Origin of the sequence: Legionella impletisoli (assembly GCF_900639875.1) — a bacterium.
Lineage (GTDB): Bacteria > Pseudomonadota > Gammaproteobacteria > Legionellales > Legionellaceae > Legionella_A > Legionella_A impletisoli.
Map to the genome: position 1 here is coordinate 1 of NZ_CAAAIA010000004.1, position 57,106 is coordinate 57,106.

Genomic DNA, 57,106 nt, shown 5'->3' on the forward strand with positions numbered 1-57,106 from the left:
CCTGATCCCATCCCGAACTCAGAAGTGAAACAGACGTACGCCGATGATAGTGTGGGGCTTCCCCATGCGAAAGTAGGTCATCGCCAGGGTTTTATTCCAAAGCCAGATTAATCGCTGGCTTTTTTTTGCCTGAAATCACTGGTTCATGCGCGTTAGCAAGCGTATTCGGCTTTAAATGTGTTTATTTCCCTCCCTCCCTCAAGATTGGGGCACGGTTTGATGTGTAATACTAACCATAGCTTGACCACCTAATCCGTACCATGGAGTAAGGTAGCTTTGAAGCCATCATTTGAATTGGCATAATAAATTGTACTGTATGACTAAAATTCTCTAAATTTCTATCGCAAGATTATGCGTATTGCATTAAAATTACGCGTTACATAGAGTTGAAGTATTGTGTTGTCTTGTATGCTGTTAAGTCGTCTTCAGAAATTTTCACATGAACTAACTTTAATACCTGATAAGACTGCAAGGGATGTAGATTTACTTCAGGATATTCATACGTTTCTTGAAAACTTGCCGGTTGAACTTAGATCAAAAGAAGAAGATTTATCTCCAGAACAAACGCTAGCTATTGAAGAGTTTGTTCTGAAGCTATTTGCTGAGCGCTGGGAGCGCATAAAAGACACGGCAGAAGATTATACGTTATCTAATTCTACAGTGAATCAATTATGGATTACGTATGCACAAGAATTAGAAGACCTACCTAATCGCACGTATCTACAAATTTTATTTCCAAATGTTACCAATAGAAAAGATCCAAATACTCTGGCTTTATTACATGAGTGCAGAAATCCTCAAAGTTTGTATCTTGCACAGGATGGTGTGACTCTATGCCAAGTTAGCGGTCTTTTTTCACGGATAATAATGGGAAAGTCGTTATCAACATATCGGCAAAATAAATTATCGAAAGTATATCCTTTATCTATAAATGAGCTTAGAAGGCTGCGTGCAAAACCAGACCATAGCTTTAGCGCCCAACATGCAGGATACGAATACACAAAGTTCTGGAGCTATCTTGAAAATTTAGTATTTAGAACCTGGGAAAACAAAGGTAGACCCCCACGTATGGCTGTAGTAGAACTCTATGAACTTCTGCAGTATTTTTTTCAATCGAGTCCACGCAATCAAATTGAATTTCATAAGAGAATATTCGCGCTTAATGAAATGCTTGAAGGAGAGCCAGTAGATGATGTCAATTCGTTCTTTGGGCAGGTGATTGAAGTTGAGGGAAGGTCTTGTTTCCTAATCGATGTACTTCTTGGTTGTCTTGAACAAGACCTATCATCTTTGCATTCTAAACTGCATGGGATTGTGAAATGGATTAGCCAATACGATGCTTCGTTTATTTTGAATTCCAGATCATTACGCCCCCTTTATGAATCATTGCACCTGGGTGCAGGATTTACAGTCAATGATTTAATTGAAGCCCTACAGAACCTATCTGAAGCAGAAAGTGAGTATAAGGACGATTTAGTTCAAATCATCTTAAAATTAGAAGCCACAAAATCTTTTGAAAAATACATCATTGAGGAGATTGAAGCATTATATAAAAAACGTTGGTTAACCATTATGGGGAAAGAGCTAGATTATACCCGCACTCAAGTGGGTTTAAATGCTCTTTGGATTAGACTGGCCCAGCTTTTAAGCGGAGCGGATCTTGTTTCTAAAAATTACTATACCCTACTCATGCCAACGTTAAAATCAGAGATTGATCCAATCGAACTTCAAAGTACAGTGAATTTCAGCCTGGACGATACATTACTTTCTGAGGATGGCCAGATGTTAATTTATCTTCCCTATTGTCTAAGGCAACTGGAGTCTCAAGGTACTTTTTACGTCCCGAGTATGGGATTAAACTCCCCTCCACACCCTTTAACGGAAATCGAGAAAGAGCGATTGAAGAGTAATGGAAAATACAGACGATATTTAAAAACATATGAACAAGATGAGATAGAACCTCTTTCTATTCCTACCCTGTTAGCGATTTGGAATCTTGTCAATCACAGCTTATACCCGGTAGGGTTGATTTATGCCAAAAATTATAGTGTTGCTCAACTGACCGCCGCAGAAGAGGCATTTGATGAGTTCCGGGAGTATTTTGAGGCTTTAACACATGAAGAAAAGGAACAGATAACAAAACATACGATTATCTACTATGGTCAAAAGCGTACGTTCGGCGATGTGCTCGATCAGGTTTATAAAGGCGAGTGTGTGGCTTTATGTTGCCGATGGTTTATGCAATTGGTGGTCGATTATTTCCCTTGGCTTAAATTCCGAAGAGACATTGAAGAAAATCGTATTGTCCAGCTCGATGAAATCCGTCATGCAGCCCAAAGAAAAATAATAAATAAAAATAAAAGCAATGAGCTAATTCGCCATCTACAAAAGATTTACTGTTCTCTACTCAGTCGTAGATTTTCTGAAAAAACACATAGAATATCTGGATTTAATTATGAAAACGATGTTCCAGAAATAGGGGAAAAATTATTTAATCTATTAGCTCCTTTTTTCGTGGCAGAAAAGTTTGACTCTGTCCATGAAGTTTATATCGAGGTAATAAAACAGGTTAATGCCTCGTTATTCGATGGTACAAATCATCCTAGTGATGATACAAAAAGATGGTTAAAAAGTATTATGACGGGCGAGTTGTTTAGAGTAACGTCATGGTTAAATCCACAGGCGATGCTCAATGTTTTTCCCGTATTGATGCCTAACAACTCACCTGCACACGATGCAGTGATCAAGGCGATGATTTCAAAAAGCCATCCTTTCATCCGGGAAATATGCTTTAATCTTTTTTGTTTAAGTACATTAACCGACAAGGCGATGAGACAGTTAAAACATGCATTAGACACCAGCTCAATTAGCCTCGACGAAGACTACTTATTGCTCTGCCTGAGTGATTTGATTGCAAGGCGATTGTCTCAAGAAGGCTCGAAAAGTTCTACACTCGGTTTTGAATTTCATCGGCGGCGACCGATGGTCAAAAAAGATTGGGAGCGGACTATTTTACAAGGCTTTAAATCTCTGCCAGAAACAGTCTTATCCATTGCTGATTTACTACAGCATGCAGAGAATACTTTGATAAGACTCCGAATACCATTAACTCTAAACTTGCAGAAATATTGGTTTAGCCTGACTTCAAGACGTTTGCCCCCTCCAGGTTTTTCTCATACCAGCGATGTAACTGGCCCAACGTTATCCTCATAACGCTTTATAGGCTTGTTTTTATGGCTGATTTATGAGAGAGCTTAAGTTTTAAGCCATCCCAATTAAACATGAACAAGGCCAGGATGCCGGCTGCTAGACCCCAAAACGCAGAGCCAATTCCTAAAAAACTTATTCCTGAACCAGACACAAGGATGGTTATCAGCGAAGACTCGCGATGAGCTTCATCGTCTAGTGCCGTTTTAAGATTATTGCCAATAGTGCTCAGTAAGGCGAGCCCTGCAAGAGCAATAATAACTTGCTGCGGAAAGGAGGCCACTAAAGCCACTATTGTTGCGCCAAATAGTCCAAATACAATCCAACATAACCCAGCAAATACGGTGGCTTTATAGCGTTTGGCAGGATCTGGGTCGGCCTGATTGCTGGCACAAATGGCAGCTGTGATGGCGGCTAAATTAATTGAAAAACATCCAAAGGGAGCAAAGATCAAGGTGGTTAACCCAACCCAGCTAATGATAGGTGAAATAGGCGGTTCATACCCATTTGCTTTCAGTATTGCTGTACCTGGCAAGTTTTGTGAGGTCATGGTTACTATAAATAAAGGTAGTCCAATACTAATTAACGCAGAAAAAGTAAATACTGGGACTGTGAAAATAGGTTTAGAAACCATTAAATGAACATTGGAAAGATGCAAAATCCCCGTTAACTTAGCAATTAATACACCTATTAATAACACGGCTAAGATGGCAAATCGTGGTATAAAACGCTTTCCGATTAAATAGGTTAGAAACATGCTGAACACGACTAGAAATTGTTCTTGCATAGCACTGAAAATATTCATTCCAAAGCTTATTAGAATCCCAGCTAACATGGCGGACGCTAAGGAGCGAGGAATATGTGCCATGATGCGCTCAAAAATACCGGTGACGCCGGCCAATATCGTCAGACCAGCACAGAAAATAAATGCACCAATTGCTTCAGATAACGTGGTTCCACTTAGGCTCCCAATTAATAAAGCGGCTCCTGGAGTAGACCAACCTATAAGAATAGGGGCACGGTAGCGTAAGGATAGCCCAATACAGGTAATCGCAATGCTAAGCCCCAGTGCTAAAAGCCAAGAGCTAATTTCTGCTTCATTTGCTCCTGCTGTACGGGCGGCCTGGAATATCAGTGCGATTGAGCTGGTAAACCCAACCATCATTCCTACAAAGCCCGCCGTCATTTGATTTAAAGAAAAGTAATTACGCATGATGTATGAAACCTTAAAATCAATATCGCTTTAAACGAAATTTTCAACTTCTAATACGACTTTTTCGAGTACTACCGATGGTTTAAGTTCGGCGCATAGACTATTCACGACGATATAGACTGATGTTATAGGTAAGTCTAGCGATGGTGAGTAGAAGACAGTAATATTATTTTGAAAATTGTGTACTTATTTTAACATAATTATTGAGACGATCTTGCGATATTTTTCCTTCTTTCACGGCTTCTTTTATTGCACATCCAGGTGTTTTATCATGATCGCAATCGCGAAATTTGCATTGCGATAAGTGGGGCCTAAACTCTCGATACCCTGAAGCGATCTCGGCACGAGACATATGCCAGAGCCCAAATTCTCGAACCCCAGGAGAATCAATAATCGCTCCGCCGTTTGGCAGATGATATAACGTTGAATTACTGGTAGTATGTCTTCCTAAGTTTGATAGCTCGGAAATATGTCCGGTTTGGATATGGGATTCAAAGGGCAAAACGCTAGTAATTAACGAAGATTTGCCAACGCCAGATTGACCGACAAACACACTCACATGATGATTTAATTGATGTGCAAGATCGGGCTGATGATTTGCTAGATATTCACTGGTGAATAAAAGAGGGTAGCCTAAGGTGTGGTATTGATTTTGTAAACGAGTTTTCAATTCAGGGCAGGGCAAGTCGATTTTATTTAGCACAATACACGCTTGAAGTCCAAGGTATTCCGTCATCACCAGATAGCTGTCGAGCAAAGGCCAAGACAGCTCAGGCTTCGGTGCAACAACAATCATTACTTGGGTGATATTGGCTGCCACAGGTTTGATGAGTCCGCGTTTATCATGACGTCCTAGAACAGAAGTTCTAGGATATCGGCTCACTACCACACCTTGCTCGCTCCCTTCAGGCAACCAAACCACACGATCTCCTGCCACAAGCGAATCTAATGAGGGTCGAATGGAGCAATGATGGCGCTGAAGTGCTTCGTCTTCGATTAAAGCATGTGAGCCGAAACGCGTGATGACAACCCCATTCAAGGTTTCTTTTTCTTCAGCAATTGATTTTTGAAAGGACAATTGTTTTTCTTTAATTCGTGAGGATTGTTGTTTGCTAACTCGGCGTTTGCTCATGGTTTAATATGGACTATGATTGATCGTAATGTTTTAAAGTATGAGGGGTAATTGCTTCAAATGAAAGTCTATTTAGTTGGTGGGGCTGTACGAGATCAACTTCTTGACAGGCCTGTCCATGAAAAAGATTGGGTCGTGGTTGGTGCAACGCCGGATGAGCTTTTAAAGAAAGGATTTCAGCCGGTTGGAAAAGATTTCCCTGTTTTTATTCACCCGACAACCGGTGAAGAATACGCTTTGGCCAGAACAGAACGTAAAAAAGGGCGAGGATATTATGGCTTTTCCTGTGATTATAATCCTAAAGTCACCTTGGAAGAGGATTTAGCTCGCCGTGACCTAACAATTAATGCCATGGCTCTAGATGAAGAAGGTAATCTTTATGATCCCTACCATGGGAAGCAGGATTTACAGGCCGGAATATTGCGCCATGTATCCCCTGCGTTTGTGGAAGACCCGGTGCGTGTATTACGAGTCGCGCGATTTACGGCACGATTTAGTGCGTTAGGATTTAAAGTAGCGGATGAAACCCGGCAGTTGATGTATCAAATGGTTAAAGAAGGTGAGTTAAATCATCTCGTACCCGAGCGAGTTTGGCAAGAATGGCAACGAAGCTTATCTGAACCAAATCCAGAGGAGTTTATACAAACACTTCGTGCTTCTGGTGCCTTAGGCGTTATTATACCGGAACTGAATGCACTGTTTGGTGTGCCAAATCCTCCTCAATATCATCCTGAAATTGATAGCGGCATTCATACCCTTCAGGTTTTGCAAGGTGCATGCACCCTATCGAATGATGAGCGTGTTCGATTTGCAGCATTGGTGCATGATCTAGGGAAAGCCAAAACACCGATGAGCGACTGGCCTGCCCATCATCAACATGAACACCTAGGGCTTGATGTCATTAAATCGTTATGTCACCGACTGAGGATCCCTAACGATTACCGTAAATTGGCCTTGATGGTTTGTCGTTATCATTTAACCATTCATCGATATCATTCCTTAAAAGCCAGTACAGTGGTTTCGACACTAGAAAAAACCGATGCCTTCAGACGCCCAGAATTATTTCAGAACATGCTTTTGGCTTGTCAGGCCGATTCTTGGGGCAAACAAGGTGAGATAGGAAATTATACTGAAATAGCTTTATGGCAAGAAGCACTCAAATCCTGCCAGTCTGTTTCAGTTAAAGAACTCATCGAGGAAGGCTTACAAGGTGAAGCGATTAAAAACGAGTTGCACAAACGACGTATAGATCGGTTACAATCTGTGAAAAATAAAAAAGGTTCATGATCCTTTTTTTCTGAAGTATAAATAGGAAAGAAAATGAAAAATAATCAAAATCTTATTTGGATTGATCTCGAAATGACGGGTCTAAATCCTGAAACGGATCGCATTATAGAAATAGCGACTTTGGTTACGGATGCTCACCTTAATATTTTAGCTGAAGGGCCGGTCTTTGCGATTCATCAGTCCGAAGATTTGTTAAATGCTATGGATGAGTGGAATACTAGGCAACATAATCAATCGGGTTTAGTCAAACGAGTTCAAGAAAGTCAGATTTTTGAAGCTGAGGCCGAAGAAAAAACAATTCAATTCTTGAATGAGTATATTGAAAAAGGTCAATCTCCCATGTGTGGAAACAGTATTTGTCAGGATCGTCGCTTTCTTGTGCGATATATGCCTATGTTGGCTGATTTTTTTCATTACCGGAATTTGGATGTAAGCACCTTAAAAGAGCTTGTCGCTCGCTGGAATCCGAAACTCTTAAGTGGTGTAAAAAAACAATCCAAGCATCTCGCCCTGGAAGACATTAAAGACTCTATTGAAGAATTAATTTATTATCGTAAACATTTTATCTCATTGCCCAATGAGAAGGTTAAAGAGGGTTAAGGCATGGTTACACGTGAACGGTTAGAATTACCGAATGGCGCTGAGCGATTGCTTCTGCATTCCTGCTGTGCGCCGTGTTCAGGGGAAGTTATGGAAGCGCTGCTTTACTCTGGCATCAATTTTTCAATATTTTTTTATAATCCAAATATTCACCCCGTTCAAGAATATGAAATTCGAAAACAGGAAAACATCGCCTTTGCTCAAAAACACAATATTCCCTTTATAGATGCCGATTATGACAAAGATAACTGGTTTCAGCGAATAAAAGGATTAGAATGGGAGCCAGAGCGAGGTAAACGATGTACGGTCTGTTTTGATATGCGATTTGAGCGCACCGCTTTGTATGCGCATGAACATGGCTTCCCGGTTATTTCAAGTTCTCTTGGTATTTCACGTTGGAAGGATATGAATCAAATCAATACTTCAGGTGTTCGGGCGGCGGAGCGTTATCCCAATTTAGTGTACTGGACGTATAATTGGCGTAAAAATGGTGGTGCTGCGCGTATGTATGAAATCGCTAAGCGCGAAGAGTTTTATAAACAAGAATATTGCGGATGCGTTTATTCATTGCGCGATACCAACACATGGCGTAAACAAAATGATCGGTGCCGTATTAAAATTGGCGTAAATTATTATCGCAATGAAGACGCACAGGAACAGGAATGACGGTTTTTCATCAACATGAAGAGATCCCTACTCGTCAAATGCCCGAATTTAATCGGGCATTTATCATTTCAATTTTAGCCAACGGCTTTTTTGTTATTTTTCAAGTAATATTTGCAATCTTGAGCAATTCAACCAGTCTATTGGCTGATGCTATCCATAACCTAGGGGATGTGTTAAGTCTAGTGGTTGCTTGGCTTGCAAACTCGATGTTAAAGAAAAAGCCTACCGAACGGTCGACCTATGGGATGAAGAAAACTACGATATTGGCTGCTTTTGCCAATGGAGGCGTGCTAATTTTTACCTGCGGTATTATTGCTTATGAAGCTATTCATAAGTTTTTTTCACCTTCCGAAGTTCAGGCCTTAAGCGTTATGGTGGTCGCTGGTGTAGGGGTTATTGTTAATGCAGCCACGGCCGCTTTATTTCTTAAAGGTGGAAGTGATTTGAATATTCGCGGGGCTTTTTTGCATCTTATCTATGATGCTTTAATCTCTGTAGGCGTGGTTATTTCGGCTGGACTTCTTTACATTACTGGATGGTTGTGGCTTGATCCATTGGTAGGGTTACTCATTTCTGTTGTCATCTTGAAAGGAACTTGGTCATTATTTCGTGATAGTTTCCGTTTAATAATCGATGGCGTTCCTCGCGGGATCTCTATCTCCAGAGTTAGGCAATATTTAGAAAGCCTTGACGGGGTCGAAAGCGTTCATGATTTACATGTATGGGCAATAAGCACACGTGAAAATGCTTTATCCGTGCATTTATGGATGCCAGAAGCATCTTTAAGCGATTCAAGAAGAGAACGTCTGGCAAAAACGCTATTACATGATTTTAATATTCACCACATAACGATACAGGTGGAGCAAACTCAGGCACATTGTGAGGATGCCTGTAAACTTTATTTATAATCTTTCGAAGGGTGATATCTTTAATTTTTATTTTTCAGTGATGAGTCACCAATTCCCGCCCCGAAAGTTCAGTGCAAGCAAGATCTATCTGCTAGTTAGAGCGAAGAGTTGGGCGGGAATTTTTGGTGATGAGCAAAAGCCCTTGATGAAATGCTTCAGACGCTTGTTCACGATCGTTTAAATGTTCCAATAACGTTCCAAGCTCTAAATAAGCTTCAGGAGAAGGACTAAGCTGGATGCTTTTTTCAAAATAACTTCGAGCCTTTCCCCAGAGATTTTTGGTTTTACTTAAGCGACCCAAACATAAGAGTAAAGCAGAGGAATGGGGATGATCGTTTAATTGCTCTTCTGCAAATTTCAATTTGGCATCTTTGGTTTGGCCATAAAGACTAATAAGCTCTTCATTAAATTGTTTCACTAAGGTCCGTCGTAAAAGTGTCTCAGCTTCAGAATTACGTTCTTGTTTCAAAAGATAATGACTATAAACCGCTATAATTTCAGGATTATACGCGAGAGCTTTGGGCCGTGTGGTAAAAAACTCATCAACAGCATCTGGGTGATTATGCTTTATGGAATCAAGCAATGCTTCAAGATACGCGTGTTGTTGCAATCGTAAGTAATCAGCCCCAGTTATTACTTGATGGCGCCTTAGTTCCGGTAGCAAAGCAATGAGTTGAGGCCAATCTCGGACCTGTTCATATAATTTACTTAACAATTTTAATACATAAGGATGATTCGGAGCTAAATCTTGCAAGTGTTTTAGAGTGGCTAGAGCTTGTTCCCATTGCTGATTGGCGAGCTGCAATTGCGCTTGGGTTAGTTCTACGGCGATTTTTGCTTCTGGCATGGATTGTTGCGCGTCGCGTAGATAGTCATCACGTAACTTATAATCTCCAAGCTCCTGAGCTGCTCGTGCGGCGGTCAGGTAATTTAATAAGGGCGTGTCGGTGCCAGGTAAGGCCTTGATTAAATGATTTTTAGCATTTTGCCAATGTCCTTCACTGAATTCGATTAATCCTTGGCGAGTCTTCGCGCGAGCTTTCCTGACGCGCCGTTTAGCAAGCCAGCGTTTCCAGGCGCCTGGAAGACCCAATACCCAACTAAGAAGAGAGGTAAAAAAATACATCGCAAAGAAGGCCACGATAAACCCAATAATGGCGACCCATAATGTGGTTTCAATGGTCCATTTGTTTAATGTAATGAGGACGTATCCCGGGTCTTTTTGTAAAAAAATGCCTAGTAAAACCGATGCTAAGAGGACAATGAAAATAAATATAATACGAATCATTAGGAGTTCTCTCCAGTTTTAGTGGCCTCAATAGATTTGGAATTTCTAGCGTCAATGATCTGATTGAGTAAGGTTAAGGAACGATTCAAATCTGGTTTTGGCTCTGTAAGATTTGTGGCTTTCAGAGTTTGAAGTTGATTTAAAACGCCTTCAACACGTCCTTTTTCTGTTGTGAAGTAACGTTGAATGGTTTGAATGGCTTGATTCAAGGCCATTTTGTAAACGGTTTCATTGTTTTGCAAAACCGCCCATTGTGCTTCCTGTAAATTTAATTGAAGGCTTGCTCGAAGCAATGCTTCTTGTTGTTGAGATAATAAAGGCTGAATTGCTTCATCATGGCGACGAATGACGACTAACCGCTCAAGAAGGTTGATACTGTTTTTTAATCGATCACGCCAGGCTTCGGGGGTCTTAGTGGTCGCTTCGTTGTTGTTTTGCCTATTCTCTGGGGTAACCGATGTTTTAATAGGAAGGTTAGATACAGTCTCTTGTAGCGCGTCTAGCTTGCTGAGAAGACCGGTTTTATCGAGGGATTGCAGGGATTTCAGTTGGGTTATTTCTTTGGCTATGGCTTGTCGAACTTCAAATAAGCGTTGATCGTGAATATTGGCCAATAACTCATCGGCCTGCTGCAAAAGCGCAATGGTTGTTTCTACGTTATTGCTCCAATGCGCATTGATCTGAGCAAGTTGTAAATAGTATCGAGCTTTTAACAAAAGCCAATCATCGGAGTTATAGTGTTGTTGCTTAAGCGCTGATTGCATATTTTTATCTAATGTTTTTAATTTAATACCTAATTGGTTGCTTGATTCAGCAAATGATTCAAGCGTGGTATTGATTCTTTCTTGAACTGAAGTATGGCTTTCACTAAGGGAGTTGATTTCTGTGTTAATTTGATCGGCTGTGAAGGCAATTTGGCGTTGTAACTGAAGGTTATTGTAGGTAGCAAAGAGAGCGAACGCCATAGCAATCAGCGCAATTACCAAAATAAAGGCAATAAAAGTAGGTTTTGTGCCAAGCGTGTGGTTAGGAGAGGTTGTTGATTTCTCTTCTGAGCTTGTGGTACTGATGGAGCGCTTTGTTGTGTTGGGTTTTTCGCTTGTAGCCATGAGTCATTCCTTGGTTAAAAATTCTGTCACGAATGTTTAGGATTATCGGCAGAAAGACCATTCATTTGAGTATTTTTTAAGGCCTTTAAAGTATTTGCTAATGTTGCATTAGAGCAAGTTATAATTGTTTTTATGCCCAGTGCTTTGGCAGTGGCCGCTATCCGCTCACTAATGACTATGCAGGGCTTTTCTTTAAGCCAGACTTGGCCTTCTTGGCCAAAGAATGTAAATAAATTCTGAATCGCTTCCTGGCTGGTAAATAGTATAATATCCACCGCATCTTCATGCCAGAGTGAGTTAATCTGCGATGATGAATAATTTGGCAAAACCCGCTGGTAAACGTTTATCTGAATCAACCGAGCACCACGAGCGGTTAGGGTATCATGAATGGATGCCAACCCCCCTTCGCCTTTAATCTGTAGAATAGTTTTATCTTTGACCTCTACTAATGGAGGTAATTTTAATAAGGCTTCACTGTTTTCTGGGTTAGGCACGGCGGTGACCAGGTTGCCCTTTTCCTTTAGCGCGTTTGCTGTAGCCTTTCCAATCGCAAAAATCTGAATAGTTGCAGGCCAGCGTATGTGTTTTTTCTCTAAATACTCAAAAAAGAAATTCGAAGCGTTCGCACTGACGAAAATACAATAATCAATGGATGAGAGAGGTGGGAGTTTGTTGAGCCAATTATTTATAGGTTTGATTGCAATAGCAGGTAATTCAATGCTTAAGAAGCCTAATGATTGGATCAGTTGGGTTAGCTCAGCATTTTGGCCTTCAGGTCTCGTGTTTAAAATTCGAAGTGGATTTAATTCATTCATGTTCGTAAAGCATTGTGAATTAATTTGGCGGCGCCTTGATTATTTAATTCTTCTGCTAAGCGAACAGCAAGTGCTTGCGATTCGTTGAGTGTGCCTGTTAAAGACGCAGCAATGCCTGATTGTCCATCCAAGTCTAATAGTCTGGCCATAAGATGGATTGTATCGCCAGGGTTTGGTTCACAATAAACAGCTAGAGGTGAGCGGCAATTGCCACCTAATAACGCATTCACGGTTCTTTCTGCTTTGACGCAACGCTCAGTTAAATCATCGTTTAAGGGAGCAATTAATTCACGGATGGACTCATCTTGCTCCCGACACTCAATTCCTAAAGCTCCCTGGCCACAAGCAGGCAACATGGTTTTTGCAGAAAAAGTTTCTTTAATATATTGCTCTTCATGAAGTCGCTCTAAACCAGAGACGGCCAGAACAATAGCATCATATTCGCCGGCTTCAAGCTTTTTAATGCGAGTTAGGATGTTTCCTCTTAGCATTTTCATCTGCAAATCTTGGCGCAAAGCAAGAAGCTGAGTTTGTCGTCTCAAGCTAACGGTTCCAACAACGGCTCCTAAAGGTAATTCCTGTAAGCCGTTATAGTGCGTACTTAATAAAGCATCAAAAGGATTGTGGCGTTTGCATATTGCTCCTAATATTAATCCTTTGGGAAACTCGGCTGGAACATCTTTCATGGAGTGAACAGCTAGATCAGCACGGTGCTTAAGCAGTGCGTCTTCCAGCTCTTTTACAAACAGGCCTTTTCCACCTATGGTTATAAGATTATCTTTCAGAAACTTATCGCCCGTGGTTTTCATAGGCACCAGTTCGATGGTTAGTTTAGGCCAATGAGTCAGAAGGGCTTTGCGTACATGCTCTGCTTGCCACATGGCCAAAGGACTTTCTCGAGTAGCTATTTTGAGTACATTGGGGAGCATGAAAATAAAATAATTCAGTAAGCGCTAAACGTAGCCTATGGTATCATTAATTGCAGGACAAGATCATACCGTAGGAATTAAAAAATAAGTTATAAAGTTTGAAAAATGCTAAAAAATATAACATAACGGTACCACAGAAATGGACTTTATAAAACAAACGCTACGCTCTATTAATCATTTCATGCAGCAGAACCTGGCAAGTTCTTCTCATCAGCCAGTGGTGGTGGGCGCTATTGCCTTTTTTGGATTTCCTTTTTTTTATCTTTTATGGCACACATGGTATCCACAACCTCAGCATTATGCAGCATTAACCCTGCATATACTTGGTGCACTGTTAGGGCTTGGTTTGATGTTAACTCCCCTCTGGCCGAAATATTTTCAAATATTCACTCCTTGGTATTGGTTTTTATCTCTACTTTATATATTACCTTTTTTCTTCACCTATTTATTTTTGATAAACCGAGCTAATGATTTGGCGTCTATGTTGTTATTAAGTAGTGTATTTTTGTTGGTTTTATTGGTTGATTTTATTAGCCTTATTGTGTTGTTGTTGCTCGGAATCGGCATTGCATTTGTGGCTTATTACTTCACAGCAGCAGAACTTTTTTTTAATGAAGAACATGCAGAAGTCGTATTATTGGCTATTTTTTTCATTGTGGCAGGCTCCACCGTCAATTATAAAACGGCTGTTGTTCAACGACAGCGCCTTAAAGGAATGGCAGCTGCTGCAGGGATGATCGCTCATGAGCTTCGCACCCCATTGTTGGGTATTAAAAGTGGCGCACAAGCGTTAAAAACATCCTTGCCGACTTTATTCGATGGTTATCGTCTTGCGAAAGAACAAGGCTTACTAGCTAAGCCAATTCGTGTAAAGCGATTGCAGCGATTAGAAGAAGTGAATGACCGAATTATTAACGAAATCAATTACGCTAATGCAATTATTGATATGCTTTTAATTAAAGCAGGTCGTGATAATCACTTGGAGCATTGTGTGCTTGAGCCTTGTTCAATGGCAGAATGTTTGCAAGAAGCGATAGAGCGTTATCCTTTTCGAAGTGATGAGGCAAGAGGGATCGTGCGGTTTGAAGGCGACTTTGAATTTTTAGGTTCAAAATTGTTAATGCAACATGTTATTTTCAATTTGATGAAAAACGCCTTATATGCCATTGCCATAGCAGAGCGAGGAGAAATTAATATTTCAACCCACTCGGATGACCAATACCATTATTTATATTTTAAAGATACCGGATTAGGAATGACTCAAAAACAATTGAGTCAATTATTCGAGCATTTCTATACCACCTCGTTTATGGGAACGGGAATTGGACTTTCTTTTTGTAAGTTAGTCATGAGGCGCTTCGGGGGCGATATCCATTGTGAGTCTGTAGAAGGGGTTTATACGACCTTTATACTTTGTTTCCCAAATGCCCGCTTAAACTGACATGGAGACTAATTGCACCAAATCGAAAAAATAAAGAACAATGATTCGCATTTTTAGCGAGGTTGGGTATATACTAATCGTTTGAAGGTTAGGGTTTGCTCAGGAGGAGCTATGCAACACTATAAGATCCCCACGTGCTTTTTTCCAAGCACCACGGTATTTTTAGATGATAATCGCGATTTTTTATTAAATTTTGTATTGCAATTGGATGAAGAAGTGGCTTATCGAATATTTGATAATCCCTCCAAAGCATTAGACTATATTCATCATAAACACTGTGAGTTCGAATTTTTAAATCAACGTTATCTTAATGAATATTATGAATCCAAGCCAGATATGGGAATGCAAACGAATTTCAGAAGCGATCTCGCCGTGGTTCATGCTGAAGTGTATAACCCCAACCGATTTGCTGAGCTTTCTGTTGTTGTGGTTGACTATGCAATGCCTGGCATGGATGGATTAGAATTTTGTCGTCGTATCGAAAATCCTAACATTAAAAAAATACTCTTATCTGGCCAGGCCGATGAAAAACTGGCAGTAGAAGCATTTAATGAAGGCCTAATCGATCGCTACATCAAAAAAAATGAAACCAATGCTGCAGAACTTATCATTAAAAGCATATATGAATTGCAGCAGCAATATTTTCAAAGTATGTCTGATGCAATTGAACGAATGCTCTCAATCAAAACCCCCGCTTGTTTGAGTGATAAACATTTCATGCAATTTTTCCAAGGCATTTTAGAGGCCAATGGAATCATTGAATATTATCTCGCGGATCATTCAGGTAGTTTTTTTATGCTGGATGAAGATGCCAATACGAGTTTCTTAATTGTCAAAAACGAATACGACATGAATGCTTGTCAAGAGCTTGCATCAGCACATGGCGCCAGTCAAAAAGTGATTGAGGAATTGACCAGTCGTAGAAAAATCCCAGGGCTATGGGCTTCAAAAGTATTAAATACAAGTGCTGGTGATTGGATAAGTTGTCTATTACCAGCACAAAAATTGGATGCCCCCTATCCCTATTATTACGCCTATCTACGTGGTAATGATTTGTTTAGTGTGCGTCAGCCAAAAATTCTTTCTTATAATCGCTATATGGAAGAATTAGATGCTGAGGAATTGCTAATGGGGTAGAAATAACCGAGCGTTATCGGTATGATTTTTTTATTACTGATTATTAGGGCAATTTCATGCGTTTAGGATGGTTAGTTGGATTATTCATCGTGGCGGTGCCTGTTTTAGCTGCTGAAGATTTTTATCAAGAAGAAATTAGAAAACGCATTAGCCCAATTGGTAACGTGAGAGTACAGGAAGCACCAGCAGAGGCACGAAAAGCAGTTGAAGAACTTCAACCTGAAGCACAGCCGGTTGCTGAAAAAGCCCCTGGAGCTGAAATTTATAATACCTATTGCAGTGTTTGCCACCAGGCTGGTGTTGCCGGCGCGCCTAAATTTCGAGCAGCAGAAGATTGGAAAGCTCGTTTGAGTGAAAAAGGAATCAGTGGCTTAGTTACAACTGCCATTAAAGGCATCAATGCCATGCCTCCGAAAGGAACGTGTACGAAATGTACAGAAGAAGAAATTAAACAAGCTGTTGAATACATGGTGCCACAAGCATGACCAAACGTATCTATCGAGTATCGCAATCTTTTTTGTTTTTTTTAACCTTTTTTATTGTATTCATGTCTTTTTACTTTCAATACGTTTTGGGTATGATTCCTTGTCCACTCTGTATTATGCAACGTATTTGTGCAATGATTTTAGGCCTGTTTTGTTTGATGGGGATGTCTCTTTCTACTCTAAAACGCGCGCGTCTTGTTGCGGTATTTCAGATGATTTTTTCCTTGGCCGGCACCTATTTTGCTGGCCGTCAAGTTTGGCTACAGTCATTACCACCTGATAAGGCGCCGGCTTGTATGCCAGGATTAGATGTGATGTTAGAGTATTTCCCTTGGCAAGATATAGCTCATGCGTTTATTTGGGGTGCGGGCGACTGCGCCGAACAACATTGGCACTGGTTTGGTTTTTCCATGGCTATGTGGTCTTTGTTTTATTTTATCTTCATGTTTCTTGCAAGTGCGATTATTTTTTTCATTCTAAAGCAAACCTTATCTCGTGTGATTCGTACCTAGTACCGTTTCCATTTAAATTTGAACAACATGCGCACTGCTACCTGTCAAAATTAAATGGAAAACGGTACTAGTAAAGCTTGACGGACTTCGTTATGATTGTTTATTTATCCTTATGTAATTCTTATGAACACTTTTCGCTGTGAAGTTCTCCATCGTCACAACCATACGGCCGCAAGAGTGACTCGCGTTACCACACCGCATGGCGAGTTCATAACTCCCGTGTTCATGCCGGTAGGTACTCGTGCTGGGGTAAACAACATGACCCCGCAAGAATTAAAAGAGGCTAAAACCCAAATTATTTTGGGCGGAAATACCTATCACATGCTGTGTGCGCCTGGTATGAAGGTGATAGAAAAAGCGGGGGGTATGCATCCATTTATGGGGTGGGATGGCCCAATGCTCACCGATAGTGGCGGCTTCCAGGTATTTAGTTTGTCAAAAAATAAAGAAATCTGCACCATTGATGAAGAAGGTGCGCATTTTGCACTACCCACGAGTAAACGCATGATTCATATGACGCCTGAAATGTCGCTTGAAACGCAGAAGATTATTGGCGCTGATATTATTATGGCGTTTGATCAATGCACGCCCGATACCTGTACGAAAGATCAAGTTCACCACATTATGACCCGCACACACCGGTGGTTGAGGCAATCCGTTGATTATCACCAGAAATTTCCCACATCGAAATATGGTGCCCATCAGGCCTTATTTGGGATTATACAAGGTGGAGTTTATGAAGAACTACGCAAAGAAAGTGCGGCATTTGTAGCTTCTATGGAAACGGATGGCATTGCGATTGGTGGTGAAACAATTGGTTTTGATATGAAAAAAACCGTTCAGGTCTTAAACTGGGTGATGGAGTATCTTCCGCCAGAAAAACCACGCTATACCATGGGTGTTGGAATGTCGCCACAAGATCTAATTGAAGTGGTTGCAGAAGGTGTTGATATGTTCGATTGTGTCGCCCCAACGCGAAATGCACGCCATGGCGCGCTTTATTGTGGCAAAGTAGTGAAAGTTGGTGATTGGTTAAAATTTGAAAGCAATCATGACCAAGGTCGAATTCAAATTAAAAAAACCAAGTACGCTGAAGATTTTGATCCCATTATGCCTGATTGCACCTGCTATACTTGCCAGCATTATTCACGTGCTTATCTTCACCAACTTTGTAAACAAAAATCTATTTTATTTACCGCATTAGCTAGCATTCACAATGTTCATGTGCTTCATGATGTATGTGATAAGATGCGCGAGTTCATTATCTCAAATTCATAATGATGTGCGAGTAAACGCACTACTAGGAGACTTTATGATCCAGATTAAAACCTCAAAAGGAACGATTAAAATTCAATTGGATGAAGAAAATACGCCGCAAACCAGTGCAAATTTTTTGCAATATGTTCGCGATGGATTTTACGATAACACCATTTTCCATCGGGTAATTGATAATTTTATGATCCAAGGCGGCGGTTTAACAGCCGAAATGAACCCCAAACCCACTAAAAGCCCAATTAAAAATGAAGCTAAGCAGGCAAAGCCTAATAAGCGTGGGACCATTGCAATGGCCCGCACGATGGATCCACACTCAGCTACTTCACAGTTTTTTATTAATTTAGTGGATAACACGTTTTTAAACTATAGTGGTGAACAAGCTCAAACCTATGGATATTGTGTTTTTGGTGAGGTGGTTGAGGGCATGGATGTGGTGGATGAAATCGCTACAGTGAGAACCGGACCGCGTCAAGGGCACAATGATGTTCCCAAAGAAGATATTATTATCGAAGAAATTCGCGAAATATAAGTTCATTTAGCGTCACAAAAGTCATAAATCGCTTTTGTGGCAGGGCCGCCTCATTAAAATAGTTTGAAATGCGCACTATAAGGTCAAGAGTAGAACGAATACACTTGGTTAAAGTGCTTTTTCAAACACGCTAGCCACATCCATGTCGCTCGACGAACGCCATCCATGGCGTTCGACGGTTTGAAAAAGCACTTTAACCAAGTGTATTCGTTCAGGATAGATCCAAATGGCGCCCATTTTAAACTATTTTAATGAGGCGGCCCTGACTTTTGTGGCGAACTCAGGTTAATTAAGACCTACACTTCTACTATACTTAGGCGTATACGACATCAAAAATGATTGACCGTTGGGAGGGAACCCTCATGCGGATCTGGTTAGCCCTGCTTTTTACAGGATTTATTTCAGCAGCGTTTGCTCATCGAATCGTGATAACTGGGAAGCCGAGTGAGCTCATTGTCCATGATGGTTACTACTCGCTTCCTCGCTCCCACATCGCTCAACCCCGCTATCACTTTATAACCTTTGCTCACCTTAGGCGGGTTTGTTTTATTCATGAGTTGCCGCAACTTCACCCACTTCCGAAGTTAGTGCTTGTTATTGAGGAAAATGGTCATAAAGTTCCCTGGAACTGCTACTTATATGATCCTCATTATTTTGAGATTGATTATTAGAGCTCTCTTTTTACGTTATAATTTTTTGAAAGCAGCATTGCGGGGAGAGAAACGACGAACCAAATCAGTGGTTGGGGCGTACTCAAGACAAACGCATACTCTGTGCAAATAAAATCAATACGCCGTCTTTGCGAACGAAGTGAAGCAATCCAGATCGATGCTTCGTTCTGATTTCGTAATGGATTGCTTCACTTCGTTCGCAAAGACAACGTATTGTGCTTGCTTTTCACATAACGCGTTTGCCCTGGGGCCGTACTGTGTTTAATAAAAACCGAAGTATTTTTCGCACGTTATCCGATATACTTAATTTTTTGTGCGTTAGCCAAACAATAGGCGCAGTTATATGAAATAATCCAACAACAAGGAAGCAATATGCCAACCAAGCAGCCTGCCGTTTATATCATGGCGAATAAGCGTAATGGAACGATCTACACAGGCGTCACCAGTGATCTGATCAAACGGGTATATGAACATAAATATGCAGATGAACCTGGGTTTACACAAAAATATAGATGCAAATATCTTGTCTATTATGAGCTAATAGAAGACATGGTAAGCGCCATAGAACGAGAAAAGCAACTGAAGGGCGGTTCAAGAAAAAAGAAATTGGCTTTGATTGAAAAGATAAATCCTTATTGGAAAGATCTTTATGAAACGCTGTACTAGAGCACCGAATGATTTAATGATGGGCAACCAATATTTGATTTAAATTAAATCAAAATTAGCTATCGTCATTGCGAACGGAGTGAAGCAATCCAGAGACCTACGCTCTGAACAGTTGGATTGCTTCGTTTTACTCGCAAAGACGGAGAAATTTGTAATTTTTTGATCAAATAAAAATCAAAAATCTTGTTGCTTAAATTTAAATCATTCGGCGCTCTAGACTTGATCCCTATTAAAGCCACTGGGTTGCTTCGTCGTTTTGCTCCTCGCAATGACGCTTTTAAAAATCGTACCGTACAGAGAGCTGCTACTTAACCAAGTTTGATATCAGCAAAATCCAAATTTTGCTGATATCAACTGGCTTATTTTGAATGGATCCCATATAAAAAGCGTCGCTTTTTACGGGATAATGTTCGTTTAGCACGACAAAAGTCATCAATGACTTTTCTGTCGAACTCACGTTACTTAGAATTATTTAAGCCGCTTTTTAAATTCAACAATGTGATCATAGGCTTCATTGATTCTTGCTTCGGGAATCTCTCCAGTTTGGACTTTATTGCGAATGATCTGAATAATTTCACCAGGATCTTGGTTTGTTGGGGTTAATTGATTCCCAAAAATTAACATATCAGCACCAGCATTTATTGCTAAGCTTAGTGCTTGTGCGAGACCATAATGATCACGAATGGCTCCCATTTGCATATCATCGGTAATAATTACGCCATCAAAATGTAATTTATTACGCAGTAAGTTCGTTAATATCGCTCTAGATAATGTGGCTGGTAGGCCGGAGGGGTCTAGTTGACGATTGACAATATGAGCACTCATGATCATATGGCAGTGATTTGGCTCTTCGAAGCTTAATTGATAAGGGATGAGTTCTTTTTCTTCCCAAGTTTCTGTGACATCAACAAAACCTAAATGTGAATCAGCGTTTGAGCTGCCATGGCCAGGAAAATGTTTATAGGCGCATTCAATATGATTTTCTGTAAATTCTTTTGCAAACAAGTTTGCATATTGAGACACAAGATAAGGATTTTCAGAAAAACTTCGGTCCTTCCCACCAATCACTGGGTTATCGGGATTTAAGTCTACGTCAAGAACAGGGGCAAAATCTAAGTTAAATCCATTAGAATGTAACGTGTTTGCCATTTCTTTTGCGATGGTTTGAGCGCTGTCGATAGGCAAAGTAGCAATATACTTTGCGGTAAACGTTTCAGGAAAGCCTTTTTCTTTACGAAGACGAGAAACATTTCCACCTTCATAGTCCACTGAGATAAGCAGGGGTAAATCTTTACGATGATGGGTTTGATTTGAATGTCTAGTCTGTTCTATTAGCGATTGAGTTAATTTTTTTAGCTGCTCAGGGCTTGTAATGTTCTTATCAAACGTGGTGGATTTTTTGTTGTAATCAAAAAGAATCACACCGCCGATATTATATTGGTTTATAATTTTAGTAATCGGTGAGTTTTCTGAAACGGTTTGTCCATCAAAACCAATGATAATCATCTGACCAATTTTTTCATCTAAGGAAGGGCTTGCAAAAGAAGAAAAGGAAAAAAACAGAAAAATAAAGGCGGTAAACAATATATTAAGCTTAGCCATTTGGAATAATTCCTCTGAACAATTGAGGAGAAGATAATACACTAGGATCAAAAATTGCTCAATGGGGTATTTGTTAGGTCATTTTCGAGTGTGTCATTTAATTGCGTTACTCAGAAGCTGAACGCTTGAGTTCTGGGTTGCTAGTCAGAGAATTGTTATAATCTCTATTCTGTTTAAAAATACAATTGAACACGATGCGTATTATTCATGAAATCAAGGATGCTAGAGCATTCATTAATCAAGGCGAAGTGATTGCTTATCCTACCGAAGCGGTTTATGGATTGGGGTGTAATCCATTTAATAAAGAGGCGGTTGAACATCTACTGCAACTAAAACATCGTGAATCCTCAAAAGGGTTTATTCTTCTCATCGCTTCTTGGGAACAATTATCGACGTTAACCGCACCCATTCCCGACTGGGCTATGCAACACGTTAAAGAAACTTGGCCTGGGCCTGTGACTTGGATTTTTCCAAGAGGCGCATCCATTCCTGGCTGGATTACTGGTGAGCGAGATACATTAGCAATAAGGATGAGCGCGCATCCTATCGCAAGAGAACTTAGTCTTGATGGTCCTTTAATTTCTACTAGTGCGAATCTAAGTGGTCAAGAGCCAGCAAGAAGTTTAAAGGAGCTTCTTTTCCAATTTCCTGAAGGGATTGCGGGATTTGTTCAAGGTGAACTCGGTCATGAAACATCCCCTACGAAGATCTATGATGTTCTAACGGGTGAGCGATTAAGATAATATGTTTGTTCAATTCGTATTTTTTCGTTATTTAGAGCCGAGGTAACACCCTAGATTCTTTTTCTTCCTGTAGATGGATAATACCCCGCGCGATGGTACCTTTTACAGTTAAAGGATCATTTAAATTCTTCAAGGGATTATGACTTAAGATGGTCATATCCGCTAATTTTCCTGGCTCGATGGAGCCTTTTTCATGATCCAGTTGATACAGTTTAGCTGCATCAAGGGTAAATGACTCCAACGCTTCTTGCATGCTTACCCGTTCATCGATATTAAAATACTGGGGGCAGCGGCGGTTAACTGGATAATTCCAGCGCTGGACGATTCTCGTTGTCATCCAGTTCATTGCATCAATTGGGGAGGGGGGAACAGCAGGTGAATTGGCATGCGCTGTAGTTAGACCTAGAATTTTTTTGGCGCTGTGTAATGGATTCATTTGCAATGCGCGCTCAGGCCCTAATCGCGCGTGGCACATATTTTCTCCCCAGTAAAAAAGATAAGGAGAAAACCAGCTGGCTTGAATGCCAAGAAGCTTTAGTCGCTGTAATTGATCTTCGCGAATGTATTCAATATTGATAAGAATAGGCGACGGCCCTTCTTTTTCGACTTTTTGTAAAAGATTTAGAGAAAAATCAATAGCCGCATCGCCATGTGCTTCAATTGCCAAGGGTATTTTTTGTTTAAGCAAGGAGGTAATTTCATGTTCTAACTCGTTCGGTGAGCTTTTTAGCGCGCCTCGCCAATCTGAACCAAAAGGAGAAGTTGTTTGAATATAAGGAGTTGTCAAATAAGCGGCATAATTTTGCGCTAAACCATCCACTTTAATCACCACAGGCCCTGGATACATTCTGGGATTTTGTTGGGATACTTGATCTAATTGTTGACGTCGTTTGGCATTGGATGTTGAATAAATTACATCAAGTGGAAAATCATGGCTTTGTGTGAGCGCGTTATATTGAGTCACCCATGAAGCCAAATCATTAACTTCTGTAATGGTGGTATAGCCTTGTTTTGCATAATGCTTTGCGGCCGTTTCAATAGCTTCAATGACTTCTTCGGGTTTAATAAACGCTTTTAAGAATTGATTTAAGTTATCCCCGCTGATAATGCCTTCGTAATCTATATAAATAGACCTTAACATTTTATCTTGCTGAATTTTCCTTATCGCGGAAGAGTTTAATAACACTTTTTGGCCTGATGCGTGAAAGACGATAATGGGTTGTATGGTGTCGATTTCATCCAGTTTGGCTTGATCTAATACCGCGCCTTGAACGCGGCCTTCATCATATCCGCTAATAATTAACCAGGTTTTTTTAGGGTCAAGATTGGCTTTTATAGCAATCAAAAAATCATCTATCGTTTTTGCAGGCTTCCAATGGGTTCGTTGAAACGCATTGGTAGTGGATAAGTCTAAAGAATGGTTTGCTAGCCATCCATATAAAATAAAATGAGAATAGGTGTCGATGAATCCCGGGGTGACTGTAGCACCTTTTAAATCAATGAGTGTTGTATCGTGGCCCTTACACGCTTCCAATAAGGTTTCTTCGTTACCAACAGCGACAATTCGTTCTTGCTTAATTGCAACCGCACTGGCTTCAGGCTGCGCTTCGTTCAAGGTAATAAACGTCGCATGCATGAGAATTTTATCCGCATTATGACAATTGGACTCGATGAGAGTTTTTTGGGCAAAAAGAGCCGATGAGGTGATTAACCCAGCAAGTAGAAATAGGTAGGACTTATGAATCCTCATTGGTCTTTCTTCTCGTGATGTTTATCTTAATCCTAGCTTAAAAAAGTCTTTTTTTTCAAATCGCATTTTTATTGGTTATGGGTATATGCCTGGCATGCTGTCTCTTGATCACATCTTAAGCCTACACCACACGGTTTGACCGGGTGGCCCAGTGTTTTAGCGCAGTACTTATAAATTCTTTGGTCAAGTCACAGAACCTAGAAGACTAGAGCTGAATTAGATTTTCAAATATGTGTAGAAGATTCAGGCCTGGTATGGGGGCTCGTGTTAGACAGAGTTGATTACTTAATGGGAAAATTGTGGTAAGGTTGGCCTATTTTAAAATAGAGTGAAGTATAGCTTAATTTGGTGCTATATTTTTGTACTATTATTAAGGTTTTCTTAAGCTAATCAGATTATAATGATGCCTAATGCGCACAATGGCGTTCTCTAATCGAGCCTAAAAAAGAGATTAAATTTGCTGCTAAGCTAATTTAGCAGAGAAGGAATACAATGAGTAATAAAAAACATGCTTTGACTGTGTTCAGTTTGACCATGATTACGGTTGGATCGGTGGATAGTATTCGTAATCTTCCAGCGACCGCGTTATTTGGCAGCCAATTAATTTTTTTCTTTGCGCTCGGCGCGTTATTTTTTCTAATCCCCACCGCTTTAGTTTCAGCAGAATTGGCCTCTGGTTGGCCTAAGCAAGGTGGAATTTATATTTGGGTTAAAGAAGCATTTGGTAAACGGGCTGGTTTTTTTGCAATCTGGCTGCAGTGGATTGAGAATGTGATTTGGTACCCGACCATTTTATCCTTTGTTGCAGGTACAGTGGGTTATCTTATTAATCCTGCGCTGGCAAGTAACCCGTATTTTCTCTGGTTCATTATTGTCACATCCTTCTGGGGCGCAACTCTTGTGAATTTGCGTGGAATGAAATCTTCTGCCTCGTTTAGTAACATTTGTGCCATTTCTGGTCTTTTAATTCCAATGGCAATGATTATTGGATTAGGAGCCGTATGGATTTTTGGTGGCAATCCGATGCAAATTCATTTTTCCTCCCATGACGTGGTTCCTCATTGGCAAGATCATTCTATGTGGGTTTCTTTAACCGCCATAATGATGTCATTTTGTGGTATCGAAATCGCAACCGTTCACGCCAACGACGTTGAAAATCCACAACGGGCTTTTCCTTACGCCTTAGTGTATTCCGTATTGATTATATTAAGTACGCTTATTTTAGGTTCTTTAGCCATCGCTGTGGTTTTACCGCAAAGTGATATTAACTTAGTTGCGGGTATTATGCAGGCGTTTGATGCGTTCTTTGCTCGCTATCATTTAAGTTGGTTTATGCCTCTCATTGCAATCATGCTTGTGTTAGGCGGCTTAGGTGGGGTAAGCAATTGGATTATCGCACCGACGAAAGGGTTATTAGTGGCTGCTGAAGATGGGAATCTGCCGCCCGTGTTTCAACGAACCAACAAACATAATGCCCCTTTAACCATGTTGCTTGGCCAGGCTATTATTGTGACGGTCTTATCCAGTTTGTTTTTATTCATGCCCAGTGTGAATGGCTCCTATTGGTTACTTACGGCATTAGCTGCACAGTTGTATATGATCATGTATCTTATTATGTTTGCTGCGGCGATTAAACTCCGATTGAGTGCTTTTGAACATCCCCGCGGATTTAAAATTCCAGGCGGTATGCCAGGACTTTTATTGGTGGCAGGCATTGGCATTGTTGGAGCGTCAACAACGCTTGTCGTGAGTTTTATGCCGCCTGAAGGGATTAATGTAGGCAGCATCGCGCGCTATGAGATTACGTTGCTGGTTGGCTTAATTGTTATGTGTCTTCCCCCGTTTATTGCAACTAAACTACAGGCACGTCGCAATAATGCCTCGACCATTTTAGCAGACGGATAGTGATTTTCTTTGTATTTCAGAAGTAAACTTCATCTGACTTTACCTGGGGCTATTTATCTTGGAGCATGATAGGGCATCGGGTATCCCCCTTTGGAGAGCACAATTTGCCATAATTGCATGCCTCGTGCTCTAAATCCTCCTGCGCAAGATAGAAGATAGTAGAGCCACATACGATAAAATCGCTCGTCATAATGCTTGCTAAGCTTATCCCAGTTTTGGACAAAATTATCTCGCCATGCTAAAAGGGTTTTATCATAATAAGGCCCAAAATTATGCAAATCTTCTAGGGTAAAATAGGGCTCTGATGTTTGTGAGATTTGCGCCATAGAGGGTAACATCCCGTTTGGAAAAATATATTTTCGTATCCATGGATCAGCGATATAAGATGTTTTATCCACACCTATCGTATGTAATAAAAATAAACCTTGCTCTTTCAAGCATTTATGGATGGTTCGCATGTAAGCATTGTAATTAATATGTCCAACATGCTCGAACATCCCAATTGAAACCACTCGGTCAAAGGGCTCATGAAGATCGCGATAATCTTGTAATCGTATTTCGACATCTAATCCTTTGCAGTTTTTTTTGGCTAATTCATATTGTTCTTTAGAAAGAGTAATGCCGACTACTGAGACCCCATAATTCTCGGCGGCATATTTGGCTAGCCCTCCCCAACCGCAGCCTACATCTAATAAACGCATGCCTGGTTCAAGATGTAGTTTTTCACAGCTTAATTTTAATTTAGCGGTTTGGGCTTCGTCGAGATTGTTTGTATTTTTAAAATAGGCGCAGCTATAAATCATGCGCTCATCCAACATCGCTTTAAAAAGATTATTGCCGATGTTGTAATGTTGAACTCCTTGAATGGCTCGGCGTTTGTTTTGCAAATTAACCATACGAGCCATTAAGTTGGTCATCATAATGTGAAGGGGAGGCTTGATTTGAGTATCTAATTGGCTTTTTAAAAAACGATCAAATAACACATCCAGTTGATCGCAATCCCACCAACCTTCCATATACGCCTCACCTAGACCTAATGTTCCTTCTTTTATAACACGAGAAAATACTGCATCGTTATGAACTCGAATGTCCCAAGGCCTGGTTCCATTAAGACGAATATCACAACGTTCAAGCAACAACTCAAAGTATTGTTTTGTCCTGCTCATGGTGCGCTCTCCGAAGCATGGGATCCTTGCAGTACGACATGATTTCCTACCTTTTCAATTTAATTTAGACTAAAATTTTATTTATTCCTAATCCATTATGATAATGAGTTCCCTTTGCGTACTTTGTGGCTAACCGATTTACATGTGAATCGGTTAGATGAAGAACATTACACCGATTTATTCAACCGAATCCAAGCCAGTGAAGCAGATGGGATCTGGATTACGGGCGATATTGGGGACCCCCCTTTGAATTGGATTTTTTTAGAAGATTTATTCTGTAAATTTACGAAACCCATTTATTTTGTCCTAGGCAATCACGATTACTATGGATTAAAAGTAGATGAAGCGCGTCAAAAAGCCCGAAATCTAAGTTATGCCTATCCTAATGCGCATTATTTAACATCTGAAGCAGGATTTGTATTCAAGGAATATTTTATTACAGGAATTGGTTGTTGGGGTAATACAGGAAACATTCCCCTAAGAGAGAATACCTGGGATAGTGACGCCATCTATGATTTGTTACGATTAAATTTAGAACAGTTGAAAACGAAAGTGAATCAACTAGGTGAGCAGGATGCGAGCATTTTATTGCAAAAATGTGCAGCAGGAATCACTAAAACCATTAAAACCCTGGTTATTTTCACTCACGTACCTCCAATTGAAGCCATGCAAGGGCGCAATCCAGTCAGGGCTTTAGAGGAAAATCGGACCGTGTATTATTCCTTTGCCTTATCCAATGCATTAAAACAACTTTTGGAAACTTATCCTGAAATAGATATTCGGGTTTATAGTGGCCATTTACACCAAGCACAAGCGTATCAAATTACAGATCGCTTACATGGGCATGTGGCAGAAGCTTACAATCCAAGCTTACCCTTTAATTGGATTATGTTATGAATGCTTATGACAACCTTACCGAGCAACTAAAGACAAGATTACCCGAGCTTTTATGGCGCATGACAAAGCTAGGGTTAAGAATTAAGGAGCAGGTATTGCCCGAAGGTTTATTTAAGTGCGCTTATGATGATAATCCTGAGTCGTATATCCAAGAAATCAGATCGGATTTATTGGTATTAAATGAAAATACTAACGCGAATAGCGTTCAATTTTTGGCTAGTCGAATCGCTCGTAAAATTAACGTGTTGGTTTGCTTATGCCAGCTTCATGAAAAAAAAATACCTCAATCCTACACAGCGTCCTTAACGATTCAAACGTTAGCAACGAGACAGCAATGGTTGCAACAATTAGAACATAAAATCCATTCACTTGAAGAACAAAAGCAATCTCTTGCACGTCGTTTAACAGAATGTTTAAAGAGATCACCACGAGATGATCAGGCTATTCTTATTCTGCAAAAAGATTTAGGAGAGCTAGAAAAACAAATCACACTAGCAAAAGAGACAGAGAAAAAGATGACTTCGTAAGGAGCAAGGATGTTCAAGAAAATATTAATTTGTAATCGTGGAGAAATTGCTCTAAGAATTATTCGAGCCTGCCAAGAGCTAAACATCGCAACGGTTGCAATTTATAGCGAAGTGGATCGTTATGCATTGCATGTAAAACGAGCGACTCATGCACATTGTTTGAGTCAGAAACCATTGGATGCTTATTTGGATGGAGAGAAAATCATTGCCTTTGCGAAAACCGCGGGGTGCGATGCGATTCATCCTGGCTATGGTTTTTTATCTGAGCAGGCCGAATTTGCTAGAGCATGTGAGCAGGCAGGACTTGTTTTTATTGGTCCTAAATCGAGAGTTATTGCGGAAATGGGGTCTAAGGTAGCAGCTCGCCAAGCGATGGAAAAAGCTGGTCTTCCTCTTATTCCTGGCAGTTTAGGAAACCTTACTGAAGCAAAGCAGGCAGTTAAGCAAGCAAAGGAATTGGGTTATCCCGTCATGTTAAAAGCGACCTTAGGAGGGGGTGGTCGAGGCATTCGTATCTGTCGAGATGATAAAGAAGTTCTTCAACAATTTGAGCGCGTACAGTCCGAGGCCAAGAAAGCATTTGGTAATACCCAGGTGTATATGGAAAAATGGATTGAAAATCCGCGTCATATCGAGGTTCAAGTGCTTGCAGACCATCATGGCCATGTGGTCCATTTATTTGAACGTGATTGCTCGATTCAAAGGCGACATCAAAAACTCATTGAAATTGCTCCCGCTCCAGATTTGGATGAGGCTACGCGGGAAAAATTGTATGGCTATGCGGTTAAAGGTGCGCAGTCGGTAGGATATACAAATGCTGGAACAATGGAATTTATTCTAGATAAAGACCACAACATTTATTTCTTAGAAATGAACACTCGTTTGCAGGTTGAGCATCCCATCACGGAGCAGATTACAGGGATAGATATTGTGCAAGAACAAATTCGGATAGCTGCAGGACAAACCTTGTCTTTTACTCAAGATGAGATTACAAGATGTGGATTCGCGATTGAGTTTCGTATCAATGCTGAGGATCCACAAAATGATTTTCTGCCAAGTTTTGGAAGAATCACTCGCTATTATCCTCCTGGAGGCCCAGGAGTCAGAACCGATAGCGCAATATACACAGGTTACACCATTCCACCGGATTTTGATTCGTTAATAGCGAAATTAACAGTATGGGGCTTAGACTGGGAAATGACCTTACGACGCGCTAAAAGAGCACTTTTAGAAATGCGCTTATTTGGCGTTAAAACAACGATTCCTTATTATCTAGAGCTCTTGCAGTCCAAATCTTTGCGAAATAAAGAGCTCAATACAGCAATGATTGACGAGCATCCTGAGTGGAGAGAATACTCCAATAAATCTTTGCCTCATCATAAGGCGGCTGTAATTGCCGCAGCGATTGCAGCATTAAGCCAACAAGACCCGCAAGCTTAGATAGCACCTTATGAGTTCTGAATCTAGACAGGGTAAGATCATACCTTTTTGTCTATAAAATATTTGAAATGGTTATTTATATATACATTATTCAGTCAAAGTATGATTTTGCATTATGGGTCTAGAAGGCATCCTAGAAAATTAAACGTTCTAATGGTAGAGTTTTGTTTAGGAATAGGAGGCCACCACATGGATGCAGCAGAACAAAATACTATTTTTGAGAGCCACGTTATAAAGGATATACTTAAGCACGTTCATTATAATTCGTATGTTTTATTTGATCTCGATAATACGGTCATGCAGTCGCAAATTGAACTAGGTAGCGATCAATGGTTTGAGTATCTTTTGCGGCATACGTTAAGTCAAATTTCCGATCCAAATTTAGCCGCCACGATGGTCTTTGCCATTTATAATGAAATCCAAAAAATTGTAAAAACAACCGTGGTGGAGCAAAGCACGATCAAATTGATCCAGGCATTCCAAGATATTGGTCTTCCAGTTATTGCTATAACTGCTCGGGGAAAATGTTTACACGAGCCCACAGTGCGGCAATTAAAAGACTGCCAAATTGATTTTTCATACAGCAAATCGATTCCACATGCATCTTTTTCTTTTCAAATTGATACCAGCTCAAGTGCAGCGGAAGCGTTTTATGCCGATGGTATAATCTTTTGTAGCGGAAAAAACAAAGGCCAATGTTTAAATGCTTTTTGGGATCGAGTGAATGCCTCTCCTAAGAACATAATCATGACGGATGATAAGAAAAAATCGCTGGTTCAGGTCAATGAGATGGCTCAGTCAAGGGGAATACGATTTGTGGGAAGTCGTTATGGTTTTTTGGATGAAAAAGTGAGCCGCTTTGATGCAAACAAAGCCCTTGAGCAAATGGGGGCGATCTGCCGATATCTACCTGAAGAAATTCAATTGCTGGTTACCCAGTTGATGAATCCACCTAAAATTTCCTCGCGGGATTATTTGCGTTTTTTTTACACGGATAATTTTCAACATTCTGAGAAAGAGTCCCAATCTAACTTAGTGATGGAGCCTTAAGATCCCATCACATGCCAGAAAAAAACTTCCTAAGAATCATTTTTTTATAGAGAATAGTTATCAATGAGTCGCACGCTTCCAATTTTGACGGCCACAAACCGTCGATTGTCATTTTCTTCTAAATACTCTACCTCAATACCAAGCTTATTTAATCGATCAATGAGCGCTTGTTTGGGAAGTGGTTGATGAAAAATATGGGCGAATTGATCCGCTAGCTCGCGGTGACTTGGTTGTAAACGATTATTTCGAGAACTACAGGCTAAGCCACTCGTCTCACGGACAGTCGGGCAAGATAGGATTTCAATCTCCATGAAAAAAGCCGCGACCATATCCTTGATAAGCTGATATTGTTGATAATCCTTTTCACCAAAATAAGCGCGATGAGGTTTTACCAGGTTTAATAATTTCATGACAACGGTTAATACGCCGGTGAAATGTCCTGGGCGGTGAGCGCCTTCCATGGCTAAACTTTCTTTATTTTCATGAATCTGATATCGATAGCCATCTGAGTACATCGTCTCTTCGTTAGGCAAAATACAATAATCAACATTCAAGTCTTTAAGTAAAGCGAGATCAGCCTCTAAGGTTCTTGGATAAAGCTTGAAATCATCGGGTTGATTAAATTGCGTGGGATTGATAAAGAGGCTTGCCACCGTGATATCATTTTCTGAGGTCGATTTCTGATATAACGAAGCATGACCTGCATGCAAATTTCCCATCGTTGGCACAAAACCGATTTGATGCTCTGGCAATATAGCTCGGCGAAAAGACTGCCATTCAGCCAAATTGTAAAATAGTTTCATAATTGTAATCCTTAGAATGCATGCTCATCAGTTGGAAAGACCTGCCTTGAAACTTCTTCTGCGTAGGCATTAATGGCGTTTAAGAGCATTTCTTTGCCTGAAAGATAATGTTTAATAAATCGTGGCTTAAACTCGGTTTGTAATCCGAGTAAATCATGCCAGACTAAGACTTGACCATCCGTAATTACACCCGCACCAATGCCAATGGTCGGAATGGTTAATTCAGCAGTAATGTGTGCAGCGAGTGTTTGAGGGACACATTCCAATACGATTGCAAAGCACCCTGCGTCTTCGAGTGCCTTTGCCTCTTTAATTAAGCAAAGCGCTTTCTCTTCCTGCTTTCCTTGTACTCGATAGCCGCCTAATTGATGGATGGATTGGGGAGTTAATCCAATATGCCCCATCACAGGAACTCCTGCTGTGGCTAAATAGCGAATGGTTTCACAAACTTCTGGATCAGCCGCTTCTATTTTAACGGCATGTGCGCCGGCTTGGAGTAATTGTTTGACGTTTTCTATTGTTTGCTCGCGGGAGGCTCTATGAGCTAGAAAAGGGATATCAGCAATTAGAAATTGTGTTTTAAGACCACGAGCGACGGCAGCCGTGTGTAATACCATCATCTCCATAGTGGCGTTAATGGTAGTTTCATGGCCATGAACAACCATAGCCACAGAGTCGCCTACAAGCACACAGTCAATCTTTGATTCGGCAATAATGCAGGCGGAAGGATAATCGTAACAGGTCAGAACACTGATTTTTTCTTGCTGTTCTTTTTTACGTTTAAAATCTTGGATTTTCATGCGTCCTTCCCTCCAAAAACTGGAGTGGGACGAAAATTGGGTACCTGTCGCATGGATCAAGTCCTCCTAGTAGATTATAGAATATTAAGTCGCTGCTCTATTCGGAGTCAGCGCGAGTGTAATCATAAATCACAGAGATAAAAAAGCAAGAAAAGCGATATTTCTTTATACCAGCATGCGGGGTGGCTTAGAAATTTTAATAAAACTTTCCCATGTTTTTTGTTACAGTATCGGCTGATAACATTATAAGTGATGAAATTGTGCCTACTTTACCTAATTGTCCAAAGTGTAATTCTTTATTTACCTATCAAGATGAAAGCTTATTAGTCTGTCCTGAATGTGCATATGAATGGGATCCTGAAGCCATACAAGAAAAATTTGAACAAAAAATAGTAAAAGATGCAAATGGCAATATATTGAGTGATGGTGATACGGTTATCGTGATTAGGGACTTGAAAGTAAAGGGCAGTTCCTCTGTCGTTAAAGTTGGCACAAAGGTAAAGAATATTAGGCTAGTTGAAGGGGATCATGATATCGAATGTAAAATTGATGGTATTGGGGCTATGAAGCTAAAATCAGAATTTGTTAAAAAATCATAAAAGGCATTTTTCTCTGAGGTTTTTTTTACATACTAGTTTTTTTTACATACTAGTTTCTGTAAGGAACATCCTATCAGCTACCTTGCGGTGAAACTTTTGCAGAGTTTGGTAGCTACTTCAGGGACGATATCTATCTATTCTTCATTTTTTTCTAATTTAAGACCATCTAGATGATTTTCATTACGTTCACTTTCTTGTTGTGCTATCTGTCGTTCTTTTTTTGTTCTTCCAAATTTAATGCGATTTTCAGAAGCCTTCTTTTCTCTCTCCGAACGATTTTTAGCTTTTCTTTTTTTATTTAGATTAATAATATCTGCCATCTTACTATTCTCATGCGAAATAGGTTGTGAAAAGCTCGTGTCCTATAGTCACTCTATCAAATGATAATATTGATACGCGAACTATATAACAAGCAATGCCACAAAATCTATGCGGTAATTATTAAGGATCAAGATAGGTTTCATTTAATAATTCATGAGAGGGACGTTTATTTCCAGCACAGGTTGAATAAGCACCTAGTTTGGGCTTTGGGTGTGTCGATTTCTTCAACTAACCTTCTCAGATTTGTAAAAGAAGGTCTTTCAATATCCATGATCTGCAGTCTATTCGTGGTCCCTGTTGACTGCGTGTAAAATAATGTAAATTTATTGGATCCATGATTATGATTATTATTTTCTTGGTTAGTCATCAATCTCTCCAAAGTAGACGCTTAAAAATACTCAATGGCAAGTCAATCTATTGATAAAAGAGTATAATTAATTTTCCAATATTAACAATTCATGCAAGAAAATAATTCCGCTCATTTTATTTCAATCTGAATTAAATTAAATTTGCCACATTTCTTTATGGTTTTCCTCCGTACATGACCGTGTTTTTGTCATGTACGGAGATGGCTTCCTCTTTCTTTTTCTATGGATTGAAAAATTAGTATAAGGAAGTAAAGAAAATCCTCGTGTTTTCTAGAGGCTCTATTTTTTTGTCTTCTCTTGTTACCATTGTGTTATTATTGTACCCATTTCCGCATAAGAAGTTGAACCATTAAAATGAATATTAAAGCCTTGTTAAACGAAGCTGGCGAACATTCTTTTTTAAGAGCAGGCACTGCAGGCGAAATTGAAGGTATTCTATCGGTTCCTAATGACGTTCGCTTCGATTTTGTTGCTATTTTAGGACATCCGCACTCTTTGCAGGGTGGGTCGATGAATAATAAAGTGGTAACGACCATGTCGCGTGCGTTTAAGGAGTTATGCATTCCAAGCATTCGCTTTAATTTTCGTGGGGTTGGGCAAACCGATGGTGAGTATGATGCAGGCATTGGTGAAAGCGAAGATATGCTGGCTATCACGGATTATTGGCAAAAGGCCATGCCTGAAGCAAAATTTATTTTTGCCGGGTTTTCATTTGGTTCTTATGTGGTCTATCGAGTCGCAGCACAGCACGAACATGAATTATTAATAACCGTAGCTCCCCCAGTACATCATTATGACTACGAAGCATTTCAACATTCACCTTCTCCTTGGATAATCCTTCAAGGTGATGAAGATGAGGTCGTGCCCAAGGATTTTGTATTAAAATTCGCCGAAGAGTTGTCCCTGCCTGTATTAGAATTTCCTAAAACAGGACATTTTTTCCATGGTCGACTCGTTGAACTAAAAGCTCGTTTAATCGATGAAATTCGCCGACAGGTTCCAACTCTATGAACTTACTGGCCGACTATGAAGCAGCCATTGCTGAGGGTCTTATTGAACATGATCCAATACAAAGGCTAATTCTTGCTAAGTTGCAGCAAATAGCCAATGAAGTTCTGCGATCAAGCCGGTGGTTTAAACGCTCAAAACCAATTAAAGGATTATATCTCTATGGGCCTGTGGGCGCTGGCAAAACATTTGTCATGGATTTGTTCTATAATGCCCTCCCATTGAAGCAAAAGACTCGTTTCCATTTTCACCACTTTATGCAACAAGTCGATGCGCAACTGCGCTCTTTGCAGGGCTTGAAAGATCCACTCAAAAAGATTGCCTCCGATTTAGCTAAAAAAAGTCGCGTGCTTTGTTTAGATGAGTTTTTAGTCTATGACATTGCCGATGCCATGATCTTGGCGCAATTACTGAAAGCCTTATTTTCTCATCAGGTTATTCTCGTTGCAACGTCCAATACCCCACCTGATCAATTGTATCTAAAGGGATTACAGCGAGCCCGTTTTCTGCCGGCCATCGATTTAATTAAACAACATTGTGATGTTATGGCGTTGGGGGATAAACGCGATTATCGTCTGGGTAGGGTTTCGAGTATAGACGCGTACTTATGCCCGTTGAATGAGGTAACAGAAAAAAAAATGAATGACCAGTTTCATGAGATTGCACCTAAAGCGGAAGAACATTCTACAATTACTGTCCAAACTCGTGAAATACGTTGTAAAAAGATAAGCGATGAAGCCGTTTGGTTTGAATTTAATGTCATTTGCAATCTTCCTCGTTCACAATTAGATTATCTTGAAATAGCCGATCGTTTTAACACGATTTTTGTGAGTGGTATTCCCACGTTATCCAGTCAAGATATGGTCAAAGTCATTCTCTTAATGCATTTTATTGACGTAATGTATGATAACGGCATTCGAGTTATCATTTCCGCCGAAGCGCCTCCCGATGAGCTATACCAACAGGGCCCATTGCATGCGGAATTTCAACGAACCGTGAGCCGCTTGTTTGAAATGCAATCATTTGATTATTTAAATAGAGAATTAACTTAAATTGCTTGCTGCTCATTCCCTGTCTTAAGGCTTCAAACGTGGGAATTTCAGCTTTTTTGCTCTTGTAATTGAGAATGATTCTCGATATCATTTGAGAACGAATCTTTATCGTTTATGTTGTGGGTTTAACATGGTGCTTACTATCAGTGATCTAGCAAAAGGTGACAGGGCGCGGCTCATCGATTTTGGGAATACCGATCCTGTCTATAGACGCAGGTTATTGTCATTAGGATTAACCCGTGGTGCAGAAATAAAAGTAATACGTGTAGCGCCTTTGGGCTGCCCTATGCAAGTTGAAATTCGCGGTACCTCATTAACCTTAAGAAAGGACGAAGCGCGCTATTTGTCATGGGAGCGCCTATGACCCATGTCATGTTGGTTGGGAACCCAAACTGTGGCAAAACAACGCTCTTTAATGCATTAACTGGAGAAAACCAACGCATTGGTAATTGGCCTGGCGTGACCGTAGAAAAAAAAACCGGCACCTTTATTGAGCGCGGCGAAGCTATTCAAATTACCGATTTACCGGGCGTTTATTCTTTGGCCTTATCGGCTAGTTCAAGTCAAGATGAGCGAATTACAGCAAGATCCATTGTCGATGAAGACGCGGATTTAATCATGAATGTGATCGATGCCTGCCATTTGGAGCGGCATTTATATTTAACAAGCCAACTTCTTGAGCTCGGCAAGCCTATGATTATCGCGCTTAATATGTGTGATATTGCAAAGCAACGCGGGATTTCTATTGATACCGCATTATTATCAGAACGCTTAAATTGTCCTGTTATAGCTTTAGAGGCTCATAAATCAAAAGGAATTGAACACTTAAAAAGTCATCTTCCGTCTAAAGCGTTCAAGCCAACTTCTCTGAAACTTGCCATACCACAGAGTGCACGGGACACTTTACGAGTTCTTGAAGAGCTTTTGCTGCCTGATTTTCATCGCCCAGCTTTAGTTTCCTACATAGCCTTGCGAGTGCTTGAGGGCGATACGATTTTACTCGCCCAAGAAGGGGAGCGGATGAATGTGCTGCCTGATAGCGATATCTTAATGGCGGATGCACGCTATCGCGCTGTCCATGAGTTGGTGCAAATGGTACAGAGCAAGTCGTCCGATGCTAGTGAGCATTTGACCGCAAAGATTGATCGCCTTTTTCTGCACCGAATTTGGGCGCTGCCTATTTTTTTAGGCATCATGTATTTGATGTTCTTATTTGCAATTAATATTGGTGGGGCATTTCAGTCATTTATTGATATTACAACCGATGCGATTTTTGTTCAGGGCTTGGCGAGCGTATTAAATCAACTGCATACCCCAAACTGGCTGATTGCTTTGTGTGCTTATGGAATAGGAAAGGGGATTAATACCACATTAACGTTTATCCCGGTCATCGCAGCTATGTTTTTCATACTCTCTTTTTTAGAGTTATCGGGTTATATGGCACGTGCGGCCTTTGTTGTGGATAAGTTAATGCGTATTCTTGGGCTTCCTGGAAAGTCTTTTGTGCCTATGATTGTTGGATTTGGGTGTAATGTACCTGCCATTATGGCGGCCCGAACTTTGGATTCCGAGCGCGATCGCTTATTAACCGTATTGATGAGCCCTTTTATGTCTTGTAGCGCAAGACTGGCCATTTATGCCGTGTTTGTTGCGGCGTTTTTCCCAACCGGAGGACAAAATGTCGTTTTTTCTTTATATCTTATCGGGATTTTAATGGCTGTTTTGACGGGGTTTTTACTCAGAAAAACGATGTTGCGTGGTCAGCCTTCCTCATTAATTATTGAGTTGCCTGCCTATCATCGGCCTTCTTGGCGAAGACTTGCTAAGGAAACTTATCGGCGCTTACGGCATTTTATTTTTCGCGCTGGAAAATTAATTATTCCAGTGTGTATTTTTTTGGGAATATTAAATTCATTGACTCTAAACGGAGGGATGAGCACAGGAGAGGTAAGTGGTGAATCACTTTTATCTCAATTAGGACAGTGGCTAACTCCATTATTTTACCCCATGGGACTAAGTCAGGAAAATTGGCCTGCAACGGTAGGTCTTTTAACGGGGATGCTTGCCAAAGAAGTGGTTGTTGGCTCCTTAAACACACTCTATGCTCAAGCAGAGCCGCTCGCTCATCATGCAGCCACTGTGGGATTTGATTTTTTTGGGATGTTGCAAGAAGCACTCTGGTCTATCCCGCAAAATTTTGCGAGTCTTGGTCAGGCATTGATGAATCCTTTTGCAGCGAATGTTCCCGACGGGGAACTATCACAGACCGCTTTCGGGGCGATGTATTCTCGTTTTGATGGTAAAGCGGGCGCATACGCTTATTTGTTATTTATTTTATTGTACATCCCTTGCGTATCAACCATGGCAGCCATTCGACAAGAAGCCAATCGCACGTTAATGTGGTTTTCTATTGCCTGGTCTTTAATCGTAGCTTATGCTATGGCTGTATTATTTTATCAGTGCGCGCGATTTGTAGAGCACCCACAACAAACACTACTTTGGCTCGGCGCCATCACGATGACGGTTTATCTGTTTGTAACGGCAATCTATTATACGTCCAAGCTCAAAGGAGGCGTCTATGCTTATACAAATCCGTGATTACATCATCAAGCACGGCATGGTGAGTACTCAGCAGCTAACGCGATTTTTCCATATGGATGAACAGGCTTTATTGCCTATGCTTACCCTTTGGGTTAGTAAAGGTGTTATTCGGCCTTGTCAAACACAAACGGGTTGTCAGACACGTTGTTTTCGTTGCAAAGTCAATGCCCCATTGTATTATGAGGCTGTTTGCTAGCTAAGACTCGTCATTGCAATGATGTGATTGAAAGATTTGGGTAGATCTTAAGTTTTCCGCTATGATTATAGTATCGTATACAGTGGGTTAAAGCACCATGGCCAATACAGAGGATAAAGATACCTCAAACGTTGCAGAGCTTACGGAGGAGCAGCTTAGGGAGATTGTTCAACAAAACGATCTTGCGCCCGATACCCTCCTTGAACGCGTCTATCATTTATGGCGTAATTGGGCGGATTTTCATATTATTGTTGTAAAACCCACGCTATCCATTATTTCTCCTTCAAAGGTTATCCTACCTGAAAAAACGGATGATAGTAGTGAGTTGGAATTTGTATACCCTATTCATGATGCAGGCTATAAGCTCAGTGCTTCTAAAGCAGAAGATATGTTCAGTGCAGGAATGTCGATGTGTAAAATGTATTACACCATTGAAAAAATGATTTATCTTCTCATTGAGCGCTTAAAGAACGAAGGCATTGACCAAGAAATGGAAGTCCAAGTGGCCTTTGACGGACATCAGCTTTGTCAACGCAAAGCCTTTGAATCCATTATCAACCTTCCATTTAATGTGGTGGTGACTAATTTTGATCCGGGTCTTTGGGGTGAGCAATATCTGCAAACAGTTAAACGCTTGGCGGATAAAGGGTACGGTTATCCTTCAGAAGCACCTAGAGATTATTTCCGTCACTCCCATGCGACTCCTAATCAGCCTAAGCGCTAGTTATTTTACACGAATCAACCGAGTTCCAGAAAATTGGTCGGTCAATTCATTTATTCGCTTTAAAAAGCAAATGCTCAATACGATGGATGGAAGAAACATGAGTAATCGCAGTAAAACCTCTCCAGGAGTTAATCTTCCTCGTGTTGAGATTAACTTCATCTTCCACAGTTTAAGGCCTATCGTTTGCCCACCGTAACGATAAGAAAAAAAATAATAGGCATAGAAAACACTTAACAACGACCCTTGATACCATAATGTTCCTGGCGCAATTGCTTGACCATGGCGAAATAATAAGCAAACGAAGGTATAAAATAAAAAAAGGGTTAGAACAATGACAATGTCGTAAATAAAAGCGCAACTCCATCGAACCCAAAATGCGAACTTTAATCGTGGCATAAAAAATTTTTATCCTAGAGTTATAACTTGTTTACTCAGTAATTTTTGCTAGCAAAATCCAGAGATAATCCAGGAATCTTTAGCATTTATTATCGAAACTTTGCGTGACCATAACACAGTGGTATACTTGCCTCGTTTTTGAAAGAATGCAACCGATTTTGCAATCAATGATTTGAACTATTCCTATTAATAATTTCCAAGAGGAAGAAATAAACTGTGAAGCAGAAACGACCTGTTAACCTAGATTTGATGAGTTTAAAGTATCCTCCCATGGCCATCGCATCTATTTTGCATCGCCTGTCTGGGATTGTATTATTCCTGCTTTCTCCTGCTCTTTTATATTTATTAAGTCTTTCTCTGCATTCTAGAACGTCATTTGAGCATATGAAGCACCTTATAGCGGCGCCATTTAATAAATTTTTACTTTGGGTATTTGCTGCTGCTCTAGCGTATCATCTATTGGCGGGAATTCGCCATATGATTATGGACTTAGGATTTGCAGAAGGGCTTCCTACTGGGCGAAGAACAGCGCTTTTGGTGATTCTCTTGGCGATTTTTGCGATGATTATTTTAGGGATCTGGATATGGTAACGAACATCACGAGCTTAACGGGCAATGGCTTAAAAGATTGGTTAATACAACGGGTAACTGCCGTCTATCTCGCGGTATATGCACTATTTATTTTTTCCTTTTTTTTAATGCATCCTGAGTTACGTTATGCTGAATGGCATGCGCTCTTTCAGATACCATCCTTTAAAGTGGCAACGGTACTAGCTTTTTTCACCTTTATTTTGCATTCCTGGATTGGGATTTGGACGGTGACTACAGATTATATTAAGTGCACGGTCATTCGATTATCGGTGCAGCTTCTCGTTGCTCTTTTCTTAGTCGGCCAATTTATCTGGGCGTTAATGATTGTTTGGGGACAATAGTAATGGCTTTCATGCGTAATAAATTTGATGCGGTAATTGTTGGGGCAGGCGGAGCCGGTATGCGCGCAGCGTTACAGCTCGCCAATTCAGGAATGAAAGTTGCTTTATTGTCTAAAGTTTTTCCTACGCGTTCTCATACGGTTTCCGCGCAAGGCGGTATTACTGCTGCGTTAGGCAATGCCGATGAAGATGATTGGCAATGGCATATGTATGATACCGTAAAGGGCGCTGATTATATTGGCGATCAAGATTGCATTGAATATCTTTGCAAAACAGGTCCTGAAGCGGTGTACGAATTGGAGCATATGGGCTTACCTTTTTCCCGTATGGATAACGGTAAAATTTATCAGCGTCCTTTTGGGGGGCAGTCAAAAAATTTTGGCGGTGATCAAGCGACCAGAACGTGTGCTGCAGCCGATAGAACAGGCCACGCCCTTTTGCATACGTTGTATCAACAAAATTTAAAGGCTAAAACACACATTTTTAGCGAGTGGTTAGCCCTAGACTTCGTGAAGGATAATCATGGCCGTATTGCAGGCGTTACGGCGTTATGCATTGAAACTGGCGATGTGGTCTATTTTCAAAGCCGTGTTTGTATCTTAGCAACAGGGGGTGCGGGTCGTATTTTTCAGTCTACCACCAACGCCTATATAAACACCGGGGATGGATTTGGTATGGCTCTTCGTGCTGGTTTGCCCTTGCAAGATATGGAAATGTGGCAATTTCATCCTACGGGCATTGCTGGTGCTGGAACTTTGGTTACTGAAGGATGCCGTGGAGAAGGAGGCTATCTTATCAATAAAGATGGCGAACGTTTTATGGAGCGCTATGCTCCACATGCTAAGGATTTGGCGTCGCGAGATGTTGTTGCACGAGCGATGGCTCGGGAGTTAAGAGCCGGGAAAGGATTTGATCCGGACGGTGTGGATCATGTTAAATTAAAACTGGATCATCTAGGAGCGGATTTAATTAAATCACGTCTGCCAGGTATTCGTGAATTATCGTTGCAATTTGCAGGGGTTGACCCTATTGAAGAACCGATTCCCGTTGTCCCTACGTGCCACTACAGTATGGGCGGAATCCCAACAAACATTCATGGACAAGTGTTAACAAAACATAAAGGAAAAGAGCAGGTTGTTGAAGGATTATATGCCGTTGGGGAATGCGCCTCTGTTTCGGTACATGGTGCCAATCGACTGGGTGGTAATTCATTATTAGATCTGGTTGTTTTTGGTCGTGCTGCTGGGCTTCATGTTGAATTGCAATGGCAATCCAACCAACTTCCCGACATGCCCTATGTTACAGAGGATAACATTGCTGTGGCAATGGAGCGCTATCAACGGTGGGAAAGCTCTACTGAAGGCGAGAGTCCTGCGGTTATTCGCGATGAGATGCAGCGAGTAATGCAAGAAGATTTTGGCGTATTTCGAACCGGTGATGTGATGGAAAAAGGTCTTGAACGATTACAAAAATTACGTGATCGCTTAAAAGATGCCAAACTAGAAGATAAAAGTGAAGTCTTTAATACAGAGCGTGTAACCGCACTCGAGTTAGATAATTTAATGGCTACTGCCTACGCTACGGCGAAGTCTGCGCTCGCTCGAACGGAAAGTCGTGGCGCCCATAGTCGCGAAGATTATCCAAAGCGTGATGATGCAAACTGGATTAAGCATACCTTGTATCTGGCCGAGGACGATGAAATTGATTATCGCCCCGTGAATACTAAACCCCAGTTTGTCGAGCCCTTTGAGCCGAAAGAACGCGTTTATTAATGAGGATAATGCTATGGCTGAAACTAAAAATCTGACCTTGTCGATTTATCGCTATAATCCTTCTCAAGATGATAAGCCTTATATGAAGGATTATGAAATATCGGTACCTGCCAAAAGCGATCCGATGTTATTAACGCTGCTAGAACGACTTAAAAATGAACAAGACCCAACCCTTTCTTTTCGACGTTCTTGTCGGGAAGGCGTCTGTGGTTCGGATGGCATGAATATTAACGGTACGAATGGGTTGGCTTGTGTGACTCATTTATCAAAACTCAACACAGATAAAATTATTATCCTCCCACTTCCAGGGTTTCCAGTGATAAGAGATCTGGTGGTGGATATGACGCAATTTTATGAGCAATATGAGCGCATTGAGCCGTATTTACAAAACGATTCTGAGGCTCCGCCAAGAGAGCGGTTGCAATCACCCGAAGAGCGATCCAAGCTGGATGGGTTATATGAGTGCATCTTATGCGCTTGTTGCACAAGCTCTTGTCCATCGTACTGGTGGAATCCAGAGAAATTTGTTGGACCGGCTGGGTTGTTGCAAGCACAACGATTTTTGGCCGATAATCGTGATACGGCTACTTTTAAGCGGTTAAAAAATTTGCAGGATCCTTTTAGTGTGTTTCGTTGTCGTACGATTATGAACTGCACTAATGTTTGCCCGAAGGGACTCGATCCCTCAAAAGCAATTGGGGAAATTCGTCAACAAATGTTGAAAGTTGAAACATAAAGTTTAATATTAAACTGTTCTGGGCTTAGAGTTTCATCTACTGAATGAAACACGTAGTGTTTAGACGAATGATCTAAGACCCAGCACAAGCACGGTTTGTATACCCTAACCAAAGCCATTGACGGCGAATCGTTAAATACCAGCAGGCTCAAGATAACATGAGCTTAGACTGGTTTTTTGAGTTTAAACAAGACGTATAACTTATAAAAATCAAAGGCATTTGGCGAATTTACAAGAAGCAAACTACACTTGCAACTAAAACGCTCAATTTAGCTTATTAGAATGTGCAAGTTAGTATTGGCTTTTTTCAGACTTTAGCAAAGGAAATGATATAGCTGATTAAGGTAGCTTAAGCTGGTTATTGGGTCGTGATGTATGAGTTTATTGTCTGGTAAGTTTGGCTTGAATGATTGGAATATGATTTATATTTCGCTAGTTACTCGACATATCTTTGGAGAATGATGTAATGAGCAGCAGTAATCTGCAAAAAGAATTAGCCACTTCCTACCTCTCTGGTGGAAGCATGGCTTATATTGACTCTTTATACGAAGATTATCTCAGTGATCCGATGTCTGTACCTGAAGATTGGCAAAAATTCTTTCGCGAGTTGCCAAACGTCAACGGTGAGGAAAAAGACATTTCTCATCGAAAAATTCGTGATTATTTTCAAGAAACGGCGAATAAAAAATGCATTCAGGTGACTTCAGCTGATGTAAAACAAGCGGAAGTTGCCCATTTAATTAATGCTTATCGTACTTACGGTCATCTCGTCGCGAACTTAGATCCCCTTGATATGTCTGAGCGAACGCCAGTTGATAGTTTGAAGTTATCGTATCATAACTTAACCGATGTTGATTGGAATAAAGAGTTTTATCCTGGTCATACATTTAGTCAAAAACCGATGCCTCTTTCCGAAATTTACGAATTGTTAAAGAAAACTTATTGTGGAAGCATCGGCATTGAATACATGCATATTGCCAATACAGAAGAGCGCCTCTGGATTCAACAAAAACTAGAACGTGTGCATGGTCAACTGAAATTATCAAAAGAACATAAGCTTAAAATTCTTAATGAACTAATTGCAACTGAAGGCCTAGAAAAATATCTTGGTTCACGATATGTTGGGCAAAAACGCTTCTCTGTAGAAGGTGGGGATGCACTTGTTCCGTTAGTACAAGAAATTATTCGTACTGGCGGGGAGCATGAAGTCAAAGAAATTGTCATTGGTATGGCTCATCGTGGTCGATTAAATGTGTTAGTGAATGTGCTTGGAAAAGAGCCTGATGCGTTGTTCCAAGAGTTTGAGGGCAAAGTCAATTCAGAGCGAACCGGGGACGTCAAATACCATTTAGGATATTCCTCAGATCTGCGTACGGAGTCGGGCAATATTGTTCATGTTGCGCTAGCGTTCAACCCTTCTCACCTTGAAATTATTGGTCCGGTTGTGGAAGGATCTGTTCGTTCAAGATTAAGAAGACGGAATGATTTAGAGAAAAAAGATACCGTTTTACCCTTAGTTATCCATGGTGACGCAGCATTTGCAGGGCAAGGTGTTGTAATGGAAACCTTCAACTTCTCTCAATCTAGAGGGTATTGCACTGGCGGGACCGTGCATGTCGTGGTGAATAACCAAATTGGATTTACAACCAGTAATCCTCTGGATGCTCGTTCTACCTTATATTGTACTGATGTTGCGAAAATGGTCCAAGCGCCCATTATTCACGTCAATGGCAATGATCCAGATGCAGTTATTTTTGCAACGCGGATTGCTTTTGAATTTCGAATGAAATTTAAGCGTGATGTAGTAGTGGATTTGGTGTGTTATCGCCGACATGGGCATAATGAAGCCGATGAGCCCTCTGTGACTCAGCCTGAGATGTATCAAAAAATTAAATCCATGCCGACTGTAAAAGAGATATACGCTGATAAGTTAATTGAGGAAGGGTTAATCAGCAAGGAAAAAGTCGAAACATTAGCCGAAGCCTATCGCGACAAGCTTGATAAGGGCGAAGCAGTCGTTGAGACGGTAAAAGGAAGTTATTCTGGTAAGCGCGCTGTAGACTGGACCCCTTTCCTCCATGCCAAATGGACGGATAAGGCCGATACAACCGTGGATGAAAAAACCCTCAAAGAACTATCTGAGCAAGTGAATTCAGTACCGGATAGTTTTACACCCCACTCCGTTGTTAAGCGATTGCTGGAAGAGCGAAGAAAAATGGCAGCGGGCGAGACGCCAATTAATTGGGGCTTTGCTGAAACGCTAGCGTATGCTTCTCTAGTCCATGAAGGATATTCCGTTCGTCTTTCTGGGCAGGATTCATCGCGAGGGACGTTTGCCCATCGTCATGCGGTTTTACATGATGCCAAAACAGGCAATACTTACACCCCATTAGAAACCGTGGTTGATAATCCACTTAAACCATTTGTTGTTATTGATTCTGTTCTTTCTGAAGAGGCAGTTTTGGCCTTTGAATATGGGTTTTCTGCATCAGAGCCAAACACCTTAGTCATTTGGGAAGCTCAGTTTGGTGACTTTGCTAACGGCGCCCAAGTTGTCATTGATCAATTCATAAGTTCTGGTGAACAAAAATGGGGCAGATTATCGGGGCTTGTCATGTTCTTGCCTCATGGTTACGAAGGTCAAGGACCCGAACATTCCTCTGCACGATTAGAGCGCTTTATGCAATTGTGTGCGCAGCAAAATATGCAGGTTTGTGTTCCAACGACACCGGCTCAAATCTTTCATTTGCTCCGACGCCAGATTTTGCGTAAATATAGAAAGCCTTTAATTGTTATGACGCCAAAAAGTTTGTTGCGGCATAAACTAGCTGTTTCTTCGGTAAAAGATTTATCACATGGAAAATTTTATAATGTGATCCCTGAGGTGGATGAGTTGAACGAAGAAAAGGTTTCTAGGGTCGTTCTTTGTTGCGGTAAAGTCTATTATGACTTATTGCAAAAGCGACGCGAAGAATCATTAGATCACGTGGCGATTATTCGCATTGAACAACTTTATCCATTTCCAAAACAGGATTTAAAACGAGAGCTGGCAAAATATCCGAATGCTAAAAAAATTATTTGGTGTCAAGAAGAACCCCAAAATCAAGGCGTTTGGTTTGCTTCTCAACATAATATTAAGGATTGTTTACAAGAAGATCATTCTCTTTATTACGCTGGTAGAGGATTTGCTGCAGCGCCGGCGGTAGGAAGTCCAAAACTTCATGCTGAGCAACAAGAGAAGTTGGTGAAAGAAGCCTTAATGGAAAAATAAACGCCTTACACCATTGATAATTGGAGCTCTGGTAGGGATTGTTCCTAATATCAGAGACATTACAAACTCATTGACAAAAAAAAGGTAAAATTATGTCTATCGAAGTGAATGTACCTGCCTTACCCGAGTCAGTTGCTGACGCTACTATTGCCACCTGGCATAAAAAAGTAGGTGACAAAGTGTCACGAGATGAAAACCTCGTCGACTTAGAAACCGATAAGGTTGTTTTGGAAGTTCCTGCTCCGGCTGATGGTGTTTTAAAAAAAATCCATTTTGAAGAAGGGGATACAGTCACAGCAGGTGAAGTTTTGGCTTCGATAGAAGAAGGTGCTGAAAAAGGCGAGTCAAGCAAAGAGGAAAAAGCGAACGATAAGCAAGAAAAAGTCGAAGAGAAAGAAGAGAAAGCAGCGAGTCCTGCGGTGCGGCGTATGTTGGCTGAGCATGATTTGCAGCCTAGTCAAATTAAGGGCACTGGAAAAGATGGTCGCATAACCAAAGAAGATGTGGTGGCTTATATCGAATCGCATCGAGATAAGGCGCAGAAAAAATCAGAGGCGAAAGTAAAAGAGGAAGCTAAAGATAAAGCTCCTATTCCTTCTGGTGAGCGAGAAGAGCGGCGAGTTCCTATGTCGCGTTTACGTGCGAAAATTGCAGAGCGATTAGTCGAAGCGCAACATAATGCCGCCATGTTAACTACGTTTAACGAAATTAATCTAAAGGCGGTCATGGATATTCGTGCGCAATATAAAGATAATTTCGAGAAAAAATATGGTGCAAAACTTGGTTTTATGTCGTTTTTTACCAAGGCGGTTGTTGAATCGTTGAAACGCTTTCCCGCTGTGAACGCCTCTATTGATGGTCAAGATATCGTTTATCACGGCTATTATGATATCGGAATTGCTGTCTCAACGGAGCGGGGTTTGGTTGTACCTGTTGTGCGTAATGCTGATCAATTAAGCATGGCAGAAATTGAGAATACAATAGCCGATTATGCAACACGCGCACGCCAAGGCAAGTTGTCCATGGATGAGATGCAGGGTGGTACATTTACAATCACGAATGGTGGAGTATTTGGTTCTCTGCTGGCTACACCGATTATTAATCCACCTCAGACAGGCATTCTTGGCATGCACAAAATTGAGCAACGTCCTATTGTTGAACAAGGTGAGATCGTTATTCGCCCCATGATGTATGTGGCGCTTTCTTATGATCACCGCTTAATTGATGGCAAAGACTCCGTACAGTTTTTAGTAAGCGTGAAGGAACTTCTAGAAGATCCTGCTCGGTTGCTGTTAAATGTCTAACCTATTTAGGAAAACGCAGAATGAATTTACATGAATATCAAGCCAAACAATTATTTGAGAGTTATGGACTTCCGGTTCCAAATGGTGAAGTGGCTCATAATGTGGAAGATGCTTTACAAGTTGCTTCTAAACTATCAACTCCACGCTGGGTAGTAAAAGCTCAAGTCCATGCGGGTGGCCGTGGCAAAGCAGGCGGTGTGAAGCTTGTCTCAAATAAAGAAGAATTAACTTCATACGTTAAATCCATCCTAGGAACCCGTTTAGTGACCTACCAAACCGACGAGCATGGCCAGCCTGTTAATTCGGTGTTAGTAGAAGAAACCAGTGATATTGAGCGCGAGCTTTATTTGGGTGCAGTGATTGACCGTGCTTCTCGCCGAGTGGTCATCATGGCATCTACAGAAGGTGGGGTTGAAATTGAAAAAGTTGCTGAAGAAACGCCAGAAAAAATCTTTAAAGTTCAAGTTGATCCTATGGTTGGTGTGATGCCTTATCAATGCCGCGAAACGGCATTTAATTTAGGATTAGAAGGAGATCAAATTAAGCAATTCACCAATTTAATGATTGCATTGGGAAAAATGTTTGTAGAGTGTGATTTAAGTTTGTTAGAAATTAATCCCTTAGTAGTGAATAAACAAGGGCATTTGATTTGTCTCGATGGCAAAGTCAATATCGATGACAACGCACTGTATCGTCAGCCTAAGTTAAGAGCCATGCGCGATACAACTCAGGAAGATGAGCGTGTTAACCGTGCCCATGACTGGGAATTAAATTATATCCCTCTAGATGGCAAGATAGGGTGCATGGTTAATGGTGCAGGTTTAGCCATGGCAACGATGGATGTGATTAAACTTCATGGTGGTGAGCCCGCAAACTTTCTTGATGTGGGTGGAGGAGCTACGAAAGAACGCGTTCGCGAAGCATTTAAAATTATTCTTTCTGATGAGAAAGTCAAAGGCATTCTGGTGAATATTTTTGGCGGTATTGTTCGTTGTGATTTAATTGCTGAAGGGATTTTAGACGCCGTAAAAGAAGTTGATGTGCATGTTCCAGTGGTTGTTCGTCTCGAAGGAAATAATGCTGATAAAGGGGCAGATATTTTAAATCAGAGCGATTTAAATGTGATTGCCGCAACCAGCTTAACCGATGCGGCTAAAAAGATTGTTGAACAAGTATAGGTTGGCATGATTAATTGTTGTGGTCTTGATTTAAATATGAGGCTACACACCAAAACCTCGAGGTTATGAATGAGTATTTTAATTAACAAAGACACCAAAGTCATTTGCCAGGGATTCACGGGTAAGCAAGGAACCTTTCATTCTGAGCAAGCGATTGAATATGGCACACGTATGGTCGGTGGCGTGACTCCCGGGAAAGGCGGTCAAGAACATCTTGGCTTACCGGTATTCAATACCGTTAAAGACGCAATTGATGAGACTGGGGCTGATGCTAGCGTGATTTACGTACCCGCTCCTTTTTGCAAAGACTCTATTTTAGAAGCGGCCGATGCAGGGATTAAACTGATTGTATGCATCACCGAAGGCGTGCCGGTCTTAGACATGTTACAAGTAAAAGCATATCTGGAAAATAACACGGATAGCCGTTTAATCGGTCCTAACTGCCCAGGAATTATTACCCCAGGTGAGTGTAAGATTGGCATTATGCCAGGTGCAATTCACCTTCCTGGTAAAGTAGGTATTGTTTCTCGCTCTGGTACTTTGACGTATGAAGCAGTAAAGCAAACCACCGATAAAGGGTTTGGTCAAAGTACATGTGTTGGAATTGGCGGGGATCCAATTCCTGGAACCAACTTTATTGATGTGTTAAAGCTCTTTGAAAAAGACGAGCAAACAGAAGCGATTATTTTAGTCGGCGAAATTGGAGGCACGGCTGAGGAAGAGGCAGCGGAGTTCATCAAGGAGCATGTCACTAAACCAGTGGTTTCTTACATTGCGGGCGTTACAGCACCCGCTGGAAAAAGGATGGGACATGCCGGAGCAATTATCTCTGGAGGTAAAGGCACGGCTGAAGATAAGTTTGCAGCGCTTGAAGCAGCGGGTGTTAAAACTGTAAAATCCCCAGCTCTATTGGGAGACGCGATCGCTGAGATCACGGGTTGGTAAATCTATCTCGAAGTTGATGCTTTGTTTGCAAAAGCGCATAGGCATCAACTTTGATCATTATCTTATATAAAAGCAGGTTGCTCAAAATACTTGGGTATCGCACTGAGGTCTTCTTTAAAAATAATTTTTATGGTTACGGATTTTAAAAATGAAGAAAGGGAAAACAATCGCAGAAATTAGACGTGAATATGGAAATTTATCGCTGAGTAAGCAATCTGCGGCATTAACCCCTTTTGAACAATTTGAACGCTGGTTTCAAGAGGTTGTTGAAACCGAAATCAGCGATCCCACCGCTATGGTTTTAGCTACGGCCGATGAGCATGCCCACCCCGATACCCGCGTGGTGCTTTTGAAAGGAATTGAAAACAACGCATTTCTTTTTTTTACGAACTATCGAAGTACTAAAGCGATTCAAATTGAACATAATCCCCACGTTTCCTTGAACTTTTTTTGGCCAGAAATGTCTAGACAGGTACGGATTCGTGGTACGGTTCAAAGGGCTTCAAAAAAGCTATCCGATGTATACTTTTCCTCAAGGCCTCTACACAGCCAATATAGCGCCATTAGTTCTCCTCAAAGTCAAGTGATTAAAGATAGAAGCGAGCTAGAGCAGCGATTTAATGAACTGGTTGCAAAGCATCAACAAGCCCCAGTCATGCGCCCTGAATATTGGGGCGGATATCTGGTTAGTCCTGAAACGGTTGAATTCTGGCAAGGAAGAGATAGTCGTCTTCACGATCGCATTCGATATTTTCTTAAAAATGACCACTGGCACAAAGAACGTCTTGCGCCCTAAATCTAAAGATCTTTTGTTTTACTGCCGATAAGTCATATGCCTTCGAAAAAATGAATTGTGAAGAAAATGTAAAGTTTTTCTAGGTCGTCATGAATTGCAAATTGACGAGGTAAAATAAAAGCTAAGTAAAGGTCAATACAAATAAATGACATACTTAGATTACAATTCACGCGAAAGGGGTAATGACATGAAAACGACCAATGAATTTTTACCATACATTAAACTAAAATTTAATATTGAACACCCTTCCTTTGAAGCTTGCTATGCTTACGGCTACGAAAGTGGGCTCGCGAATGTTAGTGAAGAAAACAATCCATTTAAAGAAGGAACTAGAGAATTCGAACAGTGGTCCGATGGTTGGTGGGCAGGTTTTTATAAAGAAGAACCTATTTACGATATAACGGATTATATTGGTTATGAATCAGTAGCCGAAGAATTTGCCGCGAATGATGAGCATTATTATGCATCAACCAAGGCTGGATTTATTACTAAAGTATTAGAGTTAAGTAGCGTTATTGCCGTATCTGCTATTTTGGGATATCAAGTAATCGATATGGTGGCTTAATTAATGTGAATAGGTGTAACGTACTGATGAGATGTAAACGGCTTTAAAAAGACCAAATTCCCATATTAGTGGGAGTTTGGAATTTTTAAAGGAGAAGAATTAATTATTAAAAAACTTAAGCACCATACTTCGCATTCTAGCAATTTCTGCAGGATTGAATTCTTTATAGCAAACACTCCCGATGTTTAAGCAAACAGTGACGCCTTCTCCAATACCTTTTAATAAGTCTACGCCAGATAGTTTAAGTAATTGAATTCGTTCTGCTATATGAGCTGCCCAAGCATCAAAATAATCCATATGACTGAAAACAGGTAAAAAAATGTGCTCGTTCTCAATCAGATAAAGTACTTTTGGCTCTGTTTCACTACCGACTTCTATTGGAATAATAAAATTGGCTTTAATAAATTCAAGATAAGCTTTATTCGCTTCTTTCTGTGCGCCCTGTTGCTGAAACGCATTTAAAATGGCCGTTTCTAATGGATTCATATACATTAAATTACCGGTTACGAGCCCATAATTTTATCAGATTACCTTGCTAATGAGAAACAGAGTGTTGAAATTATCTACCGCACCAGTATAATGAAGAAGCAATATTTGCATGAATATTGATCAGGAACGCTTCTCGTAAAACAAATGTATCCATTGAAATTAAAAGATGGGTATAAATTATGATTTTAGGAACATTCTAGTAGTGGACTTATGAATTCAATTGTACTCCCTCAAACAAATAAGGATAAAGTTCGTGAAAAACTTGGTTACGCTTGGCTCGTTTGGGGTCTAGCTGCAGCCTTTTTTTTTTCCGACTATATGGCAAGGGTCGCACCAGGTGTCATGCACCGCTACTTGCAAAGCGATTTTGGTATCAATGAAGCAGGCTTTGGGATTTTAACAGCCTCTTTTTATATTCCCTATATTTTAATGCAAATTCCTGTCGGACTTACGGTAGATAGATTAAGTATCCGATGGATTTTGACCGTCATGTCATTAATTACCGCGTTTGGTTGCTGTGTATTTGGACTAGCGGATGGGCTTTTAATAGCCTCTATTGGAAGAATGTTAATTGGCTTTAGTGCGGCTTTTGCTTTTGTTTGTGCTTTAAGGTTAGCAACCTCCTGGTTTCCTGCAGCCATGCTTGGATTGTTGGCGGGATTAACTCAAGCACTGGGTATGTTGGGAGCGGCTGCTGGCGAAGCTCCAGTATCTTTTTTAGTTGGCGCCGTAGGCTGGCGTCATAGTATGTTGATTATTGCTTTCTTATTTATTTTGTTGGCGGGCTTACTTTATCAGTTCGTACAAGATAGACCGACAAAAAAAACACACCAAATGAAGCATGATAGTCAAATCAGCATTGTAGAAAGCCTTCGTATTATTTTGACTCATAAGCAAGCTTGGATAAACGCGCTTTACGCTGGGTTTTTATTTGGTCCTACTGCCGTTATTGGTGAGGCAATTGGACCGGCTTATTTACAGTACGGTCGAGGGTTAACAGCCCATGCTGCTGCCTTTGCTACAGGCCTCATATTTATCGGTTGGGGAATTGGAGGTCCATTATCTGGTTGGTTATCTGATAAAATGGGTCGACGCAAACCTATTATGATTGCCTCAGCTATTTTGGGGGCAATTCTAACCTCGTTATATGTATTTGCTCCTGAGATGAATAAAACGACGGCATATCTCTTATTTTTTGCTTTCGGTTTAACAAACACAGGCGTTGCTATTGCCTACGCTGTATCCACAGAACTACATGAACGTAAGGTGATTGGCACATCTATTGCGTTTACGAATATGATCTCTATTTTTGTGGGTGCATCATTACAGCCATTGGTTGGAAAAATGGTAGATATCGTTTCTGGTGCTAGAGCTTATAACGTTGAAATGCTTCATCTTTCTGATTTTCAATTTGGTTTACAAATATTACCTCTTTGTTCGCTTGTTGCGTTAATTTTATCTTTGATGGTGAAAGAAACATATTGCAAACAAGTGTCAGAAAAGCAGTCTAAAAAATAATTACTTCTAAAACACGCAATGCCTTTGCGAGATTATGATTATCGTGCTTTAATAACAGCTGTTTTCTAACGCAATTTTTTTTGCGATAAAACAATACCCTCTTGCAGTTTTTTGCTCATAGCGCATTAAAGAGGATCATTTCAAACACGGAGCTGATAATGAAAAAATTAGTGGGATTGATAATTATCTTAGTTGTTTTAGTCCTTGGTGGATACTACGGTACGGGATTGATGACCGAACGTACCTTAAAAAGAGATATTACTTTAGTTAATCAAGCAAACGGTTTGAATGTTACCATTAACCGCTATGATCGCGGCTGGTTCACTTCCAAGGCTGATTTATTATGGAAAGTCCATGTTCCTGAGCGCGTGGTGAAAAACCAAGATGGCCAACCTACCTTACAGCCAGCACAAGATTATACGCTGGATATGCCCCTTTCAATTTACCATGGTCCAGTAATTTTTGCTGAAGATGGGGTTCATTTTGGCCTAGGCTATGCTAAAACGGAATTAAATCTTCCTGATCAGTTTAAACAAAAATTTGCTGATGCCTTTACAACCGACTCAACCTCACCAAAACTGAATGTCAGCGTTTTAGTCAACTATCTAAATCGTAGCCGTTTTCGTGTTCAACTCCCCCAGTTTACGCTCATTGCCAAAGAGGGGAATGGTCAGTTTAAATGGCATGGCATGACGAGTGATGTCACATTAACTTCTCGCCTGGATCACATAGATGGCGATATGATCATTCAGGGCATTGATGTTAAAAAGGATCAAATTTCTGCAAGAGTTAGCCAAGTCAGTAGTGAGTATGACTTATATCAAGCAGAAAATGGCTTGTATTTAGGTCAAGCCAGTTTCTCATTGCCATCAGTTCTCGTGACCAATGGGGATCAAAAAATATTTGAGTTAAATAAATTTAGTGTTCATACTAAAAGTGATATTGAAGATGGGTTATTTCATTCTCATTTAGAAGCTTCTATAAACCAACTTTATTCTAATGGAAAAAACTATGGTCCTGGTGAGATCAAGTTGGCGATTAAAAACTTAGATGCTGATGTTCTTGCAAAAATTAATGAGCAAGCAAACCAGATGCAAGGAAACACGGATGCAGACCGTCAGCAGGCATTGTTCACCATTTTACCTGAACTACCTAAGTTATTTAGTAAAGGAGCCGAGTTTGAAGTTTCTAAGCTAAGTTTTGTGATGCCTGAAGGAAGTATTGAAGGCAACCTTACCTTAAATTTACCAAAAGGTGATTCATCAAACCCATTCCAGCTCATCCAGCAAATTCAAGGAGAGGGTCAACTTAAGCTGCCAGCCGATCTGGTAAAGGAAGCGCTTAAAGAAACATCTAAGCAACAACTAGTTAAGCAACCTACCCTCCAAGATGCATTGGCCAAGCAAATAGAGATGCACTCTTCGGGTGACCAGCAAGATAAGCAACAGCCACAAGATGCTGAGGTAAGCAAACAGGACGTTGAGGCTCAACAGCAAGAAACAACACAAAGGAGTGATCAATCGAGTGCTCAAGCTCAAGATCAACCTCAAGTTGCCGAGTCTACTACCAACGCAACTCAGAAAGACCCAGCTCAGCAACCAGTAACAAAGCAAATGACATTAGCAGAGCTTGATCAAAAAGCTGAAGCCAAAGCTCAAGAAAAATTAGACGCTCTGGTTGCAGCCGGTGCTTTAGAAAAACAAGGAAATGAATTTGTCATTCATGTAACCTTGAATGAAGGCCAATTAACCGTTAATGGTAAACCATTTAATCCGGCTATGATTCAATACTAATAGAGGTTTGGTGGGCTTTTTAGCCCACTAATGGTGTTTGTAGAATGTGTGCGATCAAACGTGCAGTTTTTTAAAATTAAACGTGAGGCTTATTCATTAATAATTGTGTTTTCACAATGATCAACTTCCCGCTGCTTGACGAGAGAGCAAGTGATTTAGAAGGTCCATAAATCGCCTGGTCCAGTCGCAGAATGTTGGCATAAGAAAACCACGTTAATCGCACCCTGTTTAACTCGAAACTTGTCGAGTATTATTCATTTCGATAGAATTATTTTTTTGAAAGAAGGAGTTAATAATAATGACAACAATCAGCAACGAGGCTGGGGATACAACTGCATCTTTAGCGGAGAGTGTAACTCAATCAGTGCAAAAATATTTTTCCGAACTGAAGGGGACTGATCCTGTTGATTTATACCAATTCGTGCTTGAGGAAGTTGAAGCCCCTTTGTTCCGAGCTGTTATGGAGCACTGTAAGTACAATCAATCTCGTGCAGCGCTTATGTTAGGTATTAGTCGTGGCACGCTTAGAACTAAACTTCGTCACTATTTTGATGATAAGTACGTTGGCTCCCGTGATTAATTCCATCTAATCCATAGTTCAATCTTTCCCCCATAAATGCCGTGCCTTGGCACGGCGAGCTTATTTGATTAAGGTTAGGGGTATAATCGAATGCCTTCGAGTTTTCTTAGGCTTGGATTAGCCTGTATGGACTGTACACCATGGAGAGTAAAGATCAAAAATTTATTCGGCAAACATTGAGCTAATGGATTCTTCTTCATTAACACGCTTAATGGCTTGCGCAATCATTTCCGCTAGACTCACCACGCGTATTTTTGAACAATTCTTGGCTTCGTTGGATATAGGGATGGTGTCGGTTACTACAACTTCGTCAAGAGATGAATTCATGATATTCGTAATGGCGGGGCCTGATAAAACTGGATGTGTAATATAAGCACGCACGCTTTGTGCCCCGTTATTTTTTAACTCAACCGCGGCAGAGCATAGGGTTCCAGCGGTATCGACGATATCATCTACGATAATGCAATTTCGGCCTTTGGGATCCCCTATGATATGCATTACTTCAGATTTGTTCGGACCGCTTCGACGTTTATCAATGATAGATAATTCTGCGTCATTTAATCGTTTTGCCATTGCACGAGCGCGAACTACTCCGCCTACATCTGGAGAAATAACCATCAAATTATCTAATTTTTGCTTCTGAATATCATCGAGTAAAACTGGGGTCGAATAGACGTTATCGACGGGCATGCAGAAAAACCCTTGGATTTGATCTGCGTGCAAATCGACGGTTAATACACGACCTATCCCAACAGAAGTGATCATATCGGCAACCACTTTGGCTGTTATTGGAACGCGTGCCGATCGTACGCGACGGTCTTGTCTTGCATACCCAAAATAAGGAATAACGGCGGTAATGCGGTTGGCTGAAGAGCGTCTTAGCGCATCGGCCATGACCAACAGCTCCATTAAATTATTATTTGAGGGGGCGCAGGTCGATTGGATGATGAAGACATCTCTTCCACGGACATTTTCTAAAATTTCAACCATGGTCTCACCATCGCTAAACGTACCAACGTTTGCTTTGCCAATGGGTAAATTTAAATAGGAGGAAATATTTTGAGCTAGTTCTGCGTTGGCATTGCCAGTGAATATCATCATCGTCGACATGTGCGTGAAAACCTTAGATAAAATTAATCAGGTAGCATAAACACATGGCAGAAGACAGCCAGAAAGATATTATTGTTATTTAGCGATCCGGTGAACGCATCCTTCCCGGGTATCTTCTGCCGTCTGTTAACTTGAATCACCAAGATTGTGGCTGGGGTGCTAGGATTCGAACCTAGGAATGCAGGGATCAAAACCCTGTGCCTTACCGCTTGGCTACACCCCAGTAAGCTTAAGATTCTATATTTACATGAATGTTAGGACATTCACGTTTTGAACTGGGGTGTATTTTGCAGTGATTT

General features: G+C 40.7%; 55 protein-coding genes, 1 tRNA gene and 1 rRNA gene. 40 read left to right on the forward strand and 17 right to left on the reverse strand.

The features are described from left to right. Positions 1-89: ribosomal RNA gene (rrf, locus tag E1O41_RS05265) — 5S ribosomal RNA — on the forward strand; the annotation flags it as partial. Between the two features lie 319 nt (positions 90-408). Then, on the forward strand, positions 409-3,213 hold the full coding sequence (locus E1O41_RS05270) for a hypothetical protein (protein ID WP_131776278.1): 2,805 nt from the start codon (positions 409-411) through the stop codon (positions 3,211-3,213). Positions 3,214-3,217: 4 nt separating this feature from the next. Here the strand turns inward: E1O41_RS05270 and E1O41_RS05275 are convergent, their stop codons facing one another. Both E1O41_RS05275 and rsgA read right to left on the reverse strand, forming a co-directional pair. Further along, the gene (locus E1O41_RS05275; RefSeq protein ID WP_131776279.1) at positions 3,218-4,420 is read right to left on the reverse strand and encodes a benzoate/H(+) symporter BenE family transporter; all 1,203 of its coding nucleotides are present in this window, start codon (positions 4,418-4,420) and stop codon (positions 3,218-3,220) included. A 166-nt stretch (positions 4,421-4,586) separates the two neighbouring features. Further along, positions 4,587-5,552 (reverse strand): small ribosomal subunit biogenesis GTPase RsgA, encoded by a 966-nt coding sequence (gene rsgA, locus E1O41_RS05280; RefSeq protein WP_131776280.1) that lies wholly within the window; start codon positions 5,550-5,552, stop codon positions 4,587-4,589. Between the two features lie 60 nt (positions 5,553-5,612). Here rsgA and E1O41_RS05285 point away from each other — a divergent pair, with 60 nt between their 5' ends. Genes E1O41_RS05285 through E1O41_RS05300 form a run of 4 tightly spaced genes read left to right on the forward strand, consistent with a single transcriptional unit; the run spans position 5,613 to position 9,013 of the window. Continuing rightward, positions 5,613-6,839, forward strand: coding sequence for a multifunctional CCA addition/repair protein (locus tag E1O41_RS05285; protein ID WP_131776281.1), 1,227 nt, complete (start codon positions 5,613-5,615; stop codon positions 6,837-6,839). 33 nt (positions 6,840-6,872) lie between these two features. Further along, entirely contained in the window at positions 6,873-7,439 is a 567-nt protein-coding gene (gene orn / locus E1O41_RS05290) for an oligoribonuclease (RefSeq protein WP_131776282.1), read from the forward strand. A 3-nt stretch (positions 7,440-7,442) separates the two neighbouring features. Continuing rightward, entirely contained in the window at positions 7,443-8,105 is a 663-nt protein-coding gene (locus tag E1O41_RS05295; protein WP_131776283.1) for an epoxyqueuosine reductase QueH, read from the forward strand. Further along, positions 8,102-9,013 (forward strand): cation diffusion facilitator family transporter, encoded by a 912-nt coding sequence (locus E1O41_RS05300; protein ID WP_131776284.1) that lies wholly within the window; start codon positions 8,102-8,104, stop codon positions 9,011-9,013. The genes E1O41_RS05295 and E1O41_RS05300 overlap by 4 nt, the downstream gene beginning before the upstream one ends. Before the next feature lie 91 nt (positions 9,014-9,104). Here the strand turns inward: E1O41_RS05300 and E1O41_RS05305 are convergent, their stop codons facing one another. The 4 genes from E1O41_RS05305 to hemC are packed head-to-tail and all read right to left on the reverse strand — an operon-like array spanning position 9,105 to position 13,154. Then, positions 9,105-10,301 (reverse strand): heme biosynthesis HemY N-terminal domain-containing protein, encoded by a 1,197-nt coding sequence (locus E1O41_RS05305; RefSeq protein WP_131776285.1) that lies wholly within the window; start codon positions 10,299-10,301, stop codon positions 9,105-9,107. Beyond that, positions 10,301-11,410: a uroporphyrinogen-III C-methyltransferase gene (locus E1O41_RS05310; protein ID WP_131776286.1), complete on the reverse strand. Its 1,110-nt coding sequence runs from the start codon at positions 11,408-11,410 to the stop codon at positions 10,301-10,303. Before E1O41_RS05310 ends, E1O41_RS05305 begins: the two co-directional genes overlap by 1 nt. Before the next feature lie 26 nt (positions 11,411-11,436). Beyond that, a complete protein-coding gene (locus tag E1O41_RS05315) occupies positions 11,437-12,225 on the reverse strand; it encodes a uroporphyrinogen-III synthase (RefSeq protein ID WP_131776287.1) in 789 nt (262 codons plus the stop codon). Next, positions 12,222-13,154 (reverse strand): hydroxymethylbilane synthase, encoded by a 933-nt coding sequence (hemC, locus tag E1O41_RS05320; RefSeq protein WP_131776288.1) that lies wholly within the window; start codon positions 13,152-13,154, stop codon positions 12,222-12,224. The genes E1O41_RS05315 and hemC overlap by 4 nt, the downstream gene beginning before the upstream one ends. A gap of 139 nt (positions 13,155-13,293) precedes the next feature. Between hemC and E1O41_RS05325 the strand changes: the two genes are divergently transcribed. The 6 genes from E1O41_RS05325 to E1O41_RS05350 all read left to right on the forward strand — a co-directional run bounded on the left by E1O41_RS05325 (position 13,294) and on the right by E1O41_RS05350 (position 18,533). Continuing rightward, entirely contained in the window at positions 13,294-14,595 is a 1,302-nt protein-coding gene (locus E1O41_RS05325; RefSeq protein ID WP_131776289.1) for a sensor histidine kinase, read from the forward strand. 111 nt (positions 14,596-14,706) lie between these two features. Next, a complete protein-coding gene (locus E1O41_RS05330; RefSeq protein WP_131776290.1) occupies positions 14,707-15,732 on the forward strand; it encodes a response regulator in 1,026 nt (341 codons plus the stop codon). A 56-nt stretch (positions 15,733-15,788) separates the two neighbouring features. After that, positions 15,789-16,217: a c-type cytochrome gene (locus E1O41_RS05335; protein ID WP_131776291.1), complete on the forward strand. Its 429-nt coding sequence runs from the start codon at positions 15,789-15,791 to the stop codon at positions 16,215-16,217. Beyond that, positions 16,214-16,729: a disulfide bond formation protein B gene (locus tag E1O41_RS05340; RefSeq protein ID WP_131776292.1), complete on the forward strand. Its 516-nt coding sequence runs from the start codon at positions 16,214-16,216 to the stop codon at positions 16,727-16,729. Before E1O41_RS05335 ends, E1O41_RS05340 begins: the two co-directional genes overlap by 4 nt. A gap of 123 nt (positions 16,730-16,852) precedes the next feature. Continuing rightward, entirely contained in the window at positions 16,853-18,007 is a 1,155-nt protein-coding gene (tgt, locus tag E1O41_RS05345; RefSeq protein ID WP_131776293.1) for a tRNA guanosine(34) transglycosylase Tgt, read from the forward strand. Between the two features lie 34 nt (positions 18,008-18,041). After that, on the forward strand, positions 18,042-18,533 hold the full coding sequence (locus E1O41_RS05350; RefSeq protein WP_131776294.1) for a peptidylprolyl isomerase: 492 nt from the start codon (positions 18,042-18,044) through the stop codon (positions 18,531-18,533). Positions 18,534-18,641: 108 nt separating this feature from the next. Here the strand turns inward: E1O41_RS05350 and E1O41_RS11955 are convergent, their stop codons facing one another. Then, positions 18,642-18,770 carry a hypothetical protein gene (locus tag E1O41_RS11955; protein ID WP_268237672.1) on the reverse strand — a complete coding sequence of 43 codons (129 nt, stop codon included), beginning with the start codon at positions 18,768-18,770 and terminating at the stop codon, positions 18,642-18,644. A 125-nt stretch (positions 18,771-18,895) separates the two neighbouring features. On the opposite strand from E1O41_RS11955, the gene E1O41_RS05355 reads away from it, so the two are divergent. Then, positions 18,896-19,204 carry a hypothetical protein gene (locus tag E1O41_RS05355; RefSeq protein ID WP_131776295.1) on the forward strand — a complete coding sequence of 103 codons (309 nt, stop codon included), beginning with the start codon at positions 18,896-18,898 and terminating at the stop codon, positions 19,202-19,204. 372 nt (positions 19,205-19,576) lie between these two features. Further along, the gene (locus E1O41_RS05360; protein WP_131776296.1) at positions 19,577-19,870 is read left to right on the forward strand and encodes a GIY-YIG nuclease family protein; all 294 of its coding nucleotides are present in this window, start codon (positions 19,577-19,579) and stop codon (positions 19,868-19,870) included. A 468-nt stretch (positions 19,871-20,338) separates the two neighbouring features. Here the strand turns inward: E1O41_RS05360 and E1O41_RS05365 are convergent, their stop codons facing one another. Further along, entirely contained in the window at positions 20,339-21,472 is a 1,134-nt protein-coding gene (locus E1O41_RS05365; protein ID WP_131776297.1) for a glycoside hydrolase family 3 protein, read from the reverse strand. A 194-nt stretch (positions 21,473-21,666) separates the two neighbouring features. On the opposite strand from E1O41_RS05365, the gene tsaC reads away from it, so the two are divergent. Next, complete coding sequence (gene tsaC / locus E1O41_RS05370; RefSeq protein WP_131776298.1) at positions 21,667-22,215, forward strand: L-threonylcarbamoyladenylate synthase type 1 TsaC; 549 nt, start codon at positions 21,667-21,669, stop codon at positions 22,213-22,215. Between the two features lie 31 nt (positions 22,216-22,246). Here tsaC and E1O41_RS05375 read toward each other — a convergent pair whose 3' ends face one another. Beyond that, the gene (locus E1O41_RS05375; protein ID WP_131776299.1) at positions 22,247-23,965 is read right to left on the reverse strand and encodes an amidohydrolase; all 1,719 of its coding nucleotides are present in this window, start codon (positions 23,963-23,965) and stop codon (positions 22,247-22,249) included. Positions 23,966-24,457: 492 nt separating this feature from the next. Between E1O41_RS05375 and E1O41_RS05380 the strand changes: the two genes are divergently transcribed. Next, complete coding sequence (locus tag E1O41_RS05380) at positions 24,458-25,870, forward strand: APC family permease (protein ID WP_131776300.1); 1,413 nt, start codon at positions 24,458-24,460, stop codon at positions 25,868-25,870. Positions 25,871-25,923: 53 nt separating this feature from the next. Here the strand turns inward: E1O41_RS05380 and cfa are convergent, their stop codons facing one another. Then, entirely contained in the window at positions 25,924-27,036 is a 1,113-nt protein-coding gene (cfa, locus tag E1O41_RS05385; protein ID WP_131776301.1) for a cyclopropane fatty acyl phospholipid synthase, read from the reverse strand. A gap of 114 nt (positions 27,037-27,150) precedes the next feature. On the opposite strand from cfa, the gene E1O41_RS05390 reads away from it, so the two are divergent. From E1O41_RS05390 to E1O41_RS05405, 4 genes are all read left to right on the forward strand, one after another. After that, on the forward strand, positions 27,151-27,933 hold the full coding sequence (locus E1O41_RS05390; protein ID WP_165481117.1) for a metallophosphoesterase family protein: 783 nt from the start codon (positions 27,151-27,153) through the stop codon (positions 27,931-27,933). Next, positions 27,930-28,460 carry a hypothetical protein gene (locus E1O41_RS05395; RefSeq protein WP_131776303.1) on the forward strand — a complete coding sequence of 177 codons (531 nt, stop codon included), beginning with the start codon at positions 27,930-27,932 and terminating at the stop codon, positions 28,458-28,460. Before E1O41_RS05390 ends, E1O41_RS05395 begins: the two co-directional genes overlap by 4 nt. A gap of 9 nt (positions 28,461-28,469) precedes the next feature. Continuing rightward, positions 28,470-29,900 (forward strand): acetyl-CoA carboxylase biotin carboxylase subunit, encoded by a 1,431-nt coding sequence (locus tag E1O41_RS05400; RefSeq protein WP_131776304.1) that lies wholly within the window; start codon positions 28,470-28,472, stop codon positions 29,898-29,900. A gap of 189 nt (positions 29,901-30,089) precedes the next feature. Continuing rightward, a complete protein-coding gene (locus tag E1O41_RS05405; protein WP_165481118.1) occupies positions 30,090-30,950 on the forward strand; it encodes a DUF2608 domain-containing protein in 861 nt (286 codons plus the stop codon). A gap of 44 nt (positions 30,951-30,994) precedes the next feature. Here the strand turns inward: E1O41_RS05405 and panC are convergent, their stop codons facing one another. Then, positions 30,995-31,753 (reverse strand): pantoate--beta-alanine ligase, encoded by a 759-nt coding sequence (gene panC / locus E1O41_RS05410; protein ID WP_131776306.1) that lies wholly within the window; start codon positions 31,751-31,753, stop codon positions 30,995-30,997. An 11-nt stretch (positions 31,754-31,764) separates the two neighbouring features. Next, positions 31,765-32,553 carry a 3-methyl-2-oxobutanoate hydroxymethyltransferase gene (gene panB / locus E1O41_RS05415; RefSeq protein ID WP_131776307.1) on the reverse strand — a complete coding sequence of 263 codons (789 nt, stop codon included), beginning with the start codon at positions 32,551-32,553 and terminating at the stop codon, positions 31,765-31,767. 212 nt (positions 32,554-32,765) lie between these two features. Between panB and E1O41_RS05420 the strand changes: the two genes are divergently transcribed. After that, positions 32,766-33,152, forward strand: coding sequence for a zinc ribbon domain-containing protein YjdM (locus E1O41_RS05420; RefSeq protein WP_444543255.1), 387 nt, complete (start codon positions 32,766-32,768; stop codon positions 33,150-33,152). 134 nt (positions 33,153-33,286) lie between these two features. Here E1O41_RS05420 and E1O41_RS05425 read toward each other — a convergent pair whose 3' ends face one another. Then, the gene (locus E1O41_RS05425) at positions 33,287-33,472 is read right to left on the reverse strand and encodes a DUF4169 family protein (RefSeq protein ID WP_131776308.1); all 186 of its coding nucleotides are present in this window, start codon (positions 33,470-33,472) and stop codon (positions 33,287-33,289) included. Positions 33,473-34,195: 723 nt separating this feature from the next. Here E1O41_RS05425 and E1O41_RS05430 point away from each other — a divergent pair. From E1O41_RS05430 to E1O41_RS05455, 6 genes are all read left to right on the forward strand, one after another. Beyond that, entirely contained in the window at positions 34,196-34,852 is a 657-nt protein-coding gene (locus E1O41_RS05430; protein ID WP_131776309.1) for an alpha/beta hydrolase, read from the forward strand. Next, positions 34,849-35,901: a cell division protein ZapE gene (zapE, locus tag E1O41_RS05435; protein ID WP_131776310.1), complete on the forward strand. Its 1,053-nt coding sequence runs from the start codon at positions 34,849-34,851 to the stop codon at positions 35,899-35,901. Before E1O41_RS05430 ends, zapE begins: the two co-directional genes overlap by 4 nt. Positions 35,902-36,031: 130 nt before the next feature. Beyond that, positions 36,032-36,265, forward strand: coding sequence for a FeoA family protein (locus E1O41_RS05440; protein ID WP_131776311.1), 234 nt, complete (start codon positions 36,032-36,034; stop codon positions 36,263-36,265). After that, complete coding sequence (gene feoB, locus E1O41_RS05445) at positions 36,262-38,499, forward strand: Fe(2+) transporter permease subunit FeoB (protein ID WP_131776312.1); 2,238 nt, start codon at positions 36,262-36,264, stop codon at positions 38,497-38,499. The genes E1O41_RS05440 and feoB overlap by 4 nt, the downstream gene beginning before the upstream one ends. Next, on the forward strand, positions 38,480-38,698 hold the full coding sequence (locus E1O41_RS05450) for a FeoC-like transcriptional regulator (RefSeq protein ID WP_131776313.1): 219 nt from the start codon (positions 38,480-38,482) through the stop codon (positions 38,696-38,698). Before feoB ends, E1O41_RS05450 begins: the two co-directional genes overlap by 20 nt. A 97-nt stretch (positions 38,699-38,795) precedes the next feature. Beyond that, positions 38,796-39,422 carry a virulence factor gene (locus tag E1O41_RS05455; RefSeq protein WP_131776314.1) on the forward strand — a complete coding sequence of 209 codons (627 nt, stop codon included), beginning with the start codon at positions 38,796-38,798 and terminating at the stop codon, positions 39,420-39,422. Here the strand turns inward: E1O41_RS05455 and E1O41_RS05460 are convergent, their stop codons facing one another. Continuing rightward, entirely contained in the window at positions 39,423-39,818 is a 396-nt protein-coding gene (locus E1O41_RS05460; protein ID WP_131776315.1) for an RDD family protein, read from the reverse strand. Positions 39,819-40,034: 216 nt separating this feature from the next. On the opposite strand from E1O41_RS05460, the gene sdhC reads away from it, so the two are divergent. The 10 genes from sdhC (at position 40,035) to E1O41_RS05510 (ending at position 51,317) form a co-directional block, all read left to right on the forward strand. After that, positions 40,035-40,409 carry a succinate dehydrogenase, cytochrome b556 subunit gene (gene sdhC / locus E1O41_RS05465; RefSeq protein ID WP_131776316.1) on the forward strand — a complete coding sequence of 125 codons (375 nt, stop codon included), beginning with the start codon at positions 40,035-40,037 and terminating at the stop codon, positions 40,407-40,409. Next, the gene (gene sdhD / locus E1O41_RS05470; RefSeq protein ID WP_131776317.1) at positions 40,403-40,750 is read left to right on the forward strand and encodes a succinate dehydrogenase, hydrophobic membrane anchor protein; all 348 of its coding nucleotides are present in this window, start codon (positions 40,403-40,405) and stop codon (positions 40,748-40,750) included. The genes sdhC and sdhD overlap by 7 nt, the downstream gene beginning before the upstream one ends. Before the next feature lie 2 nt (positions 40,751-40,752). Continuing rightward, complete coding sequence (gene sdhA, locus E1O41_RS05475) at positions 40,753-42,522, forward strand: succinate dehydrogenase flavoprotein subunit (protein ID WP_131776318.1); 1,770 nt, start codon at positions 40,753-40,755, stop codon at positions 42,520-42,522. A 13-nt stretch (positions 42,523-42,535) separates the two neighbouring features. Next, positions 42,536-43,258, forward strand: coding sequence for a succinate dehydrogenase iron-sulfur subunit (locus E1O41_RS05480; protein ID WP_131776319.1), 723 nt, complete (start codon positions 42,536-42,538; stop codon positions 43,256-43,258). Positions 43,259-43,724: 466 nt separating this feature from the next. Beyond that, a complete protein-coding gene (locus E1O41_RS05485; protein WP_131776320.1) occupies positions 43,725-46,529 on the forward strand; it encodes a 2-oxoglutarate dehydrogenase E1 component in 2,805 nt (934 codons plus the stop codon). 92 nt (positions 46,530-46,621) lie between these two features. Then, positions 46,622-47,833: a 2-oxoglutarate dehydrogenase complex dihydrolipoyllysine-residue succinyltransferase gene (odhB, locus tag E1O41_RS05490; RefSeq protein WP_131776321.1), complete on the forward strand. Its 1,212-nt coding sequence runs from the start codon at positions 46,622-46,624 to the stop codon at positions 47,831-47,833. Between the two features lie 20 nt (positions 47,834-47,853). After that, complete coding sequence (gene sucC / locus E1O41_RS05495) at positions 47,854-49,011, forward strand: ADP-forming succinate--CoA ligase subunit beta (RefSeq protein ID WP_131776322.1); 1,158 nt, start codon at positions 47,854-47,856, stop codon at positions 49,009-49,011. A gap of 69 nt (positions 49,012-49,080) precedes the next feature. Next, positions 49,081-49,956 carry a succinate--CoA ligase subunit alpha gene (gene sucD / locus E1O41_RS05500; protein ID WP_131776323.1) on the forward strand — a complete coding sequence of 292 codons (876 nt, stop codon included), beginning with the start codon at positions 49,081-49,083 and terminating at the stop codon, positions 49,954-49,956. A gap of 148 nt (positions 49,957-50,104) precedes the next feature. Further along, positions 50,105-50,752 carry a pyridoxamine 5'-phosphate oxidase gene (gene pdxH, locus E1O41_RS05505; protein ID WP_131776324.1) on the forward strand — a complete coding sequence of 216 codons (648 nt, stop codon included), beginning with the start codon at positions 50,105-50,107 and terminating at the stop codon, positions 50,750-50,752. A 187-nt stretch (positions 50,753-50,939) separates the two neighbouring features. Next, entirely contained in the window at positions 50,940-51,317 is a 378-nt protein-coding gene (locus tag E1O41_RS05510; RefSeq protein ID WP_131776325.1) for a transmission trait enhancer LetE, read from the forward strand. A gap of 99 nt (positions 51,318-51,416) precedes the next feature. On the opposite strand, the gene E1O41_RS05515 is transcribed toward E1O41_RS05510, so the two are convergent. Beyond that, on the reverse strand, positions 51,417-51,803 hold the full coding sequence (locus E1O41_RS05515; RefSeq protein ID WP_131776326.1) for an SseB family protein: 387 nt from the start codon (positions 51,801-51,803) through the stop codon (positions 51,417-51,419). Between the two features lie 213 nt (positions 51,804-52,016). Between E1O41_RS05515 and E1O41_RS05520 the strand changes: the two genes are divergently transcribed. From E1O41_RS05520 to fis, 3 genes are all read left to right on the forward strand, one after another. Further along, a complete protein-coding gene (locus E1O41_RS05520; RefSeq protein WP_131776327.1) occupies positions 52,017-53,324 on the forward strand; it encodes an MFS transporter in 1,308 nt (435 codons plus the stop codon). A 158-nt stretch (positions 53,325-53,482) separates the two neighbouring features. Beyond that, entirely contained in the window at positions 53,483-55,117 is a 1,635-nt protein-coding gene (locus E1O41_RS05525; RefSeq protein ID WP_131776328.1) for a YdgA family protein, read from the forward strand. 298 nt (positions 55,118-55,415) lie between these two features. Further along, positions 55,416-55,697, forward strand: coding sequence for a DNA-binding transcriptional regulator Fis (fis, locus tag E1O41_RS05530; protein WP_131776329.1), 282 nt, complete (start codon positions 55,416-55,418; stop codon positions 55,695-55,697). Positions 55,698-55,859: 162 nt separating this feature from the next. On the opposite strand, the gene E1O41_RS05535 is transcribed toward fis, so the two are convergent. Both E1O41_RS05535 and E1O41_RS05540 read right to left on the reverse strand, forming a co-directional pair. Next, positions 55,860-56,807 carry a ribose-phosphate pyrophosphokinase gene (locus E1O41_RS05535; RefSeq protein WP_131776330.1) on the reverse strand — a complete coding sequence of 316 codons (948 nt, stop codon included), beginning with the start codon at positions 56,805-56,807 and terminating at the stop codon, positions 55,860-55,862. Positions 56,808-56,955: 148 nt separating this feature from the next. Further along, positions 56,956-57,030, reverse strand: a tRNA-Gln gene (locus tag E1O41_RS05540). Positions 57,031-57,106: the final 76 nt, after the last annotated feature.

Excerpts from the sequence above, each read along its gene's own strand:
- E1O41_RS05270 (WP_131776278.1), top strand. The coding sequence starts at position 409 with ATGCTGTTAAGTCGTCTTCAGAAATTTTCACATGAACTAACTTTAATA.
- E1O41_RS05275 (WP_131776279.1), bottom strand. The coding sequence starts at position 4,420 with ATGCGTAATTACTTTTCTTTAAATCAAATGACGGCGGGCTTTGTAGGA.
- rsgA (WP_131776280.1), bottom strand. The coding sequence starts at position 5,552 with ATGAGCAAACGCCGAGTTAGCAAACAACAATCCTCACGAATTAAAGAA.
- E1O41_RS05285 (WP_131776281.1), top strand. The coding sequence starts at position 5,613 with ATGAAAGTCTATTTAGTTGGTGGGGCTGTACGAGATCAACTTCTTGAC.
- orn (WP_131776282.1), top strand. The coding sequence starts at position 6,873 with ATGAAAAATAATCAAAATCTTATTTGGATTGATCTCGAAATGACGGGT.
- E1O41_RS05295 (WP_131776283.1), top strand. The coding sequence starts at position 7,443 with ATGGTTACACGTGAACGGTTAGAATTACCGAATGGCGCTGAGCGATTG.
- E1O41_RS05300 (WP_131776284.1), top strand. The coding sequence starts at position 8,102 with ATGACGGTTTTTCATCAACATGAAGAGATCCCTACTCGTCAAATGCCC.
- E1O41_RS05305 (WP_131776285.1), bottom strand. The coding sequence starts at position 10,301 with ATGATTCGTATTATATTTATTTTCATTGTCCTCTTAGCATCGGTTTTA.
- E1O41_RS05310 (WP_131776286.1), bottom strand. The coding sequence starts at position 11,410 with ATGGCTACAAGCGAAAAACCCAACACAACAAAGCGCTCCATCAGTACC.
- E1O41_RS05315 (WP_131776287.1), bottom strand. The coding sequence starts at position 12,225 with ATGAATGAATTAAATCCACTTCGAATTTTAAACACGAGACCTGAAGGC.
- hemC (WP_131776288.1), bottom strand. The coding sequence starts at position 13,154 with ATGCTCCCCAATGTACTCAAAATAGCTACTCGAGAAAGTCCTTTGGCC.
- E1O41_RS05325 (WP_131776289.1), top strand. The coding sequence starts at position 13,294 with ATGGACTTTATAAAACAAACGCTACGCTCTATTAATCATTTCATGCAG.
- E1O41_RS05330 (WP_131776290.1), top strand. The coding sequence starts at position 14,707 with ATGCAACACTATAAGATCCCCACGTGCTTTTTTCCAAGCACCACGGTA.
- E1O41_RS05335 (WP_131776291.1), top strand. The coding sequence starts at position 15,789 with ATGCGTTTAGGATGGTTAGTTGGATTATTCATCGTGGCGGTGCCTGTT.
- E1O41_RS05340 (WP_131776292.1), top strand. The coding sequence starts at position 16,214 with ATGACCAAACGTATCTATCGAGTATCGCAATCTTTTTTGTTTTTTTTA.
- tgt (WP_131776293.1), top strand. The coding sequence starts at position 16,853 with ATGAACACTTTTCGCTGTGAAGTTCTCCATCGTCACAACCATACGGCC.
- E1O41_RS05350 (WP_131776294.1), top strand. The coding sequence starts at position 18,042 with ATGATCCAGATTAAAACCTCAAAAGGAACGATTAAAATTCAATTGGAT.
- E1O41_RS11955 (WP_268237672.1), bottom strand. The coding sequence starts at position 18,770 with ATGGGCGCCATTTGGATCTATCCTGAACGAATACACTTGGTTAAAGTG.
- E1O41_RS05355 (WP_131776295.1), top strand. The coding sequence starts at position 18,896 with ATGCGGATCTGGTTAGCCCTGCTTTTTACAGGATTTATTTCAGCAGCG.
- E1O41_RS05360 (WP_131776296.1), top strand. The coding sequence starts at position 19,577 with ATGCCAACCAAGCAGCCTGCCGTTTATATCATGGCGAATAAGCGTAAT.
- E1O41_RS05365 (WP_131776297.1), bottom strand. The coding sequence starts at position 21,472 with ATGGCTAAGCTTAATATATTGTTTACCGCCTTTATTTTTCTGTTTTTT.
- tsaC (WP_131776298.1), top strand. The coding sequence starts at position 21,667 with ATGCGTATTATTCATGAAATCAAGGATGCTAGAGCATTCATTAATCAA.
- E1O41_RS05375 (WP_131776299.1), bottom strand. The coding sequence starts at position 23,965 with ATGAGGATTCATAAGTCCTACCTATTTCTACTTGCTGGGTTAATCACC.
- E1O41_RS05380 (WP_131776300.1), top strand. The coding sequence starts at position 24,458 with ATGAGTAATAAAAAACATGCTTTGACTGTGTTCAGTTTGACCATGATT.
- cfa (WP_131776301.1), bottom strand. The coding sequence starts at position 27,036 with ATGAGCAGGACAAAACAATACTTTGAGTTGTTGCTTGAACGTTGTGAT.
- E1O41_RS05395 (WP_131776303.1), top strand. The coding sequence starts at position 27,930 with ATGAATGCTTATGACAACCTTACCGAGCAACTAAAGACAAGATTACCC.
- E1O41_RS05400 (WP_131776304.1), top strand. The coding sequence starts at position 28,470 with ATGTTCAAGAAAATATTAATTTGTAATCGTGGAGAAATTGCTCTAAGA.
- E1O41_RS05405 (WP_165481118.1), top strand. The coding sequence starts at position 30,090 with ATGGATGCAGCAGAACAAAATACTATTTTTGAGAGCCACGTTATAAAG.
- panC (WP_131776306.1), bottom strand. The coding sequence starts at position 31,753 with ATGAAACTATTTTACAATTTGGCTGAATGGCAGTCTTTTCGCCGAGCT.
- panB (WP_131776307.1), bottom strand. The coding sequence starts at position 32,553 with ATGAAAATCCAAGATTTTAAACGTAAAAAAGAACAGCAAGAAAAAATC.
- E1O41_RS05420 (WP_444543255.1), top strand. The coding sequence starts at position 32,766 with ATGTTTTTTGTTACAGTATCGGCTGATAACATTATAAGTGATGAAATT.
- E1O41_RS05425 (WP_131776308.1), bottom strand. The coding sequence starts at position 33,472 with ATGGCAGATATTATTAATCTAAATAAAAAAAGAAAAGCTAAAAATCGT.
- E1O41_RS05430 (WP_131776309.1), top strand. The coding sequence starts at position 34,196 with ATGAATATTAAAGCCTTGTTAAACGAAGCTGGCGAACATTCTTTTTTA.
- zapE (WP_131776310.1), top strand. The coding sequence starts at position 34,849 with ATGAACTTACTGGCCGACTATGAAGCAGCCATTGCTGAGGGTCTTATT.
- E1O41_RS05440 (WP_131776311.1), top strand. The coding sequence starts at position 36,032 with ATGGTGCTTACTATCAGTGATCTAGCAAAAGGTGACAGGGCGCGGCTC.
- feoB (WP_131776312.1), top strand. The coding sequence starts at position 36,262 with ATGACCCATGTCATGTTGGTTGGGAACCCAAACTGTGGCAAAACAACG.
- E1O41_RS05450 (WP_131776313.1), top strand. The coding sequence starts at position 38,480 with ATGCTTATACAAATCCGTGATTACATCATCAAGCACGGCATGGTGAGT.
- E1O41_RS05455 (WP_131776314.1), top strand. The coding sequence starts at position 38,796 with ATGGCCAATACAGAGGATAAAGATACCTCAAACGTTGCAGAGCTTACG.
- E1O41_RS05460 (WP_131776315.1), bottom strand. The coding sequence starts at position 39,818 with ATGCCACGATTAAAGTTCGCATTTTGGGTTCGATGGAGTTGCGCTTTT.
- sdhD (WP_131776317.1), top strand. The coding sequence starts at position 40,403 with ATGGTAACGAACATCACGAGCTTAACGGGCAATGGCTTAAAAGATTGG.
- sdhA (WP_131776318.1), top strand. The coding sequence starts at position 40,753 with ATGGCTTTCATGCGTAATAAATTTGATGCGGTAATTGTTGGGGCAGGC.
- E1O41_RS05480 (WP_131776319.1), top strand. The coding sequence starts at position 42,536 with ATGGCTGAAACTAAAAATCTGACCTTGTCGATTTATCGCTATAATCCT.
- E1O41_RS05485 (WP_131776320.1), top strand. The coding sequence starts at position 43,725 with ATGAGCAGCAGTAATCTGCAAAAAGAATTAGCCACTTCCTACCTCTCT.
- odhB (WP_131776321.1), top strand. The coding sequence starts at position 46,622 with ATGTCTATCGAAGTGAATGTACCTGCCTTACCCGAGTCAGTTGCTGAC.
- sucC (WP_131776322.1), top strand. The coding sequence starts at position 47,854 with ATGAATTTACATGAATATCAAGCCAAACAATTATTTGAGAGTTATGGA.
- sucD (WP_131776323.1), top strand. The coding sequence starts at position 49,081 with ATGAGTATTTTAATTAACAAAGACACCAAAGTCATTTGCCAGGGATTC.
- pdxH (WP_131776324.1), top strand. The coding sequence starts at position 50,105 with ATGAAGAAAGGGAAAACAATCGCAGAAATTAGACGTGAATATGGAAAT.
- E1O41_RS05510 (WP_131776325.1), top strand. The coding sequence starts at position 50,940 with ATGAAAACGACCAATGAATTTTTACCATACATTAAACTAAAATTTAAT.
- E1O41_RS05515 (WP_131776326.1), bottom strand. The coding sequence starts at position 51,803 with ATGAATCCATTAGAAACGGCCATTTTAAATGCGTTTCAGCAACAGGGC.
- E1O41_RS05520 (WP_131776327.1), top strand. The coding sequence starts at position 52,017 with ATGAATTCAATTGTACTCCCTCAAACAAATAAGGATAAAGTTCGTGAA.
- E1O41_RS05525 (WP_131776328.1), top strand. The coding sequence starts at position 53,483 with ATGAAAAAATTAGTGGGATTGATAATTATCTTAGTTGTTTTAGTCCTT.
- fis (WP_131776329.1), top strand. The coding sequence starts at position 55,416 with ATGACAACAATCAGCAACGAGGCTGGGGATACAACTGCATCTTTAGCG.
- E1O41_RS05535 (WP_131776330.1), bottom strand. The coding sequence starts at position 56,807 with ATGTCGACGATGATGATATTCACTGGCAATGCCAACGCAGAACTAGCT.